Source organism: Amycolatopsis saalfeldensis, from assembly GCF_900110575.1.
GTDB classification, from domain to species: Bacteria; Actinomycetota; Actinomycetes; order Mycobacteriales; family Pseudonocardiaceae; genus Amycolatopsis; species Amycolatopsis saalfeldensis.
Window position 1 is genome coordinate 1 of the sequence record NZ_FOEF01000032.1, and the last position, 55595, is coordinate 55595.

Annotated in this window: 56 protein-coding genes (1 of these 56 running past the window's edge); 23 read left to right on the forward strand and 33 right to left on the reverse strand. The window is 70.8% G+C overall.

The genetic code is table 11. From position 1 onward, the window contains the following. The first annotated feature begins 518 nt into the window (after positions 1-518). The 3 genes from BMY97_RS41900 (at position 519) to BMY97_RS41910 (ending at position 6319) form a co-directional block, all read left to right on the forward strand. Positions 519-1313, forward strand: a complete 795-nt coding sequence (locus BMY97_RS41900) for a hypothetical protein (RefSeq protein WP_091628721.1) — start codon at positions 519-521, stop codon at positions 1311-1313. A gap of 133 nt (positions 1314-1446) precedes the next feature. Further along, positions 1447-2634: a hypothetical protein gene (locus BMY97_RS41905; protein ID WP_091628722.1), complete on the forward strand. Its 1188-nt coding sequence runs from the start codon at positions 1447-1449 to the stop codon at positions 2632-2634. After that, entirely contained in the window at positions 2627-6319 is a 3693-nt protein-coding gene (locus tag BMY97_RS41910) for an FkbM family methyltransferase (RefSeq protein WP_091628724.1), read from the forward strand. The genes BMY97_RS41905 and BMY97_RS41910 overlap by 8 nt, the downstream gene beginning before the upstream one ends. 3 nt (positions 6320-6322) lie before the next feature. On the opposite strand, the gene BMY97_RS41915 is transcribed toward BMY97_RS41910, so the two are convergent. Then, positions 6323-7471 carry a hypothetical protein gene (locus tag BMY97_RS41915; protein WP_091628726.1) on the reverse strand — a complete coding sequence of 383 codons (1149 nt, stop codon included), beginning with the start codon at positions 7469-7471 and terminating at the stop codon, positions 6323-6325. 191 nt (positions 7472-7662) lie between these two features. On the opposite strand from BMY97_RS41915, the gene BMY97_RS41920 reads away from it, so the two are divergent. After that, entirely contained in the window at positions 7663-9219 is a 1557-nt protein-coding gene (locus BMY97_RS41920) for an acyltransferase family protein (RefSeq protein WP_091628728.1), read from the forward strand. A gap of 76 nt (positions 9220-9295) precedes the next feature. Here the strand turns inward: BMY97_RS41920 and BMY97_RS41925 are convergent, their stop codons facing one another. From BMY97_RS41925 to BMY97_RS41935, 3 genes are all read right to left on the reverse strand, one after another. After that, the gene (locus tag BMY97_RS41925) at positions 9296-9964 is read right to left on the reverse strand and encodes a response regulator (RefSeq protein WP_091628730.1); all 669 of its coding nucleotides are present in this window, start codon (positions 9962-9964) and stop codon (positions 9296-9298) included. Beyond that, entirely contained in the window at positions 9961-11085 is a 1125-nt protein-coding gene (locus BMY97_RS41930; protein WP_177231803.1) for a sensor histidine kinase, read from the reverse strand. The genes BMY97_RS41925 and BMY97_RS41930 overlap by 4 nt, the downstream gene beginning before the upstream one ends. A gap of 79 nt (positions 11086-11164) precedes the next feature. After that, positions 11165-12001 (reverse strand): helix-turn-helix transcriptional regulator, encoded by an 837-nt coding sequence (locus tag BMY97_RS41935; protein ID WP_091628732.1) that lies wholly within the window; start codon positions 11999-12001, stop codon positions 11165-11167. Positions 12002-12103: 102 nt separating this feature from the next. Between BMY97_RS41935 and BMY97_RS41940 the strand changes: the two genes are divergently transcribed. Genes BMY97_RS41940 through BMY97_RS41955 form a run of 4 tightly spaced genes read left to right on the forward strand, consistent with a single transcriptional unit; the run spans position 12104 to position 15451 of the window. Further along, positions 12104-13546, forward strand: coding sequence for an MFS transporter (locus BMY97_RS41940; protein ID WP_091628733.1), 1443 nt, complete (start codon positions 12104-12106; stop codon positions 13544-13546). Between the two features lie 45 nt (positions 13547-13591). Then, positions 13592-14116, forward strand: a complete 525-nt coding sequence (locus BMY97_RS41945; protein ID WP_091628734.1) for an RNA polymerase sigma factor — start codon at positions 13592-13594, stop codon at positions 14114-14116. Beyond that, entirely contained in the window at positions 14109-14999 is an 891-nt protein-coding gene (locus tag BMY97_RS41950) for a VOC family protein (protein WP_091628735.1), read from the forward strand. The genes BMY97_RS41945 and BMY97_RS41950 overlap by 8 nt, the downstream gene beginning before the upstream one ends. A 53-nt stretch (positions 15000-15052) precedes the next feature. Continuing rightward, positions 15053-15451: a hypothetical protein gene (locus BMY97_RS41955; RefSeq protein ID WP_091628815.1), complete on the forward strand. Its 399-nt coding sequence runs from the start codon at positions 15053-15055 to the stop codon at positions 15449-15451. Between the two features lie 4 nt (positions 15452-15455). Here the strand turns inward: BMY97_RS41955 and BMY97_RS41960 are convergent, their stop codons facing one another. Both BMY97_RS41960 and BMY97_RS41965 read right to left on the reverse strand, forming a co-directional pair. Continuing rightward, positions 15456-15902: a VOC family protein gene (locus BMY97_RS41960; protein WP_177231804.1), complete on the reverse strand. Its 447-nt coding sequence runs from the start codon at positions 15900-15902 to the stop codon at positions 15456-15458. A gap of 48 nt (positions 15903-15950) precedes the next feature. Then, positions 15951-17270: a UDP-glucose dehydrogenase family protein gene (locus tag BMY97_RS41965; RefSeq protein WP_091628737.1), complete on the reverse strand. Its 1320-nt coding sequence runs from the start codon at positions 17268-17270 to the stop codon at positions 15951-15953. A gap of 184 nt (positions 17271-17454) precedes the next feature. On the opposite strand from BMY97_RS41965, the gene BMY97_RS41970 reads away from it, so the two are divergent. Further along, positions 17455-18213: an SDR family NAD(P)-dependent oxidoreductase gene (locus BMY97_RS41970; RefSeq protein ID WP_091628740.1), complete on the forward strand. Its 759-nt coding sequence runs from the start codon at positions 17455-17457 to the stop codon at positions 18211-18213. Between the two features lie 46 nt (positions 18214-18259). Here the strand turns inward: BMY97_RS41970 and BMY97_RS41975 are convergent, their stop codons facing one another. From BMY97_RS41975 to BMY97_RS41985, 3 genes are all read right to left on the reverse strand, one after another. Beyond that, complete coding sequence (locus tag BMY97_RS41975; RefSeq protein ID WP_091628742.1) at positions 18260-18940, reverse strand: class I SAM-dependent methyltransferase; 681 nt, start codon at positions 18938-18940, stop codon at positions 18260-18262. Positions 18941-19098: 158 nt separating this feature from the next. Continuing rightward, entirely contained in the window at positions 19099-19740 is a 642-nt protein-coding gene (locus tag BMY97_RS41980) for a PadR family transcriptional regulator (RefSeq protein ID WP_091628744.1), read from the reverse strand. 64 nt (positions 19741-19804) lie between these two features. Beyond that, entirely contained in the window at positions 19805-21451 is a 1647-nt protein-coding gene (locus BMY97_RS41985; RefSeq protein ID WP_177231805.1) for a TM0106 family RecB-like putative nuclease, read from the reverse strand. A gap of 97 nt (positions 21452-21548) precedes the next feature. On the opposite strand from BMY97_RS41985, the gene BMY97_RS41990 reads away from it, so the two are divergent. Then, the gene (locus BMY97_RS41990; RefSeq protein ID WP_091628745.1) at positions 21549-22013 is read left to right on the forward strand and encodes a DUF6474 family protein; all 465 of its coding nucleotides are present in this window, start codon (positions 21549-21551) and stop codon (positions 22011-22013) included. Between the two features lie 73 nt (positions 22014-22086). Here the strand turns inward: BMY97_RS41990 and BMY97_RS41995 are convergent, their stop codons facing one another. The 5 genes from BMY97_RS41995 to BMY97_RS42015 form a co-directional block, all read right to left on the reverse strand. After that, on the reverse strand, positions 22087-22656 hold the full coding sequence (locus tag BMY97_RS41995) for an NADPH-dependent FMN reductase (protein ID WP_091628747.1): 570 nt from the start codon (positions 22654-22656) through the stop codon (positions 22087-22089). Positions 22657-22750: 94 nt separating this feature from the next. Next, positions 22751-23722, reverse strand: a complete 972-nt coding sequence (locus BMY97_RS42000; protein WP_091628748.1) for a glycine betaine ABC transporter substrate-binding protein — start codon at positions 23720-23722, stop codon at positions 22751-22753. Next, positions 23722-24501, reverse strand: coding sequence for an ABC transporter permease (locus tag BMY97_RS42005; RefSeq protein ID WP_091628750.1), 780 nt, complete (start codon positions 24499-24501; stop codon positions 23722-23724). Before BMY97_RS42005 ends, BMY97_RS42000 begins: the two co-directional genes overlap by 1 nt. Beyond that, complete coding sequence (locus BMY97_RS42010) at positions 24498-25670, reverse strand: ABC transporter ATP-binding protein (RefSeq protein ID WP_091628820.1); 1173 nt, start codon at positions 25668-25670, stop codon at positions 24498-24500. Before BMY97_RS42010 ends, BMY97_RS42005 begins: the two co-directional genes overlap by 4 nt. After that, positions 25663-26310, reverse strand: coding sequence for an ABC transporter permease (locus BMY97_RS42015; protein WP_091628752.1), 648 nt, complete (start codon positions 26308-26310; stop codon positions 25663-25665). Before BMY97_RS42015 ends, BMY97_RS42010 begins: the two co-directional genes overlap by 8 nt. Positions 26311-26799: 489 nt before the next feature. Here BMY97_RS42015 and BMY97_RS42020 point away from each other — a divergent pair, with 489 nt between their 5' ends. The 4 genes from BMY97_RS42020 to BMY97_RS42035 all read left to right on the forward strand — a co-directional run bounded on the left by BMY97_RS42020 (position 26800) and on the right by BMY97_RS42035 (position 29714). Beyond that, complete coding sequence (locus BMY97_RS42020; RefSeq protein ID WP_091628822.1) at positions 26800-27294, forward strand: hypothetical protein; 495 nt, start codon at positions 26800-26802, stop codon at positions 27292-27294. Positions 27295-27364: 70 nt separating this feature from the next. Further along, positions 27365-28126, forward strand: coding sequence for a YcnI family copper-binding membrane protein (locus tag BMY97_RS42025; protein WP_091628753.1), 762 nt, complete (start codon positions 27365-27367; stop codon positions 28124-28126). Then, a complete protein-coding gene (locus BMY97_RS42030; protein WP_177231806.1) occupies positions 28126-28689 on the forward strand; it encodes a copper resistance CopC family protein in 564 nt (187 codons plus the stop codon). Before BMY97_RS42025 ends, BMY97_RS42030 begins: the two co-directional genes overlap by 1 nt. After that, the gene (locus BMY97_RS42035; RefSeq protein ID WP_091628755.1) at positions 28686-29714 is read left to right on the forward strand and encodes a copper resistance D family protein; all 1029 of its coding nucleotides are present in this window, start codon (positions 28686-28688) and stop codon (positions 29712-29714) included. The genes BMY97_RS42030 and BMY97_RS42035 overlap by 4 nt, the downstream gene beginning before the upstream one ends. 273 nt (positions 29715-29987) lie before the next feature. On the opposite strand, the gene BMY97_RS42040 is transcribed toward BMY97_RS42035, so the two are convergent. Together BMY97_RS42040 and BMY97_RS42045 are read right to left on the reverse strand one after the other, a co-directional pair. Further along, complete coding sequence (locus BMY97_RS42040; RefSeq protein ID WP_091628757.1) at positions 29988-30875, reverse strand: phosphotransferase family protein; 888 nt, start codon at positions 30873-30875, stop codon at positions 29988-29990. A gap of 26 nt (positions 30876-30901) precedes the next feature. Then, positions 30902-32284 carry a helix-turn-helix transcriptional regulator gene (locus tag BMY97_RS42045; RefSeq protein ID WP_091628758.1) on the reverse strand — a complete coding sequence of 461 codons (1383 nt, stop codon included), beginning with the start codon at positions 32282-32284 and terminating at the stop codon, positions 30902-30904. Positions 32285-32600: 316 nt separating this feature from the next. Here BMY97_RS42045 and BMY97_RS42050 point away from each other — a divergent pair, with 316 nt between their 5' ends. Then, positions 32601-32948 (forward strand): hypothetical protein, encoded by a 348-nt coding sequence (locus BMY97_RS42050; protein WP_091628760.1) that lies wholly within the window; start codon positions 32601-32603, stop codon positions 32946-32948. A 13-nt stretch (positions 32949-32961) separates the two neighbouring features. Continuing rightward, positions 32962-33387, forward strand: a complete 426-nt coding sequence (locus BMY97_RS42055) for a hypothetical protein (protein WP_091628761.1) — start codon at positions 32962-32964, stop codon at positions 33385-33387. Positions 33388-33712: 325 nt separating this feature from the next. Here BMY97_RS42055 and BMY97_RS42060 read toward each other — a convergent pair whose 3' ends face one another. Beyond that, positions 33713-34978 carry an MFS transporter gene (locus tag BMY97_RS42060; protein ID WP_091628763.1) on the reverse strand — a complete coding sequence of 422 codons (1266 nt, stop codon included), beginning with the start codon at positions 34976-34978 and terminating at the stop codon, positions 33713-33715. Continuing rightward, entirely contained in the window at positions 34971-36302 is a 1332-nt protein-coding gene (locus BMY97_RS42065; RefSeq protein WP_091628825.1) for a GH1 family beta-glucosidase, read from the reverse strand. Before BMY97_RS42065 ends, BMY97_RS42060 begins: the two co-directional genes overlap by 8 nt. 182 nt (positions 36303-36484) lie before the next feature. On the opposite strand from BMY97_RS42065, the gene BMY97_RS42070 reads away from it, so the two are divergent. Then, a complete protein-coding gene (locus BMY97_RS42070; protein ID WP_091628765.1) occupies positions 36485-37111 on the forward strand; it encodes a TetR/AcrR family transcriptional regulator in 627 nt (208 codons plus the stop codon). A gap of 49 nt (positions 37112-37160) precedes the next feature. Here BMY97_RS42070 and BMY97_RS42075 read toward each other — a convergent pair whose 3' ends face one another. Next, positions 37161-37499: a hypothetical protein gene (locus BMY97_RS42075; protein WP_143086469.1), complete on the reverse strand. Its 339-nt coding sequence runs from the start codon at positions 37497-37499 to the stop codon at positions 37161-37163. Positions 37500-37613: 114 nt separating this feature from the next. Continuing rightward, on the reverse strand, positions 37614-38801 hold the full coding sequence (locus tag BMY97_RS42080; protein ID WP_245787783.1) for an amino acid deaminase/aldolase: 1188 nt from the start codon (positions 38799-38801) through the stop codon (positions 37614-37616). Between the two features lie 103 nt (positions 38802-38904). Between BMY97_RS42080 and BMY97_RS42085 the strand changes: the two genes are divergently transcribed. Continuing rightward, positions 38905-40209 (forward strand): D-arabinono-1,4-lactone oxidase, encoded by a 1305-nt coding sequence (locus BMY97_RS42085; protein WP_091628770.1) that lies wholly within the window; start codon positions 38905-38907, stop codon positions 40207-40209. Here BMY97_RS42085 and BMY97_RS42090 read toward each other — a convergent pair whose 3' ends face one another. Genes BMY97_RS42090 through BMY97_RS42100 form a run of 3 tightly spaced genes read right to left on the reverse strand, consistent with a single transcriptional unit; the run spans position 40210 to position 42544 of the window. Beyond that, complete coding sequence (locus tag BMY97_RS42090) at positions 40210-41154, reverse strand: ribose-phosphate diphosphokinase (protein ID WP_091628771.1); 945 nt, start codon at positions 41152-41154, stop codon at positions 40210-40212. It abuts the gene before it with no gap. Between the two features lie 51 nt (positions 41155-41205). After that, entirely contained in the window at positions 41206-41856 is a 651-nt protein-coding gene (locus tag BMY97_RS42095; RefSeq protein ID WP_091628773.1) for an NAD(P)H-binding protein, read from the reverse strand. A gap of 34 nt (positions 41857-41890) precedes the next feature. Then, complete coding sequence (locus tag BMY97_RS42100) at positions 41891-42544, reverse strand: hypothetical protein (RefSeq protein WP_091628774.1); 654 nt, start codon at positions 42542-42544, stop codon at positions 41891-41893. 424 nt (positions 42545-42968) lie between these two features. On the opposite strand from BMY97_RS42100, the gene BMY97_RS42105 reads away from it, so the two are divergent. From BMY97_RS42105 to BMY97_RS46605, 4 genes are all read left to right on the forward strand, one after another. Then, entirely contained in the window at positions 42969-44039 is a 1071-nt protein-coding gene (locus BMY97_RS42105) for an HpcH/HpaI aldolase/citrate lyase family protein (RefSeq protein WP_091628776.1), read from the forward strand. Further along, positions 44036-44899: an HpcH/HpaI aldolase/citrate lyase family protein gene (locus BMY97_RS42110; protein WP_091628778.1), complete on the forward strand. Its 864-nt coding sequence runs from the start codon at positions 44036-44038 to the stop codon at positions 44897-44899. Before BMY97_RS42105 ends, BMY97_RS42110 begins: the two co-directional genes overlap by 4 nt. Positions 44900-44996: 97 nt before the next feature. Next, positions 44997-45248: a hypothetical protein gene (locus tag BMY97_RS46600; RefSeq protein ID WP_143086470.1), complete on the forward strand. Its 252-nt coding sequence runs from the start codon at positions 44997-44999 to the stop codon at positions 45246-45248. Beyond that, positions 45238-45546, forward strand: a complete 309-nt coding sequence (locus BMY97_RS46605) for a hypothetical protein (RefSeq protein ID WP_143086471.1) — start codon at positions 45238-45240, stop codon at positions 45544-45546. The genes BMY97_RS46600 and BMY97_RS46605 overlap by 11 nt, the downstream gene beginning before the upstream one ends. Positions 45547-45557: 11 nt before the next feature. Here BMY97_RS46605 and BMY97_RS42115 read toward each other — a convergent pair whose 3' ends face one another. From BMY97_RS42115 to BMY97_RS42150, 8 genes are read right to left on the reverse strand one after another with little or no spacing between them, the layout of a single operon-like run. Beyond that, positions 45558-46940, reverse strand: coding sequence for an amidase (locus BMY97_RS42115; RefSeq protein WP_091628779.1), 1383 nt, complete (start codon positions 46938-46940; stop codon positions 45558-45560). A gap of 16 nt (positions 46941-46956) precedes the next feature. After that, complete coding sequence (locus BMY97_RS42120) at positions 46957-47718, reverse strand: SDR family NAD(P)-dependent oxidoreductase (RefSeq protein WP_091628781.1); 762 nt, start codon at positions 47716-47718, stop codon at positions 46957-46959. Further along, on the reverse strand, positions 47715-49139 hold the full coding sequence (locus tag BMY97_RS42125; RefSeq protein WP_091628782.1) for an aldehyde dehydrogenase family protein: 1425 nt from the start codon (positions 49137-49139) through the stop codon (positions 47715-47717). Before BMY97_RS42125 ends, BMY97_RS42120 begins: the two co-directional genes overlap by 4 nt. After that, positions 49132-49908 (reverse strand): ATP-binding cassette domain-containing protein, encoded by a 777-nt coding sequence (locus BMY97_RS42130; protein ID WP_091628784.1) that lies wholly within the window; start codon positions 49906-49908, stop codon positions 49132-49134. Before BMY97_RS42130 ends, BMY97_RS42125 begins: the two co-directional genes overlap by 8 nt. Beyond that, positions 49905-50705 carry an ATP-binding cassette domain-containing protein gene (locus tag BMY97_RS42135; RefSeq protein ID WP_091628786.1) on the reverse strand — a complete coding sequence of 267 codons (801 nt, stop codon included), beginning with the start codon at positions 50703-50705 and terminating at the stop codon, positions 49905-49907. The genes BMY97_RS42130 and BMY97_RS42135 overlap by 4 nt, the downstream gene beginning before the upstream one ends. Beyond that, positions 50702-51520 carry an ABC transporter permease gene (locus BMY97_RS42140; RefSeq protein WP_091628788.1) on the reverse strand — a complete coding sequence of 273 codons (819 nt, stop codon included), beginning with the start codon at positions 51518-51520 and terminating at the stop codon, positions 50702-50704. The genes BMY97_RS42135 and BMY97_RS42140 overlap by 4 nt, the downstream gene beginning before the upstream one ends. Continuing rightward, positions 51520-52464: an ABC transporter permease gene (locus BMY97_RS42145; RefSeq protein WP_091628790.1), complete on the reverse strand. Its 945-nt coding sequence runs from the start codon at positions 52462-52464 to the stop codon at positions 51520-51522. The genes BMY97_RS42140 and BMY97_RS42145 overlap by 1 nt, the downstream gene beginning before the upstream one ends. Continuing rightward, positions 52461-53951: an ABC transporter substrate-binding protein gene (locus BMY97_RS42150; protein ID WP_091628792.1), complete on the reverse strand. Its 1491-nt coding sequence runs from the start codon at positions 53949-53951 to the stop codon at positions 52461-52463. Before BMY97_RS42150 ends, BMY97_RS42145 begins: the two co-directional genes overlap by 4 nt. A 73-nt stretch (positions 53952-54024) precedes the next feature. Between BMY97_RS42150 and BMY97_RS42155 the strand changes: the two genes are divergently transcribed. Continuing rightward, the gene (locus BMY97_RS42155) at positions 54025-54759 is read left to right on the forward strand and encodes a FadR/GntR family transcriptional regulator (protein WP_091628794.1); all 735 of its coding nucleotides are present in this window, start codon (positions 54025-54027) and stop codon (positions 54757-54759) included. On the opposite strand, the gene BMY97_RS42160 is transcribed toward BMY97_RS42155, so the two are convergent. Next, positions 54760-55347 carry a class F sortase gene (locus BMY97_RS42160; protein WP_091628795.1) on the reverse strand — a complete coding sequence of 196 codons (588 nt, stop codon included), beginning with the start codon at positions 55345-55347 and terminating at the stop codon, positions 54760-54762. It abuts the gene before it with no gap. Continuing rightward, on the reverse strand, positions 55347-55595 hold the end of the coding sequence (locus tag BMY97_RS42165; RefSeq protein WP_091628797.1) for a hypothetical protein. It continues 456 nt past the right edge of the window; 249 of the gene's 705 nt are visible here — the last part of the coding sequence; the start codon falls outside the window, past its right edge — the gene reads right to left on this strand; the stop codon is at positions 55347-55349. The genes BMY97_RS42160 and BMY97_RS42165 overlap by 1 nt, the downstream gene beginning before the upstream one ends.

Here is a 55595-nt window from a genome sequence, read left to right on the forward strand (position 1 = left end):
GTGCGGCGGCAGGCACAGCGGGCGCGGCGGGCGCGGCGGGCGCGGGTGCGGCGGCGGGCGCGGCAGGTGCGAGTGCGGCGGCGGGCACAGCGGGTGCAGCGGCAGGCACGGCGGGTGCAGTGGCAGGCGCGACCAGCCACGGGACCTGGTCCAGCGCCAACCCCGCCACCCAACCGGCCGCAACCCAACCGGCCGTCAACCAGCCGGCCGCGGCCCAGCCGGGCACCCGGCAGGCGGGCACCCAGCAACCGGCGGGCTGGCCGTCGGCCGGGCAGCAGTTGGCATTTCAGTCGGCCGGGCAGCTGCCGGGGGCGGGACAGCAGCAAGTGACCGGGCAGGAGGCGGTTGGGCAGCAGCCGACCTGGTATCCCGTGCAGGCGGGGGACGGGGAGGCCGGCGCGGAGCAGCAGCTGGACGGCGGGAAAGCGGCTAAGCCGGCGAAGTCACCGAAGGCTGCGAAGGGGTTTCGGGCGTCGAAGGGGGCTATCGCTCAGACGCCTGGCTGGGAGCCCAAAGCGGTGGGCGACTTCCACACCAACCGGAGGACGACGGCGCCCAGTCCGGCCGATCTGAATCCCACCGATCTCCTCGATCTCTCCGGCGGGAACTTCGACAAGCAGGACAAGCCGCCGACGCCTGAGCTTCGTCAGCTGTGGGAAGAAGGGCCACCGCGGCGGAAGCGGCCGACGTGGCTGTTCCTCTCGCTCGGGGTGCTGCTCGCGCTGGCGCTGATCGTCGGGCTGACCTGGTACATCGGCAGCCAGCCGGACCAGCGGGGCACCGCGGACTCCGTCTCGGCGCCGCCGGTGCCTTCGCCGTCCGGGTCGGCCGACCCGTCGGCCACGCTCGAAGACAAGCTGCCGACGCTGACCGGGAAGCCGAGCCAGGACAACTCCACGATGTCCCTGGACAAGGCCGTCGAGCTGAAGGCGATCTCGCAGGCCGACGCCGACCTGATGAAAACCGCGGGCGCCAACGAGCTCGTTTACCGCTCGTACGCCGACTCCGACAACGGGACGATGCTGCTCGCCGTGCCCACGGGGTCGTCGGCGCAGGCCGAGGTGCTGGTGAAGGGACTGCAGGGGAACCTGGTCGGCGGCGGTTTCGAGAGTGCCGCGCTCGGGCCCGCGCCCACCGACCTCCTCTACTCCGCCAGCAGCCCGGCCGGACGGGTGCTGGCGTTCTGGTACACCTCCGGTCCGGTCGCGATCGGCATCGGCGCGTCCCAGCCGCTGGCCGGCGACGCGGCGGCCCTCCGGTCACGGATCGAGCAGATCCGCACCAAGGTGGCCGCGGCACTGCCCGCCGGCTGACGAACCGCAGCTCGCGGAAGGCGACCCGCGGGGTCGCGCGAGGCCACTGCCGTGCACAATGTCCACGTCGTCACACACATCGGGTCGCGGTGACGCACTGACGTCGCCTTGCCGACAGATAAGGGGGGCCCTGGTGTCCTGGCAGGAGGAGCTGCGCCGGCTGGACGAGGAGCTCGCGTCAGGGCGGCTGTCCGCGGACGATTACCGCATCCGGCGTGATCAGGTACTGTCCTCGGCCGTCGGCCAGCAGGACCCACCGGCGCCGCAGCAGGCGAGCACGAGCGCGGACTCGACGCAGGTGATCGCGCCGGTCAGCCCGCCGCACGGGGTTCCGCAGCCGCCGGCCCAGCAGCCCCCCGCCGACCAGGGCGCGGAGCGCACGCAGGCCGTTTCGTGGCAACAGCAGCAGCAACAGACGCCGCACGCCGACGTCAACCGCACCGAGTACGTGCAGCCGCAGCAGCAGCCGCCCCAGCCGCAGTACTCGCCGGCCGGTGGCTTCCCGCAGGCCACGCCGCAGTCGCCGCCCGCCGGGTTCCCGCAGGCGCAGCAGGCGCCGTGGAACGCGCCCGAAAGCGACCAGAGCCCCCCGTGGGGCGGCGGCAACGACATGGGCCCCCACGTCAGCGAGTCCAACTGGGGCACCAGCCAGGGCCCGGAGTTCTTCAGCGAAAAGCCCAAGAAGGGCAACGGCAAGAAGGTCGGCGCGATCGTCGGCGCCGTGGTCGTGCTGGCCGCGATCGCGTTCGGCGCGTACTGGCTCTGGGGCCGCGGCCCGAGCAGCAGCGGCAACGGGCAGCAGACCGCCTCCCCGACGCAGCAGGCGTCGTCCAGCGCGCCGAAGCCGCCGGACCCGATGGCGCTCGGCGCCATGCCCGGCCAGGCCGAGACGCACGACGACATCACGTCGTTCGGCCAGGTCGACGGGCTGAAGTACCTGAACCCGCAGGAGGAGTCGGCCTACCAGTCGGCGGGCGCGACGAAGGTCAAGTTCGTCGTCTACCACCTGGACAACGGTGACCGCATCACACTGTTACTGGCCCAGGCCAGCAGCGCGACGGCGGCGAAGACCGCGGCCGAGAAGCTGGAGCAGATCCAGGTGACCAACGGCGCGAAGCGCGACTCCACCGCGCCGGACGGCGTGTACGCCACCACGATCGACCAGAAGGACGGCCAGTCGGCCCAGGCCCGTGGGCACTACGCGCACGGCAAGGTGATCGTCCGCGTCGAGGCGTCCGGCCCCGGCAGCCTGAGCCAGGCCAAGACGGACTTCACCTCGGCACTGAACGCGCAGCTCACCGCCCTGCCCGCCAATGGCTGAGCCCGGTACCACCGCCTGCACGATCGTCGCGCGGAACTACCTGCCCGCGGCGCGCGTGCTGGCCAAGTCCTACCTGGAGCAGCACCCGGACGGCCGGTTCGTGATCGCGGTGATCGACGCGCCGCGGGACGAGGTGACCGTGCTCGACGACGGCACGCGCGTGGTCGGTCCGGCCGCGTTCGGCATCGACGAGGCCGACTACCTGCGCATGGCCACGGCCTACTCGGTCACCGAGCTGGCCACGTCGGTCAAGCCGTACCTGCTGCGCGAGCTGCTCGTGCAGACCGAGGTCGCGATCTACCTCGACCCGGACATCGAGCTGTTCGCGCCGATCCCCGAGGTCTCGGAGCTGGCGCTGGCGCACGACATCGTGCTCGCGCCGCACTTCCTCCATCCCCTGCCGCAGGACGGGCTGGAGCCCGACGACGCGGTGATCATGGGCACCGGCATCTTCAACCTCGGCTTCCTCGGGGTGGGTCCGGGCGCCGGGCCGTTCCTGGACTTCTGGGCCGGCCGCCTGCGCCACGACGCGATCGTGGCGCCCGAGCTGCAGCTGTTCACCGATCAGCGCTGGGTGGACCAGGTGCCCGCGCTGTTCCGCAATCACGTGCTCACCGACCCCGGCTACGACGTCGCCTACTGGAACCTGCACGAGCGCCCGATCGCCCGCGAGGCCGACGGCACGCTTACCGCGGGCGGCGCGAAGCTGCGCTTCTTCCACTTCAGCGGCTATCGGCCGGAGAAGCCGTGGCTGCTCAGCTTCCACTGCGCGCGCAAGCCGCGAGTGATGCTCTCGCACAACGCCGACCTTCGCGCCGTCTGCGACTCCTATGGCGCGAAGCTGCGCGAAGCGGGGTACGCCGAGTCGCTGGACTCGATTCCGTACGGCTTCAAGAACTTCCGCGACGGCACCGAGGTGCCGAAGCTCGCCCGTCGCGTGTTCCGCGAGGGCTGGATCAAGGCCGAGCGCAAGGACAAGCCGGTTCCGCCGCACGCGTACGGCGAAGACGGCGGCCTGGCCCTGCGCGAGTGGCTGGCCACACCCGACGACCAGGCGCAGGCCGCCGCGGGGCTGAACCGGCTGACGCACGCGATCTGGGCGTCGCGGATCGACCTGCAGATGGCGTTCCCGCACCCGTACGGCGCCGACGCGGAGAACTTCCGCTTCTGGTGCGCGGGCTCCGGCGTCAACGAGGCCGGGCTGCCCGAGTGGGCGCTGCCCGGCGAGCGCGCGGCCACCCGCCCGCCGTCCGACGAGTTCGGCGTGAACCTGCTCGGCTACCTGACCGCGGAGCTGGGCCTCGGCGAGATGGGCCGGATCGTGCTCCAGGCGATCGAGGACGGCGGCGTGCCGGTGGCCTCGGTGCTCGAAGAGAAGGCGGTGTCGAACCGCACCGGCATCGAGCGGCCCTCGACCGTCGGCGACCCGCGGTTCCCGCTCAGCATCCTGGCCGTGAACGCCGACCAGACCCGCGTGATCCTGACCAACCACCCCGAGGTCGGCGCCGGGCGCTACCGGATCGGGCTGTGGGCGTGGGAGCTCGAGGACTTCCCCGAGTGGCAGCACGAGGCGTTCGGCATGCTCGACGAGGTCTGGACGGTCAGCGACTTCTGCCGCCGCGCCATCGCCGAGCACTCGCCGATCCCGGTGAAGACCATCCCGGTGCCGGTGCGCGACCCGGGCGAGCCGTCGCCGCCCGCGCGGGAGCAGGGCGAGCCGGTGCGGTTCCTGTTCGCGTTCGACTTCAACAGCGTCGCGGAGCGGAAGAACCCTTGGGGCGCGGTCGAAGCGTTCCAACGCGCGTTCCCCGGCCGGGAAGACGTGCGGCTGACGGTCAAGGCGATCAACGCGAAGATGCACCCGCAGGCCGCCGAGCGGCTGCGCGCCGCGGTGGTGGGCGACGACCGGGTGGAGCTGATCGAGACCTACCTGACCGTGGCCGAGCTGCACGACCTTTACGAGCGCAGCACCTGTTACGTGTCCCTGCATCGCAGCGAGGGCTTCGGCCTGACCGTCGCCGAGGCGATGGCCCGCGCGATGCCGGTGATCTCCACGGACTACTCGAGCACGCGCGAGTTCCTCGACGCCACCACGGGCTGGCCCGTGCCGTACCGGCTGGTGCCGGTGGGCAAGGGCAACTACCCGTACCACGAGGCCGCGATGTGGGCGGAGCCCGATCTCGACGCGGCCGCCGCCGCGATGCGCGAGGTCGCGGACAACCCGGCCGAGGCCGCGAAGCGCGGCAAGCAGGCGCGCGAGTACATCCTGCGCGAACGCTCGATGGCGGCCGCCGCCGAGTGGATGCGGGCCGAGCTGGAGAACGCGCACCGCGTGTGGCAGGCGGGCAAGCACGCCGGCCGGCCCGCGCCGCCGCACCCGATCACCCCGCTGCACGAGGCCGCGCAGGCCCTGCACTGGCGGCCGGAGGCGGCCGCGCCGTCGCGACTGCCGCTGGCCCCCGCGTTGCGCAAGGCCGTGCTGCGCGCGATCGACCACTACGACGTGCACCAGCGCAAGGTGATGGGCGCGCTGCTGGCCGGCGTCGAGGCGAGCAACCAGCGGCTGCTGGAACGGATCGAGGCGCTGGAAGGCGGCCTCACCGATTCCCGCCGCACAGCCGACGCGGCCCGCGGGGCGGGCGAGAAGCTCGGCGAGCGGTTCGACGCCTTGCACGACACCGTCGAGGACCTGAGCCGTCGCAGCCCCGACATCAACCTGGCGCTGCGCAATCTCGAAGCCGACGTCGTGAAGCTTTCCGAGGGCTACGGCGGCTTCGGCGACGACCTCGAGGCGACCACGGCGTCGGTGCACCAGATGTTCAGCTCGCGCGACGAGCGCCTGGACGCCGACGAGAAGGCCATCCAGCGGGTGACCCTGGACGTCGGCGCGATGCGTGACGCCGCCCGGCTCGCGCACGCCCCGGTGCCGCGCGGCGCCGACGTGGTCCCGTGTGACGTCGGCGCGCTGCTCATGCCGGTCGACGAGGTCATGCTGCCGTGGATCGTCTTCCACCGGTCCTGGGAGGACAGCGAGGCGCGGCTGATGGCCTCGCTGGCTTCGGGCGCGTTCCTGGACGTCGGCGCGCACGTCGGCTACCACACGCTGCGCCTGCTGCGCGCCACGCCGGAGCTGACCAGGGTGGTCGCCGTCGAGGCGGACCCGGTGAACGCCGAATACCTGCGCCGCAACGTCGCGGCCAACCTGCCCGACGGCGCGGCCAAGCTGGTGACCGTGGTCGAGTCGGCGGCCTGGGACGCCCCGGGCACGGTGCACCTCACGCAGGCGACCGCCGGCAACAGCGGCGACAACCGGGTCAGCGCGGACGGCCCCGGCATCGCGGTCCCGGCCGTGCGGCTGGACTCCCTGCCCGAGGTGACGGCCCAGCGGATCGGCCTGGTGAAGGTCGACCTGCAGGGCCGCGACCACCGCGCGCTGGCCGGCCTGGACTCGGTGCTGCGCCGCGACCGCCCGCACGTGGTGTGCGAGTTCGACCCGTCGGCCATCACGGAACTCGGCGACGACCCGATGGCCGTGCTCGCCGGTTACCGCGAGCTGGGCTACACGCCGAAGATCGTCGGCGACAACGGCGTTTCCGGCGAAGGACTGTCCGATGTGGACCTGATCGCGGCGGCCCGCGCCGACGAGAAGGCCTTTGTCACGCTGTGGCTCTCGCCGGAGGCCTGAGCCCTACGGGTTCAGGTGCACGATCGCCATCAGGAAGGCGCCGTACCAGGCGCTGACCAGTGCTCCGGCGGGCAGCACCACCGCGAGCGCGCGGTTCGGCAGCTTCGCGAGCAGCAACGCGAGCGGGACCGTGAGCACAAAGGCGGGCAGCAGGAACCGGGCGCGGGACTGGAAGTAGTTCGACGAGCAGAGCGCGATGATCACGGTCAGCGTGCTGTAGATCTGCCACGGCAACGGCAGGCGCGTGCACCAGGCCCAGATTTGCAGGGCCACGGCGACCACCACGAACAGCGCGGTCACGGTGATCCAGCTCGACTCGTTCGAGGTCAGGCCCTCGCGGACTTGGATCCACGTGAAACTTCCGAAATCGAAGTGCATCTGCCAGCCGCCCTGGAGCCAGAACCAGCCGTCGGGACGGCCGGTGCGGAGGGCGACGTAACCGAGGTAGCCGAGCAGTCCCAGCGGCGCCAGCAGCCCGCCGAGCCACGGCCGCCAGCCGTCCTGACGCCGGACGATCGCCACGATCGCGGCGATGCCGACGGCCGCCACCAGCGCGCCGCCGCTCGCGCGGGTCAGGCCGGTGAAGATGGTCAGCACCCCCGCCAGCGGCCACTGCCGCCGGGACACCGCGACCAGCGCCCACGCGACGAGCGCCACGAGCAGGGATTCCGAGTAGGCCATGTGCAGCGCGGCCGAGCCGGGGCCGATCGACCACAGCACCGCCATCAGCAGCCCGACCCGCGGGCCGGCGAGGTCGCGCCCGAGCACGAACAGCCCCCACGCCGCGGCGCAGCCCGCGAGCAGCGAAACCGTCAGCGCGGCGGGCAGCGGCGGGATCGCGACGAGGCCCAGCAGGGCGATCAGCGCCGGGGACAGCGGGAAGAACACCAGGCTGTTCTCGCCGGGCAGTCCGTCCGGGCCCACCGTGACGGCCTGGTTGTAACCGTGCTCGGCCACCGACAGGTACCAGTTCCCGTCGAACGCGCCGACGAAGCGGCCGGGCGAGACCCCCGCCTTCCAGCTCAGCAGCCACAGCACACCGAAGGCGAGCAATTGGAAAAACACGTACAACGTGATCGCGGGCAGTGCCGGCCGGACGACAGTGGCGATGGTGGGGCGCTCGACGACTCGGTCGAGGGTGGACGGCTGCACGCGCGCCGGGCTCCTGAACTGCTCGGGTGAAAGCGGACGAAACTCTCCTCCGATCGTACCTGGGCGGCGCATAAGCCGAGGCCAGAACGCCTTCGTGGGCCTTTCGCGCATTCCGGCATATTTCGGGGAGTGCCCACCGCGGCCGGAGCAGGGCGCTACCCTTGTCGGGGTAGTCGGGCGAGCAGACGGGGGTGGTCGCGCTGGTGGAGCAGCCACCTGCTGTGCAGAAGAAGACCCGCATCGTCTTCATCGACATCGGCCGCGGCCTCGGCGCCCTGCTCGTGTTCTACAGCCACATCGCCCACCCCTGGGTGATCGCCAAGGGTGAGAACGCGCCGTACGTCAGCTTCATCGAGGCGCTGACCAGCGACCCGATGCACATGTCGAAGCAGGGCATCGGCCAGATCGCGGTGCCGTTCTTCTTCCTGGTCAGCGGATTCGTCGTGACGCCGATCGCCCTGCGCCAAGGCCAGGCGCGGTTCGCGTTGAACCGCTTCATCCGCGTGTACGCGCCCATGCTGTTCGTGGTGCTGCTGACCTCGCTGCTGCTGGTGGTGAACCTGCACCCGCCGTCGACCGGCCAGTCGCAGGAGCTGACCCCGCTCACCATCCTGACCAACACCACGTTGATCAACTACATCATCTACCCGCAGATCGTGCTGGTGCCGGTGGCGTGGACGATGATCGTCGAGGTCATCTTCTACCTGCTGCTGATGGCGATGCTGCCGTTGCTGCGCCGGTGGGTGTGGCTGGCGATCGCGGTGGAGCTGACGTTCATCTTCGTGGTGATGATGAGCCGCTCGCAGCTCGGCCCGTCGTACTCGCTGTTCGGGGTGAACGTCTCCTACCTGCCGGTGATGGTGATCGGCCAGATCATCTGGGCCACCACGTCGAAGAAGATCCCGTTGTGGACCGGCGCGCTGTACGGCGCCGCCGCGTGGTCGCTGTACGTGCTGGCGGACATCATCAACGTCGGGCGGATCGACGACTCGTACAACCTGTCGATGGCCTTCGCCGTGCTGTGCTTCCTGATGGGCATGTTCGCCGAGCCGAAGCTGAAGCAGCGGAAGTTCTGGACGATGGTGTCCGAGCGCAGCTACTCGATCTACCTGCTGCACATGCTCGTTTCGTTCGTGCTGCTGCAGTTGCTCCGGCCGCTGATGCCGCTGCCGCTCGCGCTGGTGATCGTGATCCCGGCGGTGTTCGGCGTGGTCGAGCTGAGCTACCGGTTCGTGGAGCGGCCGAGCCACACGCTGGCGCGGAAGCTCTCACACCGGTCGAAGCCCGCGCCGATCAAGGTGAGCAGCGAGATCACCATCGAGATCCCGCGGGTCGACGAGCGCCCGCTCGCGCCGGCCCGGCGGCCCGCGGCCCCGCCGCCGCGGCCCGGTGGCTCGGCGACCGACGGCTCGGTCCAGGGCAGCCTCACCGACGCCCCGCCCGCTCCCGGCAACGGCGTCCGCCCGAAGCCAAGGCCGCAGCCGCGCAACGACGACCAGCACACCGCGATCCTCAAGCCGGTCATGGTGCCGCGGCCGCCTCGGGAACCTCGGGAACCTCGTGAGCCACGGGAGCTGGAGGAGGAGGACCGCACCGCGGAACCACGTGTCCGGCGCCCCGCGCCGCGGCGCCGCTCCTCAGCCCCGCTTGAGCTGCAGCACCACTCTGACCAGGAAGACCACGGCCAGCACGGCGACCACGACGATCTCCCACGCCATGGGAGCTCCTTCCGCCGAACACCTCGGTGAGTAACCGATGCTCTGCCGGTTAGGCGTCCGAAGGTGGGATGGCGTTCACTGACACGGCGTAACTCACACCTTCGGGCTAGTGCCCGCCCGGCGTGACCAAGCCCGATTCGTATGCCAGCACGACCAGCTGAGCCCGGTCCCGCGCGCCGATCTTCGTCATGATCCGGCTGACGTGGGTGCGCGCGGTCGCGGTGGAAATCACCAGGTGGGCGGCTATTTCGTCGTTGGAGAGCCCGCCCGCGACCAGCGCCAGCACCTCGCGTTCGCGGTCGGTCACCTCGCGGACGGCGGACGGGTTGACGCGCCGGTGCTCCGGCCGTCCGACGAATTCGGCGATCAGCCGGCGCGTGACGGTCGGCGCCAGCAGCGCCTCGCCCGCGGCGACCACCTGCAACGCCCGCAGCAGCTCGACCGGCTCGGTGTCCTTCAGCAGGAACCCGCTGGCGCCGGAGCGCAGGGCCTCGTAGACGTACTCGTCGACGTCGAAGGTGGTCAGCACCAGCACCTTCACCCCGGCCAGCTCCGGGTCGGCGGTGATCCGGCGGGTGGCGGCGAGGCCGTCGGTGCCGGGCATCCGGACGTCCATCACCACGACGTCGGGCCGGTGCTCGGCGGCGAGAGCGACGGCCTGCTCGCCGTCACCGGCCTCGCCGACGACCTCGAAGCCGTCCTCGGTCTCCAGCAGCACCCGGAACCCGGCCCGGACCAGGGCCTGGTCGTCGGCCAGCAGCACGCGGATCGTCATCCGTCCCCCTCGACGGGCAGCTCGGCCCGCACCTCGAACCCGTCGCCGGTGACCCCGGCTTCCACTTGCCCGCCGAGCGCCGCCGCGCGCTCGCGCATCCCGCGCAGCCCGTGGCCGGGCGTCGGCTCCACGGTGCCACGGCCGTCGTCCCGCACGGTCAGCGCCAGCGCGCCGGGCCGCCGCTCCAGGCGGACGTCCACGCGACTGGCTTCCTCGGCGTGCCGGACGACGTTGGTCAGCGACTCCTGCAGGATCCGGTACGCGGCGCCGTCGACCGGCGCCGGCAGCTCCCCGGCCTCGCCGTGCAGCTCGACCTGCAGGCCCGCGGCTCGCGCGTGGTCCAGCAGCTCGTCGATCTGCGCGAGGCTGGGCGCGGGCGCCTTGTCCTCCCCCGAGCGCAGCACGGCCAGCGTCGCCCGCAGGTCGTTGAGCGCCGAAGCGCTGGCGGCCTTGATGTTGAGCAGCGCCTCCTTCGCCTGTTCCGGGCGCCGATCGGCGACGTGCGCGGCGACGCCGGCCTGCACGTTGATCATCGCCAGGCTGTGCGCGACGACGTCGTGCACCTCGCGCGCGATGCGCAGCCGCTCCTGCTCGGCCATCCGGTGCCGGTGCTCGTCGGCCTGCGCGCGCCGCGCCGTGATCGCCGCGAACTGGTACCGCACGGCCGTGCCGACGCCGATCACCGCGGCCGACCACAGCACCGCGACCCCGGCGCCGGCGTTGATGGCGAACGACCGGGTGGTGACCAGGTACGCGACGTACGCGGCGAAGAGCACGGCCGCCGCGGTGATCCCGGCGGTCATCGGCCCGCGCTTGCGCGTGAGCATGAACAGCGCCATCGCCGGCACCACGAGCACCGGCCCGCCGGGCTCGCCCACCGCGTAGTACGCGTACGCCGAAGCGGCGGTGGCCACGAAGATCGTCAGCGGGAATTCGTGCACCAGCAGCAAAGTCAGCACCGTCGCGGCGAGCCAGGCGACGCCGAGCGGGCCGAGCGGATGCGCGTCCGGCCGCCAGTGACTGGCGGCGCTGGTGGCGCCCAGCACGACGACCAGCACCACCACGGTCCGGAACACCCGTCCGACCCACGGGTTCCGCCCCCGCCACCGGTCCTGCCGCATGCTGCAGAAAACTACCCGGCCCGGCCGCCGCGCGCGTCCGTCCGGAGGCGGCTTCCCGGCGGCCGTCGTACGCGGTACTTCAGTCGAACAGCAGCGGGAGCTTCGCCGCCGTCTCCTCGTCGGCCGGGGTGTAGGTCGACATGGTGATCTCCGAGCGGCGGCCCAGGTAGACGTAGGTGAAGTCGAACTTCAGCAGGCCGGCCTCGGGATGCAGGTACTGCTTGGTGCGGACCGGATCGGGGTTCACGTCGTGCTGGTCCCACAGCCGCGCGAACAGCGGCGACTCGGCCTTCAGCCGTTTGACCAGGCACTTCCACGAGCTCTCGGCCACGTGCTCGGCCATCGCGGCGCGGAACGACGCGATCACGCGCGGCACGTTCGTCTCCCAGTCGAGCATCCGCTCCCGCCACCGGGGGTTCAGCAGGCACTGGACCAGCGTGTTGCGGTCCTCGAACGGCAGGTCGTCGACCTCGTCGCCCATCAGCCAGGTGTAGCCGCGGTTGTAGCCCAGCAGGTCGCAGCGCGCGTTGCGCACCACCACGGGATACGGCTCCAGCTTGGCCATCATCATCCGCATCGACGGCGTGACGGCGTTGCACTGCTTGTCCGACGGCGGCTCCGGCGCGCCGGCCAGCGTGAACAGGTGCAGGTGCTCGTGCGGGTCGAGGCGCAGCGTGCGGGAGATGGCGGTGAGCACCTGCTCGGACGCGTTGATGTCGCGGCCCTGCTCCAGCCACGTGTACCAGGTGACCCCGACGCCGGCGAGCTGCGCGACCTCCTCGCGGCGCAGGCCCGGCGTCCGCCGTCGGCCACCGAGGGGCAGCCCGACCTGCTCGGGGGTGATGCGCGCGCGGCGGCTGCGCAGGAACGCGCCGAGCTCGTCCCGGCGCAGGCGTTCTTCTACGGCGCTGGTCATGGTTCCAGGTAAGCACAGCTCCCAGCCTGTTACCAGGTAGTCGCACTACCAGGATAAGAGCGCACCTGGTACCAGGTTGGAGACGGTCGGATCGTGGTAGTCATGACCACGACAACCACCGCGCCGGCGACGACCACCGTCGCCGCCGGCGCCCCTGCCAGGCCGGGCCTCACCCCTGCCGGCCTGGTCACCGTGCTGCTGGGGGCGGCACTCCCGATCATCGACTTCTTCATCGTCAACGTCGCCCTGCCGACCATCAACGAGGACCTGCACACCTCCGCCTCCACGCTGGAGCTGGTGGTGGCGGCGTACGGCATCGCGTACGCCGTGCTGCTGGTACTCGGCGGGCGGCTGGGCGACACCTTCGGCCGGCGCCGGCTGTTCCTGCTCGGCCTCACCCTGTTCACTATTACGTCGCTCGTCTGCGGCATCGCCCCGAACGCGACGACGCTGGTGCTCGCCCGCGCGGCGCAGGGAGCGGCTTCGGCGCTGCTGCTGCCGCAGGTCCTGTCGATCATCCAGGCGGGCACGACGGGCCAGCACCGCTCACGCGCGCTCGGCATGTACGGCGCGACCGGCGGCATCGCGACCGTCGTCGGCCAGCTGTTCGGCGGCGCGCTGGTGGCCGCGGACCTGTGGGGCACGAGCTGGCGGCCGATCTTCCTGGTGAACGTGCCGATCGGCCTGGTCGGGCTGATCATCGCCCGGCGCACGGTGCCGGACAGCCGCGCCGCGAACCCGCTGGGCATCGACCGCTGGGGCACCGCGCTGCTGGCCGTCTCGCTGCTTTCGCTGCTGATCCCGATCATGGAGGGCCGCGCGCTCGGCTGGCCGTGGTGGACGATCGCGCTGCTCGCGCTGTTCCCCTTCGCCGCCTTCGCGTTCGTACGCGTCGAGATGCGGCTCCAACAGCGTGGCGGGATGCCGCTGTTGCCGCCTTCGCTGGTGAAGACGGCGACTGTGCGCCACGGGTTGATGGTCGCGGTGCCGTTCTTCTGCGGCTTCGGCTCCTTCATGTTCGTCTACGCGATGACGCTGCAGGACGGCCTGCACCTGGGCCCGCTCGGCTCCGGGCTGGCGCTGACGCCGATGGCCGTCGCGTACTTCACGACGTCACTGGTCACCACTCGGCTGGTGACCCGCTACGGGCAGAAGGTGGTGGCCATCGGCGGCGTGCTGCTGACGGTCGGCCTGCTGACGCTGGCGGGCTCGGCGCTGCTGGCCTGGCCGGACCTGTCCGTCTGGGACCTGGCGCCCGCGATGATCCTGATCGGGGCGGGCAACGGCATGGCGATGAGCACGCTGTTCCGCATCGTGCTTTCGCGCGTGCCGACCGACCTGGCCGGGGTCGGCGGCGGGGTGCTGACCACGACCCAGCAGACCTCGCTGGCCCTCGGCGTGGCGGTGTTCGGCAGCCTGTTCGCGGGGCTGAGCACGTCCGGATCCTTCGGCTTCGAAGGCGCGTTCGTGCTGGTCGTCGGGCTGCTGGCGGTGCTGGCCGTGGTGGTCACGGCGCTGTCGCGCAAGCTGCCCGACCCGCGCTGAAAATTCACCCGGCGGAAAACCCGGCCGCCGGACGACGATGAGGGTGTGACGGAACCTCGGGTGCGACCGGACCCGGCCTTCGCGCTGCTCGGGCTCTACGAGACCGCGCTGCCGGAGGTCTACGGGTACCTGCTCTCGAGGTGCGGCGACCGCACGCTGGCCGAGGAACTGACGTCCGAGACGTTCCTCGGCGCGGTCGCCGCCTGTCGCAAGGACGACGCGCCCGCGGTGAACGTCGCGTGGCTGATCGGCGTGGCCCGGCACAAGCTCGCCGACCACTGGCGGCGCCGGGAGCGCGAGGACCGGGGGCTGCGGCTGGTGCACGACTCCGAGCCCGACGTCAGCGACCCGTGGGACGAGCGGCTCGACGCCCTGCGCGCGCGGCAGGTGCTCGAGTCGCTCGCCGTACCGCACCGGGCCGCGTTGACGCTGCGGTACGTCGACGGCCTGCCGGTCGCCGGCGTCGCCGAGCACCTGGGCCGCACCGTCCACGCCACGGAGGCGCTGCTGACCCGCGCCAAGGCCGCGTTCCGGCGCGGCTACCAGGAGAAGGAGGGTCGCGATGCCTGAGCCGTTCGACGCGCTTCGCCGGCCCTCGGCGCCGGTCGACCCCGATCCGGCGTTCGCCGCGGAACTGCGCGACCACCTCAGTCGCCTGATCCTGAACGGAGCCGAGATGACCACCACCGAAACCCCGACCGACGCCCAGGTCCACGCCCTCGCGCCGTACCTCGTCGTGACCGACGCCCGGGCCGCGCTCGACTTCTACGTCGAGGTCTTCGGCGCGCGCCGGCGGTCCGACCCGATCCTGATGGACGACGGCCGGATCGGGCACGCCGAGGTGGCCATCGGCGACAGCGTGCTGATGCTGGCCGAGGAGTTCCCCGAGCTGGGCAACGTCGTCGCGCCGGTCGGCGGGCCGCTGATCCGCGTCGAGGTGGCGGACGTGCGGGAGTCCGCGCGCCTGGCCGTCGAGCGGGGCGCGGAGCTGCTGCGCCCGGTCGAGGACCGCGGTTACGGCCTCGGCGGGACGATCAAGGACCCGTACGGCCAGCGGTGGCTCCTCGGTCAGGCCGCACCGGCCGCCCGCGCCGATGCTCCGCCGGTACGCCACGGCGAGGCGGGCTACTTCACCTTCCAGGTCCCGGCGGCCGAGCCCGCGAAGGAGTTCTACGGCGCCGTGCTCGGCTGGCAGTTCTCGCCGGGCCGGGTCGACGGCAGCTGGGGCGTCGAAGGCAACGGCCTGAACGGCGGCGGGCTCTACAGCCGCCCAGGCCTCCAGGTGGGCTGGAAGGTGGTTTACGCCGTGGACGACCTGGCCGCCGCGCTCAGCCGGGTCCGAGCGCACGGCGGGACCGCGGGCGAGGCGGAACGGCGGCCGTTCGGGCTGCTCGCGGACTGCGTCGACAACCAGGGCATCGAGTTCGGGCTGTGGGAGCGGCCGAGCGAGTGAGATGGGCCTCGCCACGGGGGGTGTTCCGCGCCGCCGGGGCGCACACTCGGTCCATGGCCGGGCACTGGACGCCACACGACGACGCGGAGCTCACCGCCGCTTGGCGGCTGTGGCTGGAACTCGACTCGGGCAACTGGCCCGGCCCCGACTGGGACGGCACCCCCGCCGACGCCGTCCGCGGTCTGGAACGCCTCGTCAGCACCTGCGACGAGATCCTCGCGGACTACCAGCGCGGCGGCGGCCCGTCCGAGGCCGGGATCGCCGGGGTGGCTCGTTCGGTCTACCTGTCGTCGACCTGGACGATGAAGCTGTGGCGCGACGACACCACCCCGCTCGACGCCGAGCGGGCCGCCCTGCTGCACGCCGATCTGGCGGGCTTCGCCGACCACGTGACGGGAGTCCGGGCCCTGCTCGCCGCCGGCGGCGGGTGGGCTTCACTGCAGGACTCGTGAGTGGTTACCAGCGCTCGGGGCGGGCCAGTTCGGGCTCGTACGGCTGTGTGATCACTTCCATGCCATTGCCGCCCGGGTCGAGGAAGTAAACGCCGCGGCCGCCGTGATTGTGGTTGATTTCGCCGGGCTCCTTGCCCATCGGGTCGGCGTGATAGGTCACGCCGGTTTCCTTCAGCCGCGCGAAAAACGCGTCGAAATCGGCTTCCGGGATCAGGAAGCAGTAGTGCTGCAGGCGCAGGTCCTCGGGCGGGACGGTGGCGAAGTCCAGCCGCACGCCGTTGCCGACGTGGACGGGGATGAACGGTCCCCACTGCTCACCGGTTTCGAGCCCCAACAGGCGGGCGAGGAAATCGGCGGACTCCCGGTTGTCCCGGGACGGGACGATCAGATGATTCAATTCGACGGAAACTGACAAGGGAAATGCCTCCAGAAGGCATCCCGGCACCTCCATGTCTCACCCAGCCGGTGACCGACACGCGATGCCGCCACCCGAGCCTAGTCAGCGGCGCCCCGATTTCGCCAGTGACTTCGGCCGCGTCACCCGCGGGCGGCCCACGCCCTGCCAGGACAGCCCGGCGTCCAGGATCCGTTGCGGGTCAAGCAGGTTGCGGGTGTCGACGACGTCGTCGCCCTCCATCGCGTCGGCCATCAGACCCCAGTCGAGGCTGCGGAACTCGGCCCATTCGGTGAGGACCACGATCACGTCGGCGTCCTTCGCGACCTGGTACGGGTCGTCGACCACGGTCATCCCGTCGATGCCGCTGTCCACGGCCGGGTCGTACGCCGTCAGCTCCGCGCCGACCGCGCCGAGCACGGACGCGACGGCAAGTGCGGGCGAGTCGCGGAGGTCGTTCGTGCCGGCCTTGAACGCCAGGCCCAGCAGGCCGATCCGGGCGCCGGCCAGGCTGCCGCCGCAGGCGCCGGCGATCTTCGCGACGATCCGGTCGCGCTGGGCGATGTTCTCGTCGATGGCCGACGTGAGCATCCGGAAGTCGTACTTCACCGACTCGGCGACCTTCACCAGCGCGCTGGTGTCCTTGGGCAGGCAGGAGCCGCCCCAGCCGGGGCCGGGCTTGAGGAACGAGCGGCCGATGCGCCGGTCGTAGCCCATGCCCTCGGTGACCAGGTCGATGTCCGCGCCGAGCCGTTCGCACAGCTCGGCGATCGAGTTCACATAGGACAGCTTCATCGCGAGGAAGCAGTTGGCCGCGTACTTCACCAGTTCGGCACTCGCGGCGTCGGAGACGACGACGGGCGCGGCGAGGTCGCCGTAGAGGTCACCGACCCAGCGGGCGGCGGCGAGGTCGTCGGAGCCGACGACGATCCGGTCCGGGCCGAGGAAGTCGGCCACCGCCGTGCCCTCGCGCAGGAACTCCGGGTTCGACACCACGGGCACGTCCGCGCGGCCGAGCATGGCGCGGATCCGCTTCGAGGTGCCCACCGGCACGGTCGACTTGGTGATCAGCGCGCAGCCGGACGGCAGCACGTCGCCGATCTCGTTGGCCACCGCCTCCACCGCGCGCAGGTCGGCCGAGCCGCCGGCGCCCATTGGCGTTGGCACACAAAGGAAAACCCCGTCGGCTTCGGCCACCGCGGCGCGGGCGCCGACCACGAACGAAAGCCGTCCGGTGCCGATGCCCCGCACGACCAGGTCGGCCAGCCCCGGTTCGAGAATGTCCACTCTGCCGGCGGACAGGCGCGCGATCTTCGCCTCGTCCACGTCCACGCAGGTGACGCGATGCCCCAGGCTCGCGAGACATGCCCCCGTGGTCAATCCGACGTACCCCGTCCCCACCACCACGATCCGAGCTGCGCTCATGCTGCCGAAGGTGACAGCCGGAGTTGACTACCGCGCTAACGGAAGTGGGCGCCGCCGAATACTCCGCGCGACAGTGCAGAAGCAGCCCGGGGTGAGGCAGCACACGCGCCCCCGATGCGAACGGCCGTTAACCTGGGCCGGACGGTGCGCCGGCCGCGCCCGTGAGTCAGGAGAAGGGCAGAAGATGCAGATCACCGACACCGCAGCGCTCGTCACGGGTGGTGCCTCCGGCCTGGGCGGCGCGACCGCCAAGGCCCTCGCCGCGAAGGGCGCGCGGGTGTTCGCGCTGGACCTCGGCGGCTCGATCGAGAAGGCCGAGACGGTCGAGGGCGTCACGTATGTCGAGGCCGACGTGACCGACCCCGAGCAGGTGCAGGCCGCGGTGGACACCGCCGCCGGCTCGGGCGTGCCGCTGCGGACCGTGGTCAACTGCGCCGGCATCGGGCCGTCCGCGCGGATCCTGTCGAAGAAGGGCCGCCACGACCTGGCGCTGTACGCGAAGGTCATCCAGATCAACCTGATCGGCACGTTCAACGTGCTGACGATCGCCGCCGAGGCCATCGCCGCGACCGAGCCGCTGGCCGACGACGCGCGCGGCGTCATCATCAACACCGCCTCCATCGCGGCCTTCGACGGCCAGATCGGCCAGGTCGCGTACTCCTCGTCCAAGGGCGGGGTGGTCGGCCTGACCCTCCCGGCGGCGCGCGACCTGTCGACGTCCGGCATCCGCGTGCTGACGATCGCGCCGGGCATCGTCGACACCCCCATGCTGGCGACGGTGAGCGACGAGTTCCGCGCGACGCTGTCCGCGGGCATCCCCTTCCCGAAGCGCCTCGCCCGGCCGGACGAGTACGCGCAGCTCGCCCTCTCGCTGATCGACCACGACTACCTCAACGGCGAGGTCGTCCGCATGGACGGCGCGCTGCGCATGGCCCCGCGCTGACCCGCCCGCCGAGGGGACCGCGGTGCTTCGCGGTCCCCTCGCGGGGTCAGGCCGCCCGGGTGAGCCGGACCTCGAGGCTGATGCCCTCGGTGGTCACGGTGCACGTCCGGAACGCGCTTTCGGCCACCGTCGCGGTGAACTGCGCCGGCGTGTAGGCCCGCCGCCGCAGCCCGCCCAGGGTCTGCCGGGTGGTGAACGCGGCCACCTTGCCCAGCGCCATGCTCTCGACCTCGGCGTCGATCTGCGGGTTGGTCGCTTCCTTGCTCATGTCCTGCACCACCGCCACGCCACCGGGGCGCAGCACGCGGTGCATCTCGTCGAGCGCCGCCACGGGCCGCGCGAAGTTCTTGAACGCGGCCTGGCAGATCAGGAAGTCGAACGAGCCGTCGGCGAAGGGCATCGCGGCCACGTCACCCTGACGGAACTCGGCGGCCACCCCCTCGGCCCGCGCGTACTCCTGCGCCAGCCCGACGAACGTGCGGCTCACATCGAGCCCCGTGACGGCGAAGCCCAGCCGCGCCATCTCGACGGTGAAGTAGCCCGGTCCCGGCGCCACTTCGAGGACCGCGGCGTCGGCCGGGAGGCCTTCGGTGATCTCGGCGGCCTGCCGGCGGTAGAGCGCGAGCTGCGGAGCGGTGCCCCGGCCGCGCGCGTACGCCCGCGCGACCGGCCCTTCCATCTCCGGCAGCAGCTTGGTGCGGTGGTGTCTGACTTCGGTGTTCCCCATGACTGACTCCCCGTTCGGTGATCGACCGAACCGGCCCTTCGCGAGGTGCCCCCGTATCCTGTGTGTGCAGCCCAGGGCCGGGTTCGCTCGCGCGGAACGGTTCGAGGGTTTCCCGGTCCCGGTGGGGATGTGCCAGCATCACCGCCGGGGCCGGCCTTTTACTCCCCGCCCCCTTCGGCGAAGGCGGACAGGTCTTCCGGCAGCTGCCCGGTTTCCCGGAACAGCCGCCACTCGGCGACACCCGGCAGCGCGCCGGTGGTCAGATCGTGCAGCAGCGCGCGGACCCAGTCGATCTCCGCGCGCAGCAGCGCCAGCTCGTACTCGGCCTCGACCAGCATCAGCCGGGGCACGTCGGCTCGGTAGCCCTTGAGCGCTTCGGTGCGCGCGCGCAGCCGCTCCTCCAACACGCCCAGCCGGTCGCCCAGCTGTTCCGCCACCGTTTCCGGCCCGAGCGCGAGCATCATCGACAGCCCGGCCCGGAACTTCGGCGGCTCGAAGTCGGGCTCGCCCAGCAGCTCGCGAACCCAGTCCTCCACCTCGGCCCGGCCGGCCTCGGTGAGCCGGTAGATCGTGCGCTCGGGCCGCGCGCCTTCACGCACGCTCTCCACGGCCTCGACGAGCCCGTGCTTCCCCAGGTTGCCGACGACCGTGTAGAGCGAGCCCCACTTGATCTTCATGTCGTCGTCCTTGCCGCGTTCCCGCAGCACGGTGGCCATTTCGTACGGGTGCATCGGCCGTTCGAGCAGCACGGACAGCACGGCGAGGCCCAGCATGTTGCCGACCTTGCGACGCTTGGCCATCACCACTCCCCGGAGCCTATATTCGCAGACGAGTACTCGCCCACGAGTATAAGCACGACGAGGACTACAGGTCGAGCATGTACGGCACTTCGGTCTGCGCGCGATCGGACATCCACTCGCGCAGCGCCTTCGTGGCCAGGACGTCGTCCTCGTTGTAGCGCAGCAGCCGCTCGCGCTGGGCGTCGTCGGGCACCTCGCCGTCCATGCCGACGGCGTCGCGGTACCAGCGCATCGACGCCTCGCCGCCGGCTTCCGGGTCACGCCAGGAGAAGCCCGCGACCGGCGCGACCACCTTGAGGCCCTTGCCCCGCGAGCACAGGAACTGGTCGGTGACGCTGCGGAACAGGTCCACCCACTCCTCGGAGTCCACAAAGGACTGCACCGCCCGGCGGGACGGAACACCGGGGTGATCCCCGAACCGCTCCACCGAGCCGAACAGCCAGCGGTTCTCCGCCAGCGCGTTGTAGCAGTACGCGCGGAAGGTCAGCCCGGCCGCCAGCGTGCGCTCGCGGACGTCGGTGAACCACGCCCAGAACTCCGCGAACGAGCGCGCCTCGTCGTCGGTCGGCAGCGGGTCCCAGGTCGCGAAGGCGAGGTAGCCGCGCGGCAGCCCGATGTCGGCGCCGGAGAGCAGCGTGCCCCACAGGTACGCGCCCGCGTCGCCGAAGCTCTCCATGTCGACGTCGACCTCGACGTCCGCGCGCGGGACCTCGACCTCGGGCGTGCGGCGGACCATGGTGAGGTCGGCGAGCCAGGCGCGCGCCAGCATGATGGCGTCGGCGAAGGTGCCGCCGGTCCAGTTCATCGGCGGCGCGTCGTCGAGCGGGTCCAGCGCGGCCAGACTGTCCACAGTGGACACGCCGGCCTTGCGCAGCTCCGTGGCGTCCTCGCCGCGGACGACCAGGCTGACGTCGCGGGTCTCGGTGAGCAGCACCTCGCAGGTCGGCCAGAACGGGCAACGGCGGCACTCCAGCACGCGTGACGGCATGGCCAGCGGCTCGTCGCCGGTCGCGGCCGCGGTGGCGACGGCGAGGCGGTCGGCGAAGCGGGCGTCGTACTCGTTCATCGCGCTGCGGCCGCCCGGCCAGGTGCCCGCGGTGAGGTCGTGCCAGACGACCACGTCGGCGTCCAGCCCGATCACGCCGCCGACCGCGCGGCCGGGCTCGGCGCGGCCGTGCGTCTGCAGCATCCGGCGCAGGTGCGCGAGCCGCAGCTGGTCACGCGGCTGCGAACGGACCTTGCGCGCTTCGTCCGGCCCGCGGTGCGCCGGATCGAGGTCGGTCATCACGGTGGTCGACGCGCCGGAGCCGCGGTCGGTGATCCGGTGCCGCACCACCAGCACCGGCACGTACCCGGTGCTGGCGCGCACGAGCAGGTCGACGCCGCCGCGCCGGTGCTCGATCGAATCGGCGGGCAGCAACCCGCCCCAGATGTACTGGACGCCGTCGGCGAACGCCTGCTCGGTGAGCCGCACCCGCTCGGGCGCCGGGCGGTCCCGCCCGATCCGGGCCCACGTCGCCGCCGGCCCGGTGGCCTCGACGAGCCGGCGCAGGATCTCCTGGCGGTGCGCCGTGGCGTCGTCGATCCGCTGCTGCGCGGTCGGATCCGGCGGCGGCAGCGGCACCTCCCGCATCGCCGGGTCGTGCTCCAGGTGCACGCGGCGCCGGCACCGGCTGACGGCGCCCGCGTCGAGCAGCACCTCGTTACCCATACTGATCACCATAGTTCTGTTGTCTCCTCGCGAGCCGACATGCCCGCCACCACGGGGACCAGTAAGTTCAAGCCCGACACGTTGCGGGAGGTGGGCCATGGCGCGCAAGGCCAAGCAGGACACGGGTGAAGCTCGAGTCACCCCGAAGAAGGCGAAGAACGCGATCGCGGTGGCCAAGGTGCTGGGCCCGGCGGTGCTGCCGGTGGTGGCGCCGTATGCCGTTCGCGCGGCGGGCGCGGCCCGGGAGCTGTACGACCGGTACCAGGCACGCAAGCTCGGCGTGGCCGTCGACCAGCTCGGCGAGTACACCGGCCGAGGGGCCGCGCTGCACGCCCGGATCGCCGGGCTCGTGCAGGGGCTGGCGGAGCTGCGGAAGTCGTCGAAGTCCTCGGCGGCGGACACGAAGTTCGCCGACGAGACCCAGGGCACGCTGGAACAGCTGTCCGCCACCGTCCGCGCGGCCGAGCGCATGCCGGCGGCCCGGCGCAAGGCGGCGCACCGCGCGGTCGCCGGCGAGCTGGACCGGCTGGAGGAACAGCTGCTGCACCGGCTCGGCGTCTGAGCCGGCGGCGAGCCACCGGACGCGGACGGGCCGCCCACCTTCGCGGGTGAGCGGCCCGTCTTTTCGCACTGTCTCAGTACTCCTTGCGCAGCGGCTTGAGCGCTGCCGCCACCTGCGCCAGCTCGTCCAGCATCGCCTTGGCCGAAGCGCTCAAAACGTCGTTCGGCACGATTTCGCCGTCCTTCAGGAACTGCTGCACCATCGGGATCGACACGGCGTCGGTGACCGTCGTCATCCGCAGCGCGCCGAGCACCGGCTTGATCATCTGCGCGGCCCGCGTGCCCGCCGCGACACCGCCGTAGCTGGCCAGGCCGACGGCCTTGTACTTCCACTCGCGGGACAGGTAGTCGAGCGCGTTCTTCAGCACGGCGTTGAAGCCGTGGTTGTACTCCGGCATCACCAGGATGAACGCGTCCGCCTCGGCGACCTTCGCGCTCCAGTCCTTGGTGTGCTGGTGCTGGTAGTCGCCCAGCCGCGGGTGCTTGGGCTCGTTGAAGAACGGCAGGTTCACCTCGGCCAGGTCGACGATCTCGACCTCGTCGAAACCACCCTGGGCCTTCGCCTCGCCCTCGAGCCACTTCGCCGCGGGCAGGCCGACCCGGCCCGGGCGAGTGCTCGCCACGATGATCTCCAGCTTGCTCACGCCCGCGCCTCCCAGCGTCCCGGATTTGATCTCCCGGCAAACTTAGCATTGCTCAGGAGTTCGGCCGTCCGGGCGCCGAGAGGCGGGCGCGGGCCTACTTGATGAAGCCCTTCTTGAGCATCCAGTCGTGCGCGACCGTGCCGGCGTCCTTGCCGTCGACGTCGACCTGCTTGCACAGCTCGACCATCTGCGTGTTGTCGATCGCCGCGGCCACCTTCTCCATCGGGCCCCGGATCTCCGGGTGCGCGTTGAGGAAGTCGGTCCGCATCGTCACGGCGGCGTTGTACTGCGGGAACGCCTTCTTGTCGTCAACCAGCACCTTCAGGTTGAGCCCCGAGATCCGGCCGTCGGTGGTGAACACCTCGCCGATAGGGCAGGTCCCGTTGGCCACGGCCGAGTAGATGGTGCCGATGCCGAAGTTCTCGATCTTCGGGTTCTGGAAGCCGTACGCCTTGACCGCCGCCGGGAAGCCGTCCTGCCGGCTGGTGAACTCCGTCTCCAGGCAGAACCGCGCCTGATCCGGCTTCTGCTTCAGGAAGTTCGCCAGGTCGGTGGTGGTCTTCAGGTTGTTCTTCTCGGCGTACGCGGCAGTGGTGGCGAAGGCGTACTGGTCGTTCAGCGGGGAGTAGTTCAGCCAGGTGACGCCGTTCTTCTCCGCGTCCGCCTTCGCGGTCGCCTCGTACTGCGCCTTCTCCCCGCCGGGCACCGGAAGCTCGTTGCCCTGGTAGTTGATCCAGCCGGTGCCGGTGTACTCCCACGTCACGTCGGTCTGCCCGTTGAGCAACGCCTGCCGCGAGGAGTTCGACCCCTTGATGTCGGTCAGGTCGACGACATCGGCGCCGGCCGCGGTGAGCGCCATCTCCGACATGTAGCCCAAGATGATGTTCTCGGTGAAGTCCTTGGACCCCACCACCACCCGCTGACCGGCCAGCGCCGGGATCGGCTGGATCGAGCCGGGCTGGATCGAGTACGGCACCGACGTGTTGATGTCGAGGCCGCACGCCGAGAGCGTCCCGGCGAGCACGGCGGCCCCGACCAGCGCGCCCGCCTTCTTGAGGACGTGCATCAGCGGAGTCCCTTCGGTCCGAAGTACTGTTCCGCCACCGCGCCCAGCCAGTCGACCAGCAGGGCCAGCGCGACGGCCAGCACCGAACCGGTGACCAGCACCTTGGTGAGGTTCAGCTTGTAGCCGGTGTCGATCAGCAGGCCGAAGCCGCCGGCGTTGACGAACATGCCGAACGTCGCGGTGCCCACCGCCAGCACGAGCGCGGTGCGCAGGCCGGCCAGGATCAGCGGGATCGCCAGCGGGAACTCGACGCGCCACAGCACCTTCGAGGCCGACATGCCGATACCGCGGCCGGCGTCGATGAGCGACGGGTCCACCTGCTGCAGGCCCACCATCGTGTTCCGCAGCACCGGCAGCAGCGAGTAGAAGGCCAGCGGCAGCGCCGCGACCCACAGCCCGCCGACCGCGCCGGTGAAGATGAACCACAGCACCAGCACGCCCAGCGCGGGCGCGGCCTGGCCGATGTTCGCGATGGCCAGGAAGAACGGCGCCAGCCACCTCGCCCACGGCCGCGTCACCATGACCCCGAGCGGCACCGCCACCAGCACGACGATCGCCGTGACCACAACCGTCATCGCCAGGTGGTCACGCAGCGCGGTGAGCAGCGAAGACGCGTTCAGCGTCTCCTTCTCGGTGGCGGTCAGCCCGCTCCCGAACACCCAGATCAGCGTCACCGCGACGATCACGAGCACGGCGATCGGCTGGGCGAGCAGCCGGACCCGCTCGGCTCGGCGCGAGCCGGATTCGGTGCTGAAGCCCGTCTCGACGACTGCCGTCATACCGAGGCCTCCTCGGTGTGATCGTCGGCGTGGTCCTCGCGCAGCTGCTGGATCGTCGAGATGACGGTGTCCAGCTCGATCGTGCCCGCGAACTCACCACGCGCGCCGGTGACCGGCACCGAGCCGCCTTCGGCGAGCATCGCCTCGAGCGCGTCCTGCAGCGTCGACTGGAGGCTGACGATGTCGCGCAGCGGCTTTCCCGCGGTGGCCAGCGAAGTGGCCGAAGCCAGCTGACGACGGTGCACCCAGCGGGTCGGGCGACGGCGCGAGTCGAGGACCAGCACGAAGTGCCGGCGTTGCGCGTCGAGCTGCTTCGCGACCTCCGCCGGCGACTCGTCGAGACCGGCGGTCAGCGCGTCCTGCTTGAGCTCGACGTCGCGGACCCGCAGCAGCGTGAGCTGCTTGAGCGAAGCGCCCGCGCCGACGAAGCCGGCCACGGTGTCGTCGGCCGGGTTGGCCAGGATCGCGTCCGGGGTGTCGTACTGCAGGATCGACGACTGGTTGCCGAGCACCGCGATCTTGTCGCCGAGCTTCACGGCCTCGTCGAAGTCGTGCGTGACGAACACGATCGTCTTCTTCAGCTCGGTCTGCAGGCGCAGCAGCTCGTCCTGCAGGTTGCCGCGGGTGATCGGGTCGACGGCGCCGAACGGCTCGTCCATCAGCAGCACCGGCGGGTCCGCCGCGAGCGCGCGGGCGACCCCGACGCGCTGCTGCTGCCCGCCCGAGAGCTGGCGCGGGAAGCGGTCGCGGAAGTCGGCCGGGTCGAGCCCGACCAGGTCCATCATCTCCTCGACCCGGTTGGTGACCTTCTTCTTGTCCCAGCCCAGCAGCCCCGGCACCACGCCGATGTTCTGCGCGACGGTGAAGTGCGGGAACAGCCCGGCCTGCTGGATCGCGTAGCCGATCCGTCGCCGCAGCGTGTCGACGTCGAGCTTCAGCGCGTCGTCACCGCCGATGGTGATGCGCCCGGAGGTCGGCTCGATCAGCCGGTTGATCATCCGCATCGTGGTGGTCTTGCCACACCCGGACGGGCCGACGAAAACCACGATCTTGCCCGCGGGCACGACCATCGAGAAGTCGTCGACGGCGGCCTCGCGGGTGCCCGGGTACTTCTTGGTCACGTGCTCGAGTTCGATCTCGACGCCGGAAACCTCATCGTGCTCAGCCACGGACACCCCTCGAGATGGTCAATCGCTTGATCAGGACATAGATGCCGTCGAGGATGAGCGCGAGGATCACAACGCCGACGGTGCCCGTGAGGGCCTGGTTCAAAGAGTTCGCGCTGCCCGCGTTGGTCAGCCCGGAGAAGACCTCGGCACCGAGGCCGGGGCCCTTCGCGTACGCCGCGATCACCGCGATGCCCATCAGCATCTGGGTGGACACCCGCATGCCGGTGAGGATCGCGGGCCAGGCGAGCCGCAGCTCCACGCGCGTGAGCACGCTGATCCGGCCCATGCCGATGCCGCGCGCGGCATCGGTGATCGCGGGGTCCACGCCGTCGAGCCCGACGATCGTGTTCCGCACGATCGGGAGCAGGCCGTAGAGCACCAGCGCGATGACCGCGGTGGTGGAGCCGAGCCCCGACAGCGGGATCAGCAGCCCCAGGAGGGCGAAAGAGGGGACCGTGAGGATCGTGCTGGCCAGCGCCGTGGCCAGCGCTGAGCCGATCGGGCTGCGGTACACGACGATGCCGATCAGCACGCCGAGGATCGCGGCGAGGATCGTGCACTGCACCACCATGCTGGTGTGGAGGTAGGCCTCCAGCCACAGCTTGCTCGCCCGGTCCGAGATGTACTCGAAGAGGTTCATCCGTATTCGTTCTCCTGCCGCATGTGAGGACCCCCGAAATCACCCGTTCGGAGTAGCTCATCAACCGGCTGGGTGACTACCCGAAACGAATGCGGTTGAAACCTCCCTTGTGCTGATGGTCCGACCACCGTTCCGCATCCCGGGACGATCGGCAACCGGCGTCAGGGCCCTGGCCGGGGTGTTTTACCTGATCGAAATCGGTTTCCACGCGTTCGTGGGCCTGGTTTTTCCGGCCCGCCACCACCGTTTTCCACGGGTTTCTCCCGATCGTGAAGTGTTTTCGCGCAAAAAGGGCAACGATTTGAGACGACCGGACATCTCGCCGAATCTCGTAATCCTGCGAAGGCATTCGCGCACACACCGTGACCATTTGTCCCGGCCCGGGCTCACCAGGCGAGAGCGCTCGATCACCAGGTGTCGTGTCGATAAGCTGCCCCGGTGAGCTCCCCGACCCGGCACCGCGGCGCACTCGCCGCCGTCCGTGGCGGGCTGCTCGCCGTCAGCTCCGGCACCCTCGCCGTGACCGCGCACGCGGTCGCCGGCGGCGGCGTCCCGGACCCCGCGCTGACCCTGCTGCTGACCGGCCTGCTCGGCTGGACGGCCACCGCGGTCGCCGGCAAGGCCCGCGGCCCGGTCGCCACCGTCGTCGTCCTCGGTGCCGGCCAGCTGGTGATGCACCTCGTGCTCACCGTGCTGGCCGCGCACGAGATGCCCCCGGCCACCGGCTGGTCGGGCGGCTGGGCGATGACCGCGTCGCACGCCGTCGCCACTGTGCTCACCGCATTGCTGCTGGCGCGGGCCGACCGGATGCTGCTCGCCGTGCTGCACGTGGTGCGCGCGTTCCTGCCGCTGCTCACGCGGGCGCTGCCGGTGCCCGCCGCGGCGCCGGCCCCGATTCCGCCGCGACCCGCCCGGGCCGCCGCGCCGCTGCGCCTCGAGCTGAGGCGCGTCCACGGCCGTCGCGGCCCGCCCGTCTTCTCCTGAACCCCAGATCCCCCAACCCTTTTCCCGCGGAGCCCCGTTCTCCGCCGGACGATCCTGTTCAGGAGCAGTTGTGTCCCGTCATCACGTCTTCCAGCGCGCCGGAGTCCTCGCCGCCACCGTCGGCGCCGCCGGCCTGCTCGGCGCGGGCATCGCGTCGGCCCACGTCACCGCGAACGTCTACGGCGCGCAACCCGCCAAGGGCGGTTACGGCGCGATCTTCTTCCGCGTCCCCAACGAAGAGGCCAACGCCGGCACCGTCAAGGTCGAGGTCGACCTCAAGCCGGAGTACGGCATCGGCAGCCTGCGCACCAAGCCGATCCCCGGCTGGACCGCGGAAGTCACCACGTCGCCGCTCGCCCAGCCGGTGACCACCGCGTCCGGCACGAAGATCACCAAGGCCGTCACCAAGGTGGTCTGGACCGCGCAGCCCGGCAGCAAGATCGCCGCCGGCTCCACCGAGTTCCAGGAGTTCGAGATCAGCGCCGGGCCGCTGCCCTCGAACGTCGACCAGCTCGAGTTCCCCGCCATCCAGACCTACGAGGATGGCAAGGTGGTCCAGTGGAACCAGCCGACGCCCGCGAACGGCGCCGAGCCCGAGCACCCGGCGCCGGTCGTCAAGCTCGCCGCGGCACCCGGCGACGGTGACCACGCCGCCATGACCGCCACCACCAGCTCCACCGAAGCGGCACCGTCCTCTTCGGACACCACGGCCCGCTGGCTCGGCGGCGCCGGGCTCATCGTCGGCGCGCTCGGGCTCGGCGTCGGGGCGGGCGCGATCCTGCGCTCGCGCCGGCCCGCCGCGGCGCCCGGAAAGACCGAAGGAAACGAGTAATGCGGAAAGCGCTCCTCGCGCTGGCGATCACCGGGGTGGCCCTGCTGGGCACGGCCACCCCGGCGCTGGCGCACAACGTGCTGATCAACTCGGACCCGGCGAACGGCGCGTCCGTCGCCACCGGGCCGTCGAAGATCACGCTGACCTTCGACCAGTACGTGCAGAATGCCGACGTCAACCAGATCGCGGTGACCGGGCCGAACGGCGGCCAGTGGGCCGAGGGCCCGGTGACGGTGCAGGACAACGTGATCAGCGCGCCGCTGCGGCCGCTCGGCCCGGCCGGCAAGTACACCGTCGGCTACCGGATCCTGTCGGCCGACGGGCACCCGGTCTCCGGCGAGATCCCGTTCACCCTCACCGCGGCCGGCGCCGGCACCCCGGCGAGCGTCGACGCGGCGAAGGCCGCCGGTGCGCCCGCTGCCGCGTCTTCGTCCACTTCGTCGTCGACCGGGATCCCGATCTGGGTCTGGATCGCCGGCGCGGTGGTCCTGCTCGCGATCGGCCTCACCGTCGCGCTCCGCACGGGCGGGCGTGAGCCGGGACAGGAGAAGACGAAGCAGTGACCCAGGCCGAGACCACCGCGAACGTCCGCTGGATCACGCTGCTGTGCGTGGTCACGGCCGGGCTGCTGGGTGCCCTGATCGGCGTCGCGCTGACGGCTTCCGCACCCATCCCGGGTGTGGTGGAGCCCAGCGCGGTGGTCTCGACCGGCATCCCGATCGTGCGGGTGCTGCTGGACCTTTCGGCTGTCGCCACGATCGGCCTGGCGCTGCTGTCGGTGCTGGTCGGCTACGACCGGCCGAACCTCACCGAGCCGGTGCTGCGGCGGGCGCGCCCCGCCGCGGTCGCCGCCGCGCTGGTCTGGTCGGCCAGCGCGGTGGTGGCGCTCATCCTCCAGACCGCCGAGTACAAGCCCGGCTCGCCGACGCTGACGGCGTCCGACATCGGCACGTACATCGCCGAGGTCGGCGCCGGGAAGGCGCTGGTGATCGTCGCGGTGCTGGCGCTGCTGCACGCCGGGCTCGGGTTCGTCGCGCTGCGCCAGGGCGAGAAGGTGCCGGCCGAAGTACGCGTCGGCGTCGGGTTGTTCGCGCTGCTGCCGCTGCCGGTGACCGGCCACGCGTCGAACTGGAGCTACCACGACTACACGATGATCTCGATGGAGCTGCACGTGATGAGCGCGGTCGCCTGGTGCGGCGGCCTTGGCGCGATGACCGTGCTGCTCGCCTCGAACCGCACGCTGCTCGCGTACGCGCTCCCGCGGTTCTCCAAACTGGCCACGCTCTGCCTGGTCATCTCGGCCGTCACCGGCCTGTTCAACGGCGGCGTCGAGATCCTCGCGAACCCCACCATCGGCTTCTGGGCCGGCGTCTTCACCACTCCGTACGGCCGGCTCATGCTGCTGAAGCTGCTGTGCACGGGCGTGATCGCGCTGCTCGGCGCGCACCTGCGCTGGCGGCTGATGCCGCAGATCCTCCGCCACAACCGCACGGCGATCGCCTCCTGGGCGACGCTCGAGGTGACGGTGATGGGCCTGGCGTTCGGCTTCGCCGTCGTGCTGACGCGGGCGCCCGTCACCGTCTCCTGAGTCCTTCAGCGATCCGCCGGGGTGACAAAACGGCTGGTAGTGACGTCGAGTAGCTGCAATTTGCACTGTGGGATTAGCAGTAAGCCATCCGAGGCGACCTGTTGGGCCGAATTCTCTACTCGGAGACGCACCTGGTCAGCGGGTACCGGGCAAGCGACAAGCGGTCATCTGCAGGCGGCGAATGCACGTGCAAAATCCCAGTCATGTGTCTCAGGTCACTCGATCCCGATCATCGGAACAGGCGCCGGCGCCCTGGTCGAGAACGGGTAACGCTCAACGGTAGCGAGACCACCGGACGTCGGTGCGGCCATGCCTGAGGTCGTACAGCCGCCGGTGCAGCTCCGCGGCAACCTGCGGGTGACTGCGCAGGATCGGCAGCACGCTGGTGGTCAGTTTCAGCTCCCGCACGGCACGCAGCACGGAGAACCCCGGCCAGGCCGTCACGTCGAAGCCGTACGCCCGGGAAAACTCCTGGTAACCGCTCGGCGGGTCCCCGAACCGCTCGCGGCCGACGGCCAGCGGCGTCAGGTCCCACTCCGGCGGGCCGACGCAGGAGGAGTCGAAGTCACACAGCACCGGGCCGTCGGGGCCGGGGATGACGTTGCCGGGATACGCGTCGCCGTGGACAAAACCCCTGGCCAGCGGGAAATCCAGGTCGTCGAGGGCCGCCTCGACCTCGGCGCAGCGCTCCAGCAGGAACCGCCGGTCGCCGCCGGACAGCTCCTCCGCGTCCGACACCCGCGCCCGCACCGCGTCGAACGGCGCCCACTCGGCGAGGCCCTCGGGCGGCGGCAGCGCGTGGACCTGGCGAAGCAGGCCGGCGAGGTCCGCGGGCGAGGGCGGCCGGCCCACCGACGGCACCTCTCGCCACACCGTGACCAGGTGCTCGCCGACGTGCATCGGCTGCTCGACGCCGTCCAGCAGCCGGATCGCGGGAATGCCGTGGCGGGCGAAGTGCTCGGCGACGCGGACCACTGTGTGCACCCGGTGCCGCAGCCGCGTCGAGCCGACGATCCGGACCACCACCGGGGCCGTGACCAGCGCGTACACCGCGTTGTTGGTGAACCGCAGCAGCCGGGCGCCGACCGGGTCGAGCCCGAGCTGGGCACACGTCTCGGCCAGCGCCTCGCGCAGCTTGACGGAGGTGAACCGGCCGTCCACAAAGGCCTCAGCGGGGCTCGGCGACCTCAGGCGGCGTAGAAGATCTTGAGCCGGTCGGCCAGGTCACGGGCGTCGACGTTGTTGCGCCGCCGCTCGGCCTCGGCCTGCAGCGGGCGCATCCGGTCCTTGACCCGCTCCGACTTGATGCTCTCCGCGCAGTCGATGGCCTTGCCGCCGACCTTGACGCCGTGGTCGATGTCGCCCTCCAGCAGGTGGTTCGTGGCCAGCGCGCTCAGCATGAACGCCTTGCTGCGGGCCATGTCGTCGGTGTAGGACTCGACCGCCCTGGTCAGCGCCGGGATCGCGTACTTCGTGTGCTCGACGTTCTTCTGCGCGAGCACCGTGTGCACGGTGCCGGTCATCGCGTAGACGTCGGTCTCGTTGAAGAACTTGACCCAGGACTCGGCGTTCGCGAGGTCGGCGCGGGCGAACTCGTCCTTGCTCCGGCCGAGCAGCTTCATCGCCCGGTCCTCGTTGCCCATCAGCGCATACGCCCAGGCCTCGTTGGCGCAGAGCACGGCGACGGCCAGCTCGGAACCCGATTCCTGCGCGGCGATCTGCCCCAGCTGGAACAGCTTCAGCGCGTCGTTCGCCGCGTCCTGGTGCAGGTAGACGCGGCCCATCCGGTACAGCACGTTGGCCACCAGCGGGTGGCTGTCGCCCTGCTTGGCCAGGTCGAGCGCGTTGGCGAAGTGCCCGCGGGCGGAGTCCATCAGGCCGGTGTCGAACGAGGTCCAGCCGGCCAGGCTGTGCAGGTCGGCGAGCGCGACGAACAGGCGGGACTTCACCAGCTCGGTCGAATTCGACTCCAGCATCTGCTGTCCCCAGGACAGCTGCGCCACCACGGCGTCGCGGCAGAAACCGCCGCCGTACTGGTAGTCGAGGGAGCGCAACGCTCTGGTCGCCGCTTCCACCTGGCGCACGTCGGTCATCCCGATGCGCCCCGGGGCCGGCGTCCGCGCCGGGCCCGACGACCACGTCCCTGATTCCGGACCGAACACCGCCGCACCCATCGTGACCTGGGCGGCGTGCGCGAGGAACCTCCGTCGCTTCACGGACTCGTCCTCCTCAGCCTGCTGGCCGCCGGACGAACCGACGACCCGTATCGCCGTGGTCTCGTCGTACGCGAGACCCATGTATCCACGGGGGACACCCAGGCCGTCGGCGATTCTCGTGAGCACGTCGTAGGCCATGACCTGCCGACCCTTGAGGATCTCCGACACCTCGGACTGCGATTGGCCGGTCATCGCGGCGATCTGCCGCTGCGAAACACCGTGCTTGCGCAACAGGCGGTAAACCGAGCTGACCTCGCGGGCGGCCAGCGCCGCACGCATGTCAGCCTGCTCCCAGGCGTCCTGGGGCACCGGGTTGCCGGCACCGGATCCGTTGCCGCCAGTACTGGCGTCCATTGCGACCCCTCACCATCCGTCGGGCGTCGAAAACAGCCTAAGCACACCGTGAGAACCATGGGAAACGAGCGGTCAGAGGGTCTGATCGGCCCGGCCGAAGTCCACTGACCGCTTACCGTGGAACCCTGCCCGGTCACCGCTATGACGCGGTTTCGACCTTCTATCGCACTCGCTTTCACCTCACTGTAGTTGTCAGATCTCCGTCACCGACCGGACACCGGCCGCGATCACGGAGAGCTACGGAAACCGAGCTACAGGCACGACGTGGATGTGCATCCCGCAAGGTGCACGCGGACGAGAGAGCGGTGGAGGGCCAGTGGAGTTCGTGGACTCGCTCGCAGGAGGACATGCCGGGACCGCGATGCGCCCCGTGCGGCCCGGTCCCGCGGGAGGCCAGGGAGTCGCCACGGTGACCCGTCCGGTCACCCCGTCCGCCGCGGCCGACCCCCGCACCGTGGGCGTCCGTCACTACGAAGGCGGACAGCTGGTGTGGCGCGTGCAGTGCGGCGACCTGATCAGCCGCGAGCGCGCGGTGACGGTGTTCGTCGAAGACAACCAGGTTGTGGTCGTTTCGCCCCCCGGCGAGACGGCGCGGCTCACGTCCGGTCAGCTCGGCCAGCTCAGGGCCGCACTCAATGAAGCCGCCAAAATGGCGGAAAGGTAACGGTGAGCTCTCCATGGATCAGGTACTCGGGCAGGTCCTCCGCAATGCGGTCTGGGAACGCCTCGACATGCTGTCCGACCTGGCCACCCGCGCCGACGCCCAGTCGCTCGTCTCGGTGGCCCGCTCCGAACTCCCCCGCTTGACCGAAGCCTGGCGCTCGATGCTGCAGGCGCACGACCCGGACGAGCGCGGCGACTGCCCGACCTGCTCCACCCGCTGGCACCGCTGCAAGGCGCCGTGCTCGGTCTGGCAGGTCGCGCACGAGCACCTGGTGGCCGGCGGCCTCGCGCCGCAGCAGGCCGCGATGTCGGCGGACGAGCGACGGGCCGCCCGGCGCAGGAGCCCCGTGCCCGGCCAGACGCGCCGCGCCACGCCGCCGAGCCCCGCCGAGACCACCGGCCGGCACGCGCTGGTCACCCCCCGGGCCGTCACGGCCTGACCCGCAGACCGGCGAGCGCGCGGCCCGGGCCGATTGCCCCTTCGGGCCGGCCGCCGCGGCACCCTCGCCTGAGACGAGGGCTGGTTCGTCCGTCCCCCCGAACGCGACGAACCAGTCCTCGTTACCCGAATCTCTGCGCGATTAATCGAAAATTATCATCGGAAGGCCTAGCGGACCACGAAATCCGCCGCTAGGTTGAAGATCATCGAAGCCTGGCGAAGCTGCTGGCTGCGACCCATGACTCCGCGGACCGGTGCCGTTGCACTCCCCTCCCCCGACCGGCACCGGTCCGCGGTTCCACTTCCGTCATTTCCCCAGTCGGTGATTACTGAACCGCACGGACCCGGGTGACGAGCGCTCCCGCCAGCAGGGTCGCGATCGCCGCGGCCGCGAACAGGGCCGGATAGCCGCCGAGCCACTCGAGGATCAGCGTGGTCAGCAGCGGGGCCACCACCTGCGGCAGCGCGTTCGCGATGTTCACCACGCCCAGGTCCTTCGCCCGGTCCTGCGCGGTCGGCAGCACCTGCGTCAGCATGGCCAGCGCCACCGCCATGTAGATGCCGAACCCGACGCCGAGCAGCGGCGACGCGATGAGCGCCACCGGCCACGTCTGCCAGACCACCAGCAGCAGCGCGGCGAGCGCCATCACCCCCGAGGACACCAGCACGTACGGCTTGCGGCGCCCGGACTTGTCGGAAAAATGCCCGGCCAGCACCGCGCCGACCACCAGCGCGGCGCCGTAGAGGCCCATCATGATCAGCAGCCCGCTGTCCGGGTTCGGGTAGTGCACCGCGTCCTTGAGGAAGAACAGCAGGTAGAGCGTCCCGAACGCGTTGCCGAGGTTGATCATGAAGTGACAGGCCCAGGCCCACGCGAAGTCCGGGTGCCGGCGCGGGGAGACCCAGAGGTTCGCCAGGATCTCCTTGACGTCGCCGCTGGGCCGGTACGCGACGGGCAGGCGCGCGTCCGGCGTCCGCAGCACAAAGGCCGCGGCGCCGGCGAGCACGATCACGGCGCAGGCCGAGTACCCGAGCGGCAGCCCGGCGAGGTCCAGCATCACGACGACGACCACCGCGCCCAGCACCGTGCCGAGCATCTGCGCGATGCCGACCAGCCCGCCCACCTGCGCGCGCTGGCTCACCGGCACGCGGTCGGCGATGCCGGACATGAGCGTCGCGAGCATGCCGTTGAGCCCCGCCTGCACCAGGCACCAGCCGACGGTCATCAGCACGATGTTCGGCGCCACCGCGAGCACGAGCAGCCCGGCCGCGCCGATCACCGCGCCGGCCACGGTCCACGGGTGACGGCGGCCGAACCGTGAGCAGGTCCGGTCGGACAGCAGCCCGATGGCCGGGTTCGCGATCAGCGCCATCAGCGCGCCGATACCGGTGACGATGCCGAACACGGTCTCCTTGTTCGCCGCGTCGAGCATCTCGGCCTGCTGCGGCAGCAACACCTGGATCGGCGCGTAAACGCCGAGCCACAGCGCGATGTTCGCGAAGAACAGCAGACTCATCCACCCGGGCCGGACGCGGGTGACCGGTTCGGCGAGCGCCTCGGGGACCCCGGTGGCGGCAGTCGTGTCACTCATGTCGGACCAGCTTTCGGTACCAGGTGAAGGAATCCTTCGGCGTGCGGCGCTGAGTCTCGTAGTCCACGTGCACCAGGCCGAAGCGGGGCGCGTAACCCTTGGACCACTCGAAGTTGTCGAGCAGGGACCAGACGAAGTAGCCGCGGACGTCGACGCCGGCGTCCATCGCCTCGCGGACCGCGCGCAGGTGGCCGTCCAGGAAGTCGATGCGCTCGGGGTCGTGGACGAGGCCGTCCGCGCCGGGCTCGTCGTCGAAGCTGCAGCCGTTCTCCGTGATGTGGATCGGGGGAAGGCGCTGCTGGTACCGGTCCTGGAAGGACACCAGCAGCTCGCGCAGTCCCCGCGGGACGATCGGCGAGTCGTTGGTGGTCATCGGGTAACCCTCGACCGCGCGGAGTTCGAAGGGAAGGGGATTCCCCTCGCCGGGTGCCGCGACGCCCTGGGGCTCATAATAGTTGACGCCGTAGAAGTCGAGCGGCTGGGCGATGTCGGCCAGGTCGTCGGCGAAGTTCGCGGGCAGGTGCGGGTGGACCTGCTCCGGGTAGCTGCCGAGCAGCACGGGGTCGGCGAAGGTGCGGTTCAGCAGTGCGTCGAGCCAGACGGCCGCTTCGCGGTCGGCCTCGGTCTCGGCGGTTTCGGTGACGGTCCAGATGGGCGAGTGATTGTTGGCGGTGCCGATGCCCGTGGCCCCGGCGGCCCGGAGCGCCTGCACGGCACGGCCGTGGGCGAGGTTCTGGTGGTGCGCGGTGGGCAGCGCGTCGAGCAGCAGGAACTGGCCGGGCGCGTACTCGCCGATGCCGTAACCGTAAATCGACATGACCATCGGCTCGTTGAGCGGGATCCACAGCTTCACGCGGTCGGCGAAGCGCTCGCCCACGATGGCGGCGTACTCGCCGAAGCGCTCGGCCGTGTCGCGCGCGAGCCAGCCGCCCGCGTCCTCGATGGGCTGCGGGGTGTCCCAGTGGTACAGCGTGACGACGGGGGCGACGCCGGCCGCGCAGATCTCGTCGAGCAGCTTGTCGTAGAAGGCGAGGCCCTCCGCGTTCGGCTTTCCGGTGCCCTCGGGCTGGATCCGCGGCCACGCGACGGACAGCCGGTAGGCGCCGACACCGAGTTCGCCCAGCAACGCGATGTCCTCGGAGTAGCGGTGATAGTGGTCCGCCGCTACCTTGGCGTCCTCACCGCGCGCGATCTTGCCGTCGGTCGCGGTGAAGGTGTCCCAGATGGACGGTCCGCGGCCGCCTTCGGCCGTGGCCCCTTCGATCTGGAACGCCGAGGTCGAAACACCCCAAAGGAAGTCGGGCGGGAAGGTCGGGTAGTCCACCGGCACACGCACCTTTCTCGTCCGGCCACCTGGCCGGGTGAACATGAAAAGTTCTCATATGTTAGGTCGTCACTCGTCCGGAGGGAAGCCCACAGGGGCGCTAAAGTCCCAGATCAGACGAGTTCCGCCGCGGCAGGTGGGACGGGGAGCGTCAGCAGAGCGAGAAAGACCGAGGAACGAAAGTGTCCGAGACCCAGGCGGAGCCCACTCCCCTCCGGCGCAAGCCCGTGCAGCAGCGCAGCGCCAAGCGGGTGGAGCAGATGCTGGACGCCAGCGCCGAGCTGATCGACGAGCTCGGCTACGACGCGCTGACGACCACCCTCATCGCGAAGCGGGCCAGCGTCGCGGTCGGTTCGCTGTACCAGTTCTTCCCGGACAAACGGGCCGTCGTCCAGGCGCTCACGCAGCGGAACCTGGAGCGTTTCGTGGCCGCCGTGAACGAGCGGCTGCAGGAGCTGAGCCCGGAGCACTGGTGGAACATCGTCGACTCCGTGCTGGACATCTACCTGCGGATGCACCGGGAGATCCCGGGATTCTCGAAGGTCCACTTCGGTGACGTGATCGACCTGCAGCTGCTCGACGAGGAGCGGGACAACAACTCCGTGATCGTCGACTCGCTGGTGGAGATCCTGAGCCCCCAGGTCGACCGGCCGGCCGACGAGCTGCGGTTCGCCATCGCGATCGCCAACGAGACCGCGGACGCGTTGCTGAAACTGGCCTTCCGCCGGGACCCGCAGGGCGACGAGCGGATCGTGGCGGAGGCGAAAGACGTGGTGAAGGGCTACCTGGCGAGCAAGTTCGGGGAATGAAGCAAGGGGTACCGGAACGATTCCGGTACCCCTTGAGCCGCTGGGCTGCCTACTTCTGCTGACCGATCGTCGTGGTCGGCACACCCGGCACGCCGGGCACCGTCGGGAGGATCCAGCAGTGGATCGGCTGCGCCGGAACGCTCGGCGTGCCCGGCGGAACCGGCTTGGTCGGCGCGGTGCGGATCGGCTGGGCCGGCACGCTCGGCGTGCCCGGGGGAACCGGCAGGGTGATCGAGCAGGCCACCGGCGGATGGCCGGTGGGGTGGGCGCCGGTGGGACCACTGGCGGGCTGGCCACCGGTGGCGGCGAAGGCCGCGGAGCTGCCGAGACCGACCATCACGGCCGTGCCGGCGACGAGCAGAGCCATCCTGCGAAGAGCCGAAGACATGGGAAGTTCCTTTCCGTCTGACTGAGTGCGCTGACCGCCGTCCGCGGTCATGATCAGTAAGCCGGATCGGTCTTTCCGTCTGGATAAACAGATCTCCTTATCCAGACGATATGTTCAGCCGAAGTTCTGGCGCTCGCCCCGGTAGGTCGGCACGGTCTGGTCGACCTGGTTGCCCCGCACCAGGTGGTAGTCCGTGAAGCGCTCGGCCAGCTCTCCCGCCTTCGCGTGGCGGAGCCACACCCGGTCGCCCAGGCGCAGAGTGCGCGCGGCCGCTCCCGAGACCGGTGTCTGGACCTCGCCGGCGCCTTCGAAGCCCAGCAGCTTCAGCCCGGCCGGCAGGTACGGCGACGGCACACGCGAAGGGCCCGTCGGACCGGAAGCTATGTAGCCGCCCGAAAACAGCGTGGCGACGTCGCGCGCGGGGCGGCGGACCACCGGCAGCGCGAACAGTGCCGCAGGCCGCGGATGGAAGCCGGAGTACCCGTCGAACAGCGTGGGGGCGACCAGGCCCGAGCCCGCGGCGATCTCCGTGACGACATCCTCCGCACCCGTCGTCTCGATGCTGCCGGTGCCGCCGCCGTTGACGAATTCGAGGTCCGCGACCTCACGCACCGCGCGCACCACAGCGCCGCGTCGACGCGCCAGCTCGGCCGCCGAGCGGCGGTGCATCCACGCGATCACCGCGTTGTTCAGACTGCTGCCCGCGTTGTCGCCGAGGCCCGCGATCTGACCCTCGTACGCCATCAGACCGGCGAGCACGAAACCCGGCCGCTTCACCACTTCACGCGCGAACGCGACCGCCTGTTTCACGGTGAACAACGGCGAGCGCCGGGTCCCGACGTGCACGCCGGGCAGGGGCCGCCACGACGCGTCCAGTTCCAGGCACACACGGATGTCCGGGTGCCCGTGGCCGAGCGCCGCGTCGACGAGGTCCAGGTGCGCGGCCGAGTCGACCATGATCGTGATGGCCGCGCGGGCCGCGTCGTTCGCGGCGAGGCGACGCAGCGCACCGTGGTCCGCCGTCGGGTACGCGACCACGATGTCGTCCGTCGTGCCCTGCTCCACGTGCCACACGGCCTCGGCGAGCGAGTAGCACATCAGGCCTTCGAAGCCATCGCGCGCGAGCACCCGGTCGAGCAGGGCCCGGCAGCGCACGGACTTGCTGACCACCCGGATCGGCTTGCCCGCCGCGCGGCGCAGCAGGTCATCGGCGTTCGCGTCGAACGCGTCCAGGTCGACGATGGCGAACGGCGGATCGAGGTCCTTCGTCGCGAGGTCGTACCCGTTCGGAGAGGTGGTCACCATGCTTACGGTACGACAATAATGCTTGAAACGCGAATCCTATTCACTTACTGTTCCGACAACTACCGTATGGGCACACTCCTGAAGGACGACAGGTGCGCGCATGACTCCGTGGAGCAACTGGGCCGGCACGGCGAAGGCCTCTCCGCAGCGGGTGCATCAGCCCCGCAGCACAACCGAGGTCGCCGACGTCGTCCGCGGCGTCACCGAGGCGGGCCGCCGCGTCCGTCCCCGGGGCAGCGGCCACTCCTTCACCGCGATCGCCGCCGCCGAGTCCGACGCGCTCGACCTCCGGCACCTGACCGGCATCGAGCAGGCCGACCTGGCCACCCATCGGGTCACGGTCCGCGCCGGCACCACGCTCAAGCAGCTCAACGCCGAACTCGACGCGCTCGGCCTGGCCATGACGAACCTCGGCGACATCGACGCCCAGACGCTCGCCGGCGCGATTTCGACCGGCACCCACGGCACCGGCGCGCGCTTCGGCGGCATCTCGACGCAGATCACCGCGCTCCAGCTGGTGATCGCCGACGGCACCGTGGTCACCTGCTCCGCGGACGAGCGGCCGGACCTGTTCAACGCCGCCCGCGTCGGCCTCGGCGCCCTCGGCGTGATCATCAGCGTCACCCTGCAGTGTGAACCCTCGTTCGTGTTGTCGGCGCAGGAGCGGCCAGAGCCGCTGGAGCAGGTGCTCGAAGGCTTCGACGAGTTCGCCGCGACCAACGACCACTTCGAGTTCTACTGGTTCCCGTACGGCAAGAACGCGCTGGTCAAGCGGAACAACCGGCTGCCGCTGGACGCCGAGCGCAAGCCGTTGTCGAGGCTCAAGCAGTTCGTGGACTACGAGCTGACGGAGAACATCGCGTTCGGCGGCATCTGCCGGCTCGGCCGCACCGTGCCCAAGCTCGTGCAGACGCTCGGCGGGTTCGCGGCGCAGGTGCTTTCGGCGCGCGAGTACAGCGACCTCTCGCACCGCGTCTTCGTTACCCACCGCGGCGTCCGGTTCGTCGAATCCGAATACGCGATCCCCCGCGAGTCACTGCACCACGTGCTCGCCGAGCTGCGCGCGCTCGTGCCGCGACTGGAGAACCCGGTGATGTTCCCGGTGGAGGTGCGGGTCGCCGCCGCCGACGACATCTGGCTCTCGACCGCGAACGGCCGCGACTCCGCCTACATCGCCATCCACCAGTTCGTCGGCATGCCCTACCGCGAGTACTTCGACGGCTTCGCGGCGATCGTCGCCGAGGTCGGCGGCCGCCCGCACTGGGGCAAGATGCACGACCTCGACGCCGCCGCGCTGCGCGCGCGTTACCCGCGTTTCGACGATTTCCTGGCCGTGCGCAAGGAAAACGACCCGAGCGGGACGTTCACCAACACCTACCTGGACCGGGTGCTGGGCGGCCGCTGATCAGACCGGCTCGAACAGCGAGCTGACCGACTCGCCGTTGTGGATCCGCCGCATCGCCTCGGCCATGGCCGGTGCGATCGAGAGGATCCGCAGCTTGTCGGTGCGCTCCTCGACCGGCACCGGCACCGAGTTGGTGCAGACGATCTCGAGCACGTCCTCCTGGCTGCCGATCCGGTCCAGCGCCTTGTCGGCGAACAGCCCGTGGGTGCAGGCGACGCGGATCGAGCGCGGCTTCAGCTCCCGCAGCCGGTCGAGCAGCTCCAGCACAGTGCTGCCGCGCGCGATCTCGTCGTCGAGCACGATCACGTCCCGGCCGGCGACCTCGCCGATCACCGACGTGATCTGGACCCGGTCGTCGGCGTAACGCTGCTTCGCCCCGGCCGCGACCTGCACGCCGAGCAACCGCGCGAAGTGCGCCGCCTCCTTGGCGTTGCCCAGGTCGGGCGACACGACGGTGGTGTGGGAGAGGTCGTACTGGCGGAAGTGGCGCGCCAGCTCGTTCAGCGCGTGCAGGTGGTCGACGGGCACGCTGAAGAAGCCGTGGACCTGCGGCGAGTGCAGGGTCATCGCCAGCACGCGGTTCGCGCCCGCCGTGACCATCAGGTCGGCGACCAGCCGGCCGCCGATGGAGATCCGCGACGCGTCCTTCTTGTCGGAACGCGCGTACGCGTAATGCGGCATGACGACGGTGGTGCGCGCGGCCGAAGCGCCCCGCGCGGCGTCGAGCATCAGCAGCAGCTCGACGAGGTTCTCCTGCACCGGCTTGACCAACGGCTGGATCAGGAAGACGTCCCGCTCCCGGCAGTTGGCCTGCAGCTGGACCTGGAGGCAGTCGTTGGCGAACCGGTCGACCTGCACCGGGTACAGCGGCACGCCGAGGTGCGCGCAGATCTCCGCCGCCAGTTCGGGATGGGCACTGCCACTGAAAACCGCGATGTCCCGCAAGGACGTTCCCCGTTTCGCGTCATCCACCGAGTTCCTGCTGGAAGGACCAGGTCAGGCCCCTGAGATCGCCTCGTCGACGGGCGTCTCGCCGGAGATCAGCTCCAGCGTGCGACGCGCGGTGGCGGGTGCGTCGAGCAGGCCCACCAACGTGGCCGCGACGTCTTCTCGCGGCACGCTGCCGCGTCCGGTGTGATCGGCGATCTTGACCCGCCCGGTGCCCGATTCGTTGGTCAGCCCGCCGGGACGCAGGATCGTCCAGTCGAGGTCGCGGGCGCGCAGGTCGTCCTCGGCGGCCTTCTTGGCCCGGAGGTAGATCGCGAACGTCGGGTCGAGGCCCGGGGCGTCGGCGTTGTCCGCGCCCATGGAGCCGACCTGGATGAACCGGCGGACGCCCGCGCGCTCGGCGGCGTCCGCGAAAAGCGCCGCGGCACCACGGTCGACGGTGTCCTTGCGGGCGTTGCCGCTGCCCGGCCCGGCGCCGGCGGCGAACACCGCCGCGTCGGCTCCTTCGAGCACCGCGGCGACGGCGTCCACATCGGACTTCTCCAGGTCCAGCACCACGGTCTCGGCGCCGACCGCGGTCAGATCGGGCTCGTGCGCCGGGTTCCGGACGATCCCGGCGGCCTGATCACCCCGTTCGCTCAGCAGCTTTTCGAGGCGAAGGGCGATCTGACCGTGTCCACCGGCAATGACGACTCGCATGGCCCCGAGGCTAGTCCGATCGGGACCGGACGGCTCAGTCGACGGCGGCCGGCGTCTCGCAGGCGCGCAGCAGCTGGTCGTAGGCCATCTCGTTGACCCAGCGCGAGACCGGGTCCTCGGCGAGCAGCATGCGCTCGTTGTGGCCCTCGAGGTCGAGGTCGATCATGGCGTTCGGGTCGGCGGTGACGATCGCGAGGCCGTACGCGCGCGAACGCGGCAGGCAGTTCGCGACGTAGTCCTCCGTCAGTACGGCTGGCGATGGCAGAACCATCGCGGCCTCGCCGTAACGTGCGAACGGAACCGCTGAGGCCATCGCGGTCCGCCAGTGCCGGGCGACCGCGAGGACACCGATGATCTCGGCGGCCGGCGCGGGTGCGGTCGCGGCCAGCTCTGGCCAGGTCCAGGTGTCGACGGTGGCGCGGTCCGAGACGGGACCGACGCCCATCGCGATCCGCTCCGCGTGCACGTCGGTACGGAGCTTGGCGACGATGCTGACCTTGCGGCCGAGCAGAGTCGTCGCCGGCAGCACCACGCCGTTCCAGCCCAGCAGGGCCGCGGCCTTGTGCGCCAGCTCCTCGACGCTCGCGGGGAGCTCGATCGGCGGCACCACCCGGCTCGGCATCGACCGGCTGCGCTTCGCGCCACCGGCGACCGTCGAGCTCTCGGTGTTCTGAGGTGTAGCCGCCACGAGTCCGCCTCCTTCAACAACCTGTACCCCTGCGTGCCTGGTGAAACCGGCACATGACCTGACTACCAGTGCGGCGGCGCGGGGTCTTCGGGTAGCGGTGGTGACTGCGATCGACGGCGCTCAGCGGTCGGTGACCGGTCGGCGGGCGGTCGTCCGACTTCAGCCCGACCGTGCGGCCAACCGAGTGAGACGGAGGTGAGTGGTGTCACGGACCGGCCACGGGCGGCTACCGGTGGTGGGGTTCCCGGCGTGGCAAAGGGTCCAGCGGGTTAGACCGTTCGGCTCAACCGCAAGCGGTTCCACAGTGGACGCCGCAGGTAGCACGCCTGTCGCCGGAGCGACGGTGAGCTTCGCCGCAGCGGGCTTCACGCACCCGGGTTTAGGGTTACCCGTCAGTCAAATCACGGCCCGGGAGGACCCCACGATGCGCTCGCCGAAGGACTTCTTCGCCCCGCTCGCCCTCGGGGCGCCCGAACCGCCGCGGCAGATCCCGTTCCGCCCGTCGCGCATGATCCACTTCTTCGACCCGGGCAACGAGAAGATGGCCGCGAAGGTGCCGGACCTGGCGAAGAAGACCGACGTCCTGCTCGGCAACCTCGAGGACGCCGTGCGCGCCGACCGCAAGGAGGCCGCGCGCGCCGGGCTCGTCTCGATCGCGAAGGCCACCGACTTCGGCCGCACGCAGCTGTGGACGCGCGTGAACAGCCTCGACTCGCCGTGGGTGCTCGACGACCTGGTCACGCTGGTCACCGAGATCGGCGACAAACTCGACGTGATCATGGTGCCGAAGGTCGAGGGCGCGCAGGACATCCACTACGTCGACCGGCTGCTGGCCCAGCTGGAAGCTCGCGCGGGGCTGACGAAGCCGCTGCTGGTGCACGCGATCCTCGAGACCGCGAGCGGGGTGGCGAACGTCGAGGAGATCGCCGGCGCGTCGCCCCGCATGCAGGGCATCTCGCTGGGCCCGGCGGACCTGGCGGCGAGCCGTCGGATGAAGACCACGCGGGTCGGCGGCGGCCACCCCGGCTACCTGGTGCGCACCGACCCGGTGGGCGAGGACCTGACCGAGGGCCGCACGACCTACCAGCAGGACCTGTGGCACTACACGGTCGCGCGGATGGTCGACGCGTGCGCGATGCACGGGATCCTGCCGTACTACGGGCCGTTCGGGGACATTCGCGACGTGGTGGCCTGCGAGGACCAGTTCCGCAACGCGTTCCTGCTCGGCTGCGTCGGCGCGTGGAGCCTGCACCCGGTGCAGATCGACATCGCGAAGCGGGTTTTCTCGCCGTCTCCGTCCGATGTGGCCTGGGCCCGGCGCGTGATCGCCGAGATGGGCGACGGGACGGGCGCGGTGATGATCGACGGCAAGATGCAGGACGACGCCTCGGTGAAGCAGTGCCGCGTGGTCGCGGAGCTGGCCGACGAACTGGCCGCCGACGATCCCGAGTTGGCCGCCGCGTACGACGCCGCAACCAAGGAGTCCCAGTCATGACGTCCCTGCAACCGCGGCGCTCCGTGCTCTACATGCCGGGCGCGAACGAGCGTGCGCTGGAGAAGGCCAAGACGCTGCCCGCCGACGCGCTGATCCTCGATCTCGAGGACGCCGTCGCCCCGGACGCGAAGGAAGCGGCGCGTTCTCGCGTGTGCGCGGCCGCGGCTTCGGGCTCGTACGGCAAGCGCGAGGTGACCATTCGCGTCAACGGACTGGAGACGGAGTGGCACGACGCGGACCTGCGCGCCGCCGCGGCCGCCGGCCCGTCCGCCGTGGTGGTGCCGAAGGTGAACTCGGCGAGCGAGGTGCACAACATCGAGCGCGCCCTGGAACTCGGCGGCGCCCCGGACCAGACGAAGATCTGGGCGATGCTCGAGACCCCCGTCGCAATGCTGCACGCTGCGGAGATCGCCGCGGCCTCGGAGCGCCTGACCGTGCTGGTGATGGGCACGAACGACCTGGCGAAGGAACTGCACGCCGAATTCGTCCCCGGCCGCGGCCCGCTGCTGGGGGGACTCTCGCTGTGCCTGCTCGCCGCGCGCGCGACGGGGAAGGTGATCCTCGACGGCGTTTACAACAACGTGAAAGACCTAGAAGGTTTCGAGGCCGAATGCCGCCAGGGCCGCGAATACGGCTTCGACGGCAAGACCCTGATCCACCCGTCACAACTCGAACCGTGCAACCGCGTGTTCGCCCCTTCCCCAGAGGAGATCGACCGCTCGCGCCGCATCATCGCTGCTTTCGACGAGGCCCGGGTCGCCGGCCGGGGCGTGGTGACGGTGGATGGGCGGATGATCGAAAACCTCCACGTGGAGGAGGCACGGCGGGTGCTGGCGCTGGCAGAGGCAGTCGGGGACTGAGCCGGCTCGGCGCGTAAGGCCCCTTCAGCCCGCTCTTGCCTGCCGGGCGCTGTGGTTGCTTCACTGAGGCGTTGGGGAGGAATGGGGAGGTGCCTCGGTGAACGGCTGGACCGTTGCCCTGATCGGCTACGTCGTCATCGCTGTCGCGACATTCGCCCCGGTCGGCCACGTTCTGCTCAAGGACGTCGAGCTCTATCCAGGCGGTCCGTCGTTCGAGCAATCGCCATGGTTCACAGAGCAGGCCAAGAATCAGCTCTCACAGCACTATGAGCGTATCCGCGGAACACTGGCGTACTGGAAGACACAAACCGTCAAGTACCCTCCGACCCCCTTTCCAAGTGGATGGTGACGATCGTCGGAGCACACGCTGCGATCCTGCTGGCGTTCTCCGCGCCTTCCGGGTCGAGAACAACTACAAGGCGTTCCGGCACGGGGAGTCTGAGTTCTACGACCTATACCGGCGACTGCTCGACCGACCGATGCTGTTCGGCGGGACCGAAGCGGTGCAACTCGCTTCCTACTTCGAACAGGTCGAGGTGATCAGGCGGTCCATCCGGACCTCGGAGACGGACAATTTCCCTTCGGTCGAAGATGTCTCCCCGGTGCGGCCGGGAAGAGGCGACTCGCCCATCGGGCCGGAGGCCTGATCGCTTATGGGTCAGACCGGCCACTCACGCTGCTCCGGCCGCAGCCCCTCGTACGCCGCGGCCGCCCGTAGGACCGCGACGTCGGCGAAGCGGGGGCCCGCGATCTGGAGTCCGATGGGCTGCCCCTCCCCGGTGTAACCGCAGTTCAGGGCGACCGCCGGTTGGCCGGACATGTTGTACGGCACCGTGAATGGGATGTGCTCGAACGGCCGAGCCGGGTCGTTGGTCGGTGAGGCCCAGTCCGAGGGTGGGGCCGAGACCGCGCAGACCGGGGACAGCACCAGGTCGTACGGGGCGGTGGCGCGGAGGGTTTCGACGCTGATCGCGTCGATGCAGGCGAAGCCGCGGTAAGTGTCCACTCCGGACACCTCCGCGCCGCCGGCCGCCCACTGCGCGATGTAGGGCAAGACCTGAGCGCGTCGGGACTCCGGCAACGCCGCCAGGTCCGACCAGGCCCGCACGCGCCAAAACGTGTCCAGGCCGTCCAGCAGGTCGCGGCGCAGGAACGGCGCGACCGGCTCCACGACGGCGCCCGCGGCTTCGAACACGCGCGCGGCGGCCGTCACCGCTTCGAGGATGTCCGGCTCCACCGGCAGGCCGACACCCGCGTCCAGCTGCAGGCCGACGCGCAGGCCGTCGAGGCGTGGGTTCGAGACCGACCAGTCGAGCTGCTCGTACGGCAGGCTCAGGTGATCGCGCGGGTCCGGCGCCGACAGCACGCCCATCAGCAGCGCCGTGTCCGCGACGGTCCTGGTCAGTGGCCCGGCCACCCGGCCCAGGAACGGCGGGGCCACCGGCACCCGGCCGAAGCTCGGCTTCAGGCCGACCAGGCCGCACCAGCCGGCGGGCAGGCGGATCGAGCCGCCGATGTCGGTGCCGACGTGCAGGGGTCCGTAGCCCGCGGCGGCCGCGGCGGCGGCACCGGCGCTGGAGCCGCCCGGGGTGCGCGAGAGGTCCCATGGGTTCCGCGTCGCCGGGTGGAAGCTCGACAGGCCGGACGTCAGCATCCCGTAGTCCGGCATAGTCGTCTTGGCCAGCAGGATCCCACCGGACTCGCGCACCCGCGCCGCCGCCGGGGCGTCCGAAACTGCCGGGGTCAACGTGGTCGCGGCGGTCCCCAACGGCACCGGGATGCCGCGGGTCGCGATGTTTTCCTTCAGGGTCAACGGAACGCCGTCGATCGGCCCCAGCGGCGAGCCCGTCTGCCAGCGCGCCTCGGACGCCTTCGCGGCTTCGCGCGCCGACGAAGCGTCGTACGCGTACAACGCGCGCAGCTCCGGCTCTCGCGCCTCGACACGTGCGAGAACAGCGTCGGTCACCTCAACCGGCGACAGCGTCCCGGCGCGGTAGCCCGCCACCAGCTCAACAGCGGTCAGATCAGCAAACTCGGTCATCAGCAAGCCTCCGATTTCATGAAGCAGGCGGTTCGAAGCGGCCGTCGACCGCGGTCCAGCCCCCGTCGACAGCCAGCACAGAGCCCGTGACGAACGTCGAAGCGTCCGAAGCGAGGTACACGACGGCGCCGGCCAACTCGTCCGCGCGCGCCCAGCGGCCGAGCGCGCCCTTCGTCGCGTACGCGTCGTACCAGTCCGGGTTCGCCTTGATCTGCGAGGTCAGCGGCGTCTCAACGACACCCGGCGCGATCGCGTTCACCCGCACGCCCGACGGTCCGAACTCCGCCGCCGCCGTCCGGAACAGCTGCACCAGCCCGGCCTTCGTCGCCGCGTACGGTCCCTGACCGGGCTCGACGGTGGTGCCGCGGATCGACGAGAAGCCGATGATGCTCCCCCGCCCGCGCCGCACCATGCCCGCGCCGAACGCGCGGACCACCTCGAACGTCGCCCCGAGGTTCAGCGCCAGCACCCGGTCGAACTCCTCGCGCGTGTAGTCCAGCAGCCGCTTTCGCACGTTCATCGCGGCCGTCAGCACCACGATGTCCAGCTCGCCCAGCGCCGAAGCCGCCCGCGCCACCGCGCCGGGATCCAGCAGGTCGATCTCGTACGCCTCGGCGACGCCGGTTTCGCGAGCCGCCTCGACGTCGCGGTCCGCGCAGACCACGTGCGCGCCGTGCGCCGCGAGCGCCCGCGCGGCCTCGCGGCCGATCCCGCTGCCGCCGCCCAGCACCACGGCGCGGCGGCCGTCCAGCCGGAACAGGTTCGCGTAGTCCGTCACGGCCGAAGCACCGCCATCCGCGTCACGGTCAGCTCTTCCACGGCGAACCGCGGCCCCTCGCGCCCGATGCCGGAGTCCTTGACCCCGCCGTACGGCATCGTGTCGGACCGGAACCCCGGCACCTCGTTCACGATCACCCCGCCCACCTCCAGCTCGTCCAATGCCCGGAAAGCCGTGCGCAGCGAACGGCTGAAAACGGCGGCGTGCAACCCGTAGCGCGACGCGTTGACGGCCGCGAACGCTTCGTCCACATCGGACACCGTGCGCAGGCAGACGATCGGGGCGAAGACCTCCTCGTCCCAGCACTCGACGCCGTCGGGCACGTCCGCGAGCACGGTCGGCTCCAGCACGCCTTCACGCACAGAGCCGCCGGCCAGCACGCGCGCGCCCGCGGCCGTCGCTTTGTCGACCCACTCCAGCGCCCGCGAGGTCGAGCGCCGGTCGATCAGCGCCGAAACCCGCGTGTCGGACAGCCGCGGATCGCCGGTGACCACCTCGCCGAGCCGCGCGAGCACCTTCGCGGTGAACTCCCCGGCGACCGACGACACCACCAGCACCCGCTGCACCGAGATGCACGCCTGGCCCGACGCGTAGAACCCGCCGCGCAGCACGGCGTCGGCCGCCGCGTCGAGGTCCGCGTCCTCGGCGACCACCAGCGCGGCGTTGGAACCCAGCTCCAGCAACGTTTTCGTGGGTGCCGCGTCCCGGGCGATCCGGTGGCCGACGGCCGCCGAGCCGGTGAACGACACCGCGCCCACCCGCCGGTCGGTCACCAGCGCGGAGCCGACCGCCGCGTCACCGGTCACCAGCTGCACCATCGACGGCAGAGCGGTAAGACCGCGCACGAGGTGCACCAGCCAGAGCGTGGCCAACGGCGTCTGCGGCGCCGGCTTGACGACCACCGGGCAGCCGGCCGCGATGGCCGGCGCGATCTTGTGCGACGCCAGCAGCAGCGGGTAGTTGAACCCGGCGATCCCGACGACCACCCCGATCGGCTTGCGCTTCCAGAACCCGACCAGCCCGTCGCCCGAGGGCAGCAGGTCCAGCGGCACCGTCTCGCCGTGCAGCCGCGAGACCTCTTCGGCCGCCGCCTCCCACGTGACGATCGTGCGCGCGACCTCGACCCGGCAGTCCACCAGCGGCTTCCCGGTCTCCAGGACCAGCAGCTGCTCGAACTCCTCACGACGCTCGCGTAACGCAAGAGCGACGTCGTTCAGCACCGCCCGCCGGGTCCGCGACGGCAGCGCCGCCACCTCCCGTTTCACCGCCACCGCCTCGTCGATCGCCCTCGTGGCCAGCGAAACGGTGCCGACCGGCGCGGAGCCGATCACGCTGCCGTCGTAAGGGAAAAAGACGTCCGCATGATCCACTGTGGACACCCATCCGGCGCCGATCGGCAGGCCGTCGGGGTACTCAGGCATCGCTGTCTCCTTTCAGCCGGGCCAGCTCGGCGCGCAGGTTCGGCGCGGCCGCCAGCAGCTCGCGGGTGTACTCGTGCTTCGGCGCTTCGTAGACCTCCTCCACGTCGCCGATCTCGACGATCTCGCCGCGCCGCATCACCGCGACGCGGTCGCAGACGTGCCGCACCACGCCGAGGTCGTGGGACACGAACACGAGCGTCAGCGAGTACTCCGCGACCAGACGTGCCAGCAGGTCGAGGATCTGCGCGCGCACGGAGACGTCCAGCGCGCTCACCGGCTCGTCCGCGAGCAGCACGCGCGGGCTCGGCGCGAGTGCGCGGGCGATGGAGATCCGCTGCCGCTGACCGCCGGAAAACTGGTGTGGGTAACGCATAGCCGCGTCGGCGGGCAGCCCGACGGCTTCGAGCAGCTCCGCGACGCGCGCCGGGTCGCGACGGCCGAGCGGCTCGGAGACGATGTCGCGGATCCGCATCCGCGGGTCCAGCGAGCCCATCGGGTCCTGGAAGACGATCTGCAGCTCCGACCGCAGAAACCCCAGCCGCCGCTCGGGCTGGTCGTCGATCCGGCGGCCTTGGAACGACACCGTGCCCGCGGTCGGCCGGTCCAGCGCGGCCAGCAGCCGGACCAGGGTGGACTTGCCCGAGCCCGACTCGCCGACCACGCCGAACCGTTGCCCGGCCTCGACGTCGAAGCTCACTCCGCGCAACGCGTGGACGTCACGCCGGGCATAACGGCGTTCCAGGTCGCGGACCTCGATCAACGCGCTCATCGCTGTGCTCCGTCCTCTGGGGCCGAGCCCCAGGCCCCGGCCGGGGGACAAGCCCCCCTGGACCCCCCAACCCCGTCGAGGTCCGAAGAGCTCAAAAGCCGCCGCGTGTACTCGTGTTGAGGCGCCGTCAACACCGAGCGCGTGGAACCCTGCTCGACGATCTCGCCGTCCAGCATCACCAGCACCCGCTCGCAGACCGACGCGACCACCGCGAGGTCGTGCGTGATGAACAGCAGCGCGCTCTCGGTGGGCAGCGAAGTCCGGATCAGGGAAAGGATCTGCGCCTGCACGGTGACGTCGAGCGCCGTGGTCGGCTCGTCGCAGACCAGCAGCGACGGGTCGTTGGCCAGTGCCATCGCGAGCACCACACGCTGCCGCTGACCGCCGGAAAGCTGGTGCGGGTACGCGCGCGCGGTGCCGGGGAGCCCGACGTCGGCCAGCAGCTCCTCGGCGGACCGGCCGCGTCGGCCGTGCACCCGGAACGGCTCGGTGACCTGCCGTCCGACGCGCACCACCGGGTTCAGCGCCGTCATCGGCTCCTGGAAGACCATGGACAGCCCGTTGCCGCGCAGCCGCGAAAGGTCCTTTTCGGACGCTCCCAGCAGCTCTTTCCCGTTCAGCCGCACGGAACCGGAGGCGGACAGCTCGTCCGGCAGCAGCCCCATGATCGACAACGCGGTGAGCGACTTCCCGGAGCCGGACTCGCCGATCAGCCCGACGCGCTCGCCGGCGCCGATCTCGAACGACACGTCGCGCACCAGGTCCGCGACCCGCAGGTGCTCCACCGTCAGCGTCATGCCCGGACCGCCAATCGCGGGTCGAGGCGGTCTCGCAGGCCGTCGCCGAGGAGGTTGAACCCGAGCACGGCGACCGCGATCGCGATACCGGGCACCAGCGCGAGCCGCGGATGCGCCGTGAGCAGCTCCTGCGACTCCTGCAGCATCCGGCCCCACGACGGCGTCGGCGGCCGGGTGCCGAAGCCGAGGAACGACAGCGCCGCCTCGGCCAGCACGGCGATCGCGAACGACACCGACGCCTGCACGATCAGCAGGCCGGAGATGTTCGGCAGCACGTGCCGCGCGGCGATGCTCAGCCGCGACCGGCCGGCCGAGCGCGCCGCCAGCACGTACTCGCTGCTGCTCACCTGCAGCGTGCCGGACCTCGCGATCCGGGCGAACGAGGGGGTGGTCGCGATGCCGATCGCCACCATGGCCGTGAGCGTGTCGGCGCCGAACACCGCGCCGAACATGATCGCCAGCAGCAGCGCGGGAAACGCGAGCACCAGGTCGTTCACGCGCATCACGAACTCGCCGAGCCAGCGCGGCGCCAGCCCCGCCAGCACGCCCAGCGGCGTCCCGATCACCGCGGCGATGCCGACCGCCACCACGCCGACGTACAGCGTGGTGCGCGCGCCGACCATGACCTGGCTGAACACGTCCCGGCCGAACTTGTCGGTGCCGAACAGGTGCGAGCCGCTGAAGCCGAGCAGCCGGTCCGGCGCGTCGACCTGCACCGGGTCGTACGGCGTCCAGGCGAACGACACCAGCGCGGCCAGCACCACCAGCGCGACCAGCACGCCGCCGACCACGAGGTTCCCGTTGCGTGTTTTCATCACGAACCCCGCAGCCTCGGGTCGAGCACCGTGTAGAGGACGTCCACCACGAAGTTCACCAGCAGCACCCCGGCCACGAGCACCAGCACGATCCCCTGCACGGTGAGCAGATCGCGCGAGGAGACGGCGTCCAGCAGCAGGCTGCCCAGCCCCGGCAGCACGAACACGCGCTCCACCACCACCGCGCCGATCAGCAGCGTCGCCAGCTGCAGGCCGAGCACCGTGACGACCGGGACCGACGCGTTGCGCAGCCCGTGCCGGAACAACGCCTGCCCCGGCAGCAGGCCCTTGGACCGCGCGGTGCGCAGGTAGTCCTGGCCGAGCGTGTCGAGCACGGCCGAGCGGACGTACCGCGTGAGCACCGCGCCCTGCACCAGGCCGAGTGACAACGCGGGCAGCACGAGCCCGCGCAGGAACTCGCCCACGTCCTGGTCCGGCGGCGTCCACCCCCCGCTGGGCAGCCAGCGCAGCTGCACGGCGAAGATCTGCACCAGGATGATCCCGGCGAGGAACGCGGGGATCGCCACGCCGATCTGCGAGAGCCCGGAAACCGTCACACCGCTGGGTTTCCGGTGCCGGACGGCCGCGAAGGTCCCCACCGGCACCGCGATCACCAACGCGACGACCATGCCCGCGCCGACCAGCCACAGCGTCACCCCGAGGCGGTCGAGCAGCTGCGGACCGATGGCGTCGCGCGTCACGTACGAGCGGCCGAAGTCCCCGTGCAGCACGCCACCGATCCAGCGCAGGTACTGCGTGACCAGCGGCTGGTCGATGCCGAACTCCGCGCGGGTCTTCGCGAGCAGCGCCGGCGTCGCGTTGACGCCGAGCGCCACCTGCGCCGGGTCGCCGGGCAGCACGGCCATGAACAGGAACACCACGATCGACGCGACGAGCAGGCTGACCACCAGGATCGCCACCCGCCGGAGCACCTTCAGGGTCATCGCGGCCTCAATCCGGTGAGGTCGAAGGATTCGCTGACCTGGTTCGGCGCGAAGCCCGTCACCTTGGCCTTCGCGACGATCACGTTGGGATAGAGGAAGAGCCAGTCCGCCGCCGCGTCGGTGTTGAGCTGACGCGCGACCTGCTTCATGTCGGCGACCTGCTGTTCCGTGCTCCCGCTGTCGGCTTCGGCGAGCAGCTGCTGCACGCGTTTGCTGTCGTAGCCCCAGTAGTACGTCGGTTTGCCGAACGTGGTGATGTCGCGCGCCTCGACGTGCTGGACGATCGACAGGTCGTAGTCGTGGTCGGTGAACACCTGCTTGAGCCACACCGCCGGGAAGTCGAGCGGCTCGATCGTGGTCCCCACCCCGACCTCGGCCAGCTGTGACTGCACGACCTGCGCGGCCGAAACCGCGTACGGCAGGTTCGGGATCCGCAGCCGCAGGTTGAGGTTCTTCACGCCGGCCTGCGCGAGCAGCTGCTTCGCCTTCCCCGGGTCGTACGGGTAGACCTTCGACAGGTCCTCGTACCACGGGTCGGTCGGTGGGACCATGCTGCCGATCAGCGTGCCGCGACCGTTGAAGACCAGGTCCAGCACGGCTTTCCGGTCGATCGCGTAGGTGAGTGCCTGGCGCACGCGGGTGTCGTTCAGCGGCGCGCGCTTGTTGTTGAACGCGAGCGTGACCTCGCTGTTCGTGGTGCCCTGCACGACGGTGAACCGGGTGTCGCCCTGGAACTGCGGGATCGAATCGGCCGAGGTGAGCGACGAGATCACGTCGATGCCGTTGCTGAGCAGCGCGTTGTTGAGCGCGGTCGGATCGGCGATGTACTTGAGCACCACGGTGCGATACGCGGGTTTCCGGCCCCAGTACGCCGGGTTCTCCCGCAGCACGATGGAGTCGCCGCGCCGCCGGCTCGCCACCTCGTAGGGCCCGGTGCCGACCGGCTTGTTCGCGAGGTCGGCGACGCCGGTGGGGCTGAACATCGCGCCGATCCGGCTGGTCAGGCTGAACAGCCAGCCGTTGCTGGGCTTCGAAAGCACCACCCGCGCGTGCTCGGGCGAGACGACGTCCACGTGGTCGACCACGTCCATCGCGGACTTGACCGAGATCGTCCAGTCGGTCTTCACCCGCAGCAGGGAGAACTTGACGTCCGCGGCGGTGAACGGCGCGCCGTTGCTGAACTTCACGCCGGGCTGGAGCTGGAAGTCGTAGGTCTTCCGGTCCGGGCTGATGGTCCAGGACTTGGCGAGCAACGGCACGACGTGACCACTCGCGTCGAGCTTCACCAGGCCTTCGTAGACGTTGTACAGCAAGGCTTGCGGGATGGCGGCGCCGTCGGCGTGGGTGAAGTCGAAGCTCGCGGGCTCGGCCGTGAAGCCGACCGACAGCGTGTCGGGGCCGCTCGCCACACTCTCGCTGGACCCGGCCGAGCAGCCGGACACGACGAGCAGCAGCGCCAGTGCCGTCGCGTGAATCCGGGCTTTCATACCGCCTCCAACCCAGTACACTGGTCTGACCAGTAGCCCCGAGGTTCGCACCACCCGACGCCGAGGTCAAGCCATGGAGTTCGAGCCGGTCGCCCCCGTCCGCGCGTACGAGCGGATCGTGGCGCAGATCGAGGAGGCCGTGTACAGCGGGCGCCTCAAACCCGGCGAGCGGCTGCCCGGTGAGCGCGAGCTGATGACGCAGTTCGGCGTCGGGCGTTCGACGGTGCGGGAGGCACTGCGGGTGTTGCAGGCGGCCGAGCTGATCCGGTCGCGGCCCGGCGATCCGCGCGGGCCGGAAGTGCTGGCGGCCTCACCGGGCGCGCTGCAGCGGTCGATGCACCGGCTCGCGCGCGCCGAGCACGTCGGGCTGGCCGAGCTGCTGCAGTTCCGGATGGTGCTGGACGGTTCCTCGCACCTGCTCGCGGCCCAGCTGCGCACGGACGCCGATCTGTCCACTTTGGATGCCGCGCTGGCGGCGATGGCCGCGGCCGACGGCTACGCGGAGTTCAGCCGCGCGGACGTCGCGTTCCACGACGCCATCGCGCGCACGTCACGCAATCCGCTGCTGGTGGTGAGCGGCGAGGTGGTGCGCGGGGTGGTGCTGGAGCTGATCGAGGACAAGCTCTCCCACGCGCCCGACCGGACGTCGCTGATGGAGACCTGGCTGCGGCATCACGCGGAGGTGCTGGAAGCGGTCCGCGCCGCCGACGGTGCGTCGGCGGCGCGGCTCGCGCGTCAAGCCCTGTACGACAACTACGTGGAGTACGTGCCGGAAGACCGGCGCGCCCTGCTCACGCCCCTACTGTGACTAGGACACGAGGTTCGCGTACACCACGATGTTGTCCTTGTAACTGTGCTCGGCGTGGTCGAACACCCCGCCGCAGGTGATCAGCCGCAGCTGCGGCTTGTCGGCGTTGCCGAACACCGCCTGCGTCGGGAACGTGTCCTTGGGGACCTGGTCCTTGTGGTCCACCACGAACTTCAGCTTCTTGCCGTCGCTGCGCTCGACGTCGACCTCGTCGCCGGGGTTGACGTCCTTGAGCTTGTAGAAGATGCCCGGCTGGTGATTGCCGTCGACGTGCCCGAGCACGATCGCGGGCCCGACCTCACCCGGCACGGGCGAGAGGCGGTACCAGGCGGCCTGCATCGGAGTCTTCACCGACGGCACCGAAATCTGCCCGTCCTTGTTGGGCAGCACGGTGATCAGCGAAGACTTCGCGCCGATCTTCGGGATCTCCACCGACGTCGGCCGCAGCCCGACGAACGGCTTGGTCACCGGCACCGAGGCCGGGGGCTTCGCGGCGGGGGCCGGGGCGTCCGAGCCGCAGCCGCTCAGCGTGAGGGAAAGGAGCAGGGCGCCCGCGATCGCGGCGCCCTGCCCGTACTTCCTGGTCATCAGGCGGCCATGCCGCCGAAGCCGGTCTCGACGCCGCCCTTGGGGGCGTACTTGACCTGCGAGTCGCCGTGGCCACCCGTGGTGCCCGCGGAACCCGCGCCCGCGCCGCCCGCCGGCGGGACCGGCTGCTCGCCGCCCTTGTCACCACCGCAGGTCCAGAACGCGGTGACGTTGCCGGCGTCGAACGAAGCACCGTCGTGGCGCTTCACCAGCCAGGCCCAGTAACGGCCGTCGGTCTCGTCCTGGTG

Bases quoted from the DNA above. Each gene is read 5' to 3' on its own strand.
- BMY97_RS41910 (WP_091628724.1), top strand. From the start codon at position 2,627: ATGGCTGAGCCCGGTACCACCGCCTGCACGATCGTCGCGCGGAACTAC.
- BMY97_RS41925 (WP_091628730.1), bottom strand. From the start codon at position 9,964: ATGACGATCCGCGTGCTGCTGGCCGACGACCAGGCCCTGGTCCGGGCC.
- BMY97_RS41930 (WP_177231803.1), bottom strand. From the start codon at position 11,085: ATGCGGCAGGACCGGTGGCGGGGGCGGAACCCGTGGGTCGGACGGGTG.
- BMY97_RS41935 (WP_091628732.1), bottom strand. From the start codon at position 12,001: ATGACCAGCGCCGTAGAAGAACGCCTGCGCCGGGACGAGCTCGGCGCG.
- BMY97_RS41940 (WP_091628733.1), top strand. From the start codon at position 12,104: ATGACCACGACAACCACCGCGCCGGCGACGACCACCGTCGCCGCCGGC.
- BMY97_RS41950 (WP_091628735.1), top strand. From the start codon at position 14,109: ATGCCTGAGCCGTTCGACGCGCTTCGCCGGCCCTCGGCGCCGGTCGAC.
- BMY97_RS41955 (WP_091628815.1), top strand. From the start codon at position 15,053: ATGGCCGGGCACTGGACGCCACACGACGACGCGGAGCTCACCGCCGCT.
- BMY97_RS41960 (WP_177231804.1), bottom strand. From the start codon at position 15,902: ATGGAGGTGCCGGGATGCCTTCTGGAGGCATTTCCCTTGTCAGTTTCC.
- BMY97_RS41965 (WP_091628737.1), bottom strand. From the start codon at position 17,270: ATGAGCGCAGCTCGGATCGTGGTGGTGGGGACGGGGTACGTCGGATTG.
- BMY97_RS41970 (WP_091628740.1), top strand. From the start codon at position 17,455: ATGCAGATCACCGACACCGCAGCGCTCGTCACGGGTGGTGCCTCCGGC.
- BMY97_RS41975 (WP_091628742.1), bottom strand. From the start codon at position 18,940: ATGGGGAACACCGAAGTCAGACACCACCGCACCAAGCTGCTGCCGGAG.
- BMY97_RS41980 (WP_091628744.1), bottom strand. From the start codon at position 19,740: ATGGCCAAGCGTCGCAAGGTCGGCAACATGCTGGGCCTCGCCGTGCTG.
- BMY97_RS41985 (WP_177231805.1), bottom strand. From the start codon at position 21,451: ATGGGTAACGAGGTGCTGCTCGACGCGGGCGCCGTCAGCCGGTGCCGG.
- BMY97_RS41990 (WP_091628745.1), top strand. From the start codon at position 21,549: ATGGCGCGCAAGGCCAAGCAGGACACGGGTGAAGCTCGAGTCACCCCG.
- BMY97_RS42000 (WP_091628748.1), bottom strand. From the start codon at position 23,722: ATGCACGTCCTCAAGAAGGCGGGCGCGCTGGTCGGGGCCGCCGTGCTC.
- BMY97_RS42005 (WP_091628750.1), bottom strand. From the start codon at position 24,501: ATGACGGCAGTCGTCGAGACGGGCTTCAGCACCGAATCCGGCTCGCGC.
- BMY97_RS42015 (WP_091628752.1), bottom strand. From the start codon at position 26,310: ATGAACCTCTTCGAGTACATCTCGGACCGGGCGAGCAAGCTGTGGCTG.
- BMY97_RS42030 (WP_177231806.1), top strand. From the start codon at position 28,126: ATGCGGAAAGCGCTCCTCGCGCTGGCGATCACCGGGGTGGCCCTGCTG.
- BMY97_RS42045 (WP_091628758.1), bottom strand. From the start codon at position 32,284: ATGGACGCCAGTACTGGCGGCAACGGATCCGGTGCCGGCAACCCGGTG.
- BMY97_RS42055 (WP_091628761.1), top strand. From the start codon at position 32,962: ATGGATCAGGTACTCGGGCAGGTCCTCCGCAATGCGGTCTGGGAACGC.
- BMY97_RS42060 (WP_091628763.1), bottom strand. From the start codon at position 34,978: ATGAGTGACACGACTGCCGCCACCGGGGTCCCCGAGGCGCTCGCCGAA.
- BMY97_RS42075 (WP_143086469.1), bottom strand. From the start codon at position 37,499: ATGTCTTCGGCTCTTCGCAGGATGGCTCTGCTCGTCGCCGGCACGGCC.
- BMY97_RS42085 (WP_091628770.1), top strand. From the start codon at position 38,905: ATGACTCCGTGGAGCAACTGGGCCGGCACGGCGAAGGCCTCTCCGCAG.
- BMY97_RS42095 (WP_091628773.1), bottom strand. From the start codon at position 41,856: ATGCGAGTCGTCATTGCCGGTGGACACGGTCAGATCGCCCTTCGCCTC.
- BMY97_RS42105 (WP_091628776.1), top strand. From the start codon at position 42,969: ATGCGCTCGCCGAAGGACTTCTTCGCCCCGCTCGCCCTCGGGGCGCCC.
- BMY97_RS42110 (WP_091628778.1), top strand. From the start codon at position 44,036: ATGACGTCCCTGCAACCGCGGCGCTCCGTGCTCTACATGCCGGGCGCG.
- BMY97_RS42115 (WP_091628779.1), bottom strand. From the start codon at position 46,940: ATGACCGAGTTTGCTGATCTGACCGCTGTTGAGCTGGTGGCGGGCTAC.
- BMY97_RS42125 (WP_091628782.1), bottom strand. From the start codon at position 49,139: ATGCCTGAGTACCCCGACGGCCTGCCGATCGGCGCCGGATGGGTGTCC.
- BMY97_RS42130 (WP_091628784.1), bottom strand. From the start codon at position 49,908: ATGAGCGCGTTGATCGAGGTCCGCGACCTGGAACGCCGTTATGCCCGG.
- BMY97_RS42135 (WP_091628786.1), bottom strand. From the start codon at position 50,705: ATGACGCTGACGGTGGAGCACCTGCGGGTCGCGGACCTGGTGCGCGAC.
- BMY97_RS42140 (WP_091628788.1), bottom strand. From the start codon at position 51,520: ATGAAAACACGCAACGGGAACCTCGTGGTCGGCGGCGTGCTGGTCGCG.
- BMY97_RS42145 (WP_091628790.1), bottom strand. From the start codon at position 52,464: ATGACCCTGAAGGTGCTCCGGCGGGTGGCGATCCTGGTGGTCAGCCTG.
- BMY97_RS42150 (WP_091628792.1), bottom strand. From the start codon at position 53,951: ATGAAAGCCCGGATTCACGCGACGGCACTGGCGCTGCTGCTCGTCGTG.
- BMY97_RS42155 (WP_091628794.1), top strand. From the start codon at position 54,025: ATGGAGTTCGAGCCGGTCGCCCCCGTCCGCGCGTACGAGCGGATCGTG.
- BMY97_RS42160 (WP_091628795.1), bottom strand. From the start codon at position 55,347: ATGACCAGGAAGTACGGGCAGGGCGCCGCGATCGCGGGCGCCCTGCTC.